Annotated in this window: 62 protein-coding genes and 1 pseudogene; 37 read left to right on the top strand and 26 right to left on the bottom strand. The window is 73.1% G+C overall.

What is annotated here, in order from left to right:
- The first annotated feature begins 171 nt into the window (after positions 1–171).
- The 6 genes from L615_RS18965 (at position 172) to L615_RS18940 (ending at position 4,882) form a co-directional block, all read left to right on the top strand.
- Entirely contained in the window at positions 172–2,172 is a 2,001-nt protein-coding gene (locus tag L615_RS18965) for an FHA domain-containing protein (protein WP_028656469.1), read from the top strand.
- Positions 2,173–2,353: 181 nt separating this feature from the next.
- On the top strand, positions 2,354–2,641 hold the full coding sequence (gene rpsF / locus L615_RS18960) for a 30S ribosomal protein S6 (protein ID WP_028656468.1): 288 nt from the start codon (positions 2,354–2,356) through the stop codon (positions 2,639–2,641).
- A 119-nt stretch (positions 2,642–2,760) separates the two neighbouring features.
- Positions 2,761–3,354: a single-stranded DNA-binding protein gene (locus L615_RS18955; RefSeq protein ID WP_028656467.1), complete on the top strand. Its 594-nt coding sequence runs from the start codon at positions 2,761–2,763 to the stop codon at positions 3,352–3,354.
- Positions 3,355–3,421: 67 nt separating this feature from the next.
- Positions 3,422–3,658: a 30S ribosomal protein S18 gene (rpsR, locus tag L615_RS18950; protein WP_028656466.1), complete on the top strand. Its 237-nt coding sequence runs from the start codon at positions 3,422–3,424 to the stop codon at positions 3,656–3,658.
- A 29-nt stretch (positions 3,659–3,687) separates the two neighbouring features.
- Positions 3,688–4,134, top strand: a complete 447-nt coding sequence (rplI, locus tag L615_RS18945; RefSeq protein WP_028656465.1) for a 50S ribosomal protein L9 — start codon at positions 3,688–3,690, stop codon at positions 4,132–4,134.
- A gap of 97 nt (positions 4,135–4,231) precedes the next feature.
- Entirely contained in the window at positions 4,232–4,882 is a 651-nt protein-coding gene (locus L615_RS18940) for a hypothetical protein (RefSeq protein ID WP_145726124.1), read from the top strand.
- Positions 4,883–4,905: 23 nt separating this feature from the next.
- Here the strand turns inward: L615_RS18940 and L615_RS18935 are convergent, their stop codons facing one another.
- The 3 genes from L615_RS18935 to L615_RS18930 are packed head-to-tail and all read right to left on the bottom strand — an operon-like array spanning position 4,906 to position 6,825.
- Positions 4,906–5,469, bottom strand: coding sequence for a hypothetical protein (locus L615_RS18935; protein WP_028656463.1), 564 nt, complete (start codon positions 5,467–5,469; stop codon positions 4,906–4,908).
- Entirely contained in the window at positions 5,466–5,702 is a 237-nt protein-coding gene (locus L615_RS24615) for a hypothetical protein (RefSeq protein ID WP_315897796.1), read from the bottom strand. The genes L615_RS18935 and L615_RS24615 overlap by 4 nt, the downstream gene beginning before the upstream one ends.
- Entirely contained in the window at positions 5,662–6,825 is a 1,164-nt protein-coding gene (locus L615_RS18930) for an MATE family efflux transporter (protein ID WP_315897795.1), read from the bottom strand. Before L615_RS18930 ends, L615_RS24615 begins: the two co-directional genes overlap by 41 nt.
- A gap of 463 nt (positions 6,826–7,288) precedes the next feature.
- Between L615_RS18930 and dnaB the strand changes: the two genes are divergently transcribed.
- The 4 genes from dnaB (at position 7,289) to L615_RS18905 (ending at position 12,300) form a co-directional block, all read left to right on the top strand.
- Positions 7,289–8,698 carry a replicative DNA helicase gene (gene dnaB, locus L615_RS18925; RefSeq protein WP_028656461.1) on the top strand — a complete coding sequence of 470 codons (1,410 nt, stop codon included), beginning with the start codon at positions 7,289–7,291 and terminating at the stop codon, positions 8,696–8,698.
- A gap of 165 nt (positions 8,699–8,863) precedes the next feature.
- Complete coding sequence (locus L615_RS18920) at positions 8,864–9,598, top strand: hypothetical protein (RefSeq protein ID WP_145726123.1); 735 nt, start codon at positions 8,864–8,866, stop codon at positions 9,596–9,598.
- A gap of 201 nt (positions 9,599–9,799) precedes the next feature.
- Positions 9,800–10,690 carry an ABC transporter ATP-binding protein gene (locus L615_RS18910; protein ID WP_028656459.1) on the top strand — a complete coding sequence of 297 codons (891 nt, stop codon included), beginning with the start codon at positions 9,800–9,802 and terminating at the stop codon, positions 10,688–10,690.
- On the top strand, positions 10,687–12,300 hold the full coding sequence (locus L615_RS18905; RefSeq protein ID WP_145726122.1) for an ABC transporter permease: 1,614 nt from the start codon (positions 10,687–10,689) through the stop codon (positions 12,298–12,300). Before L615_RS18910 ends, L615_RS18905 begins: the two co-directional genes overlap by 4 nt.
- 4 nt (positions 12,301–12,304) lie before the next feature.
- On the opposite strand, the gene L615_RS18900 is transcribed toward L615_RS18905, so the two are convergent.
- The 4 genes from L615_RS18900 to L615_RS23520 form a co-directional block, all read right to left on the bottom strand.
- Positions 12,305–13,417 (bottom strand): glycosyltransferase, encoded by a 1,113-nt coding sequence (locus L615_RS18900; RefSeq protein WP_186449935.1) that lies wholly within the window; start codon positions 13,415–13,417, stop codon positions 12,305–12,307.
- 271 nt (positions 13,418–13,688) lie between these two features.
- A complete protein-coding gene (locus L615_RS23525) occupies positions 13,689–13,832 on the bottom strand; it encodes a hypothetical protein (RefSeq protein ID WP_186449934.1) in 144 nt (47 codons plus the stop codon).
- A gap of 56 nt (positions 13,833–13,888) precedes the next feature.
- Entirely contained in the window at positions 13,889–14,422 is a 534-nt protein-coding gene (locus L615_RS18895) for a 2'-5' RNA ligase family protein (protein ID WP_028656457.1), read from the bottom strand.
- A gap of 9 nt (positions 14,423–14,431) precedes the next feature.
- The gene (locus L615_RS23520; protein WP_186449933.1) at positions 14,432–14,572 is read right to left on the bottom strand and encodes a hypothetical protein; all 141 of its coding nucleotides are present in this window, start codon (positions 14,570–14,572) and stop codon (positions 14,432–14,434) included.
- A gap of 231 nt (positions 14,573–14,803) precedes the next feature.
- On the opposite strand from L615_RS23520, the gene L615_RS18890 reads away from it, so the two are divergent.
- Positions 14,804–15,193 (top strand): glyoxalase/bleomycin resistance/extradiol dioxygenase family protein, encoded by a 390-nt coding sequence (locus L615_RS18890; protein ID WP_145726120.1) that lies wholly within the window; start codon positions 14,804–14,806, stop codon positions 15,191–15,193.
- Positions 15,194–15,220: 27 nt separating this feature from the next.
- On the opposite strand, the gene L615_RS18885 is transcribed toward L615_RS18890, so the two are convergent.
- Positions 15,221–15,556: a hypothetical protein gene (locus L615_RS18885; protein WP_145726119.1), complete on the bottom strand. Its 336-nt coding sequence runs from the start codon at positions 15,554–15,556 to the stop codon at positions 15,221–15,223.
- A gap of 188 nt (positions 15,557–15,744) precedes the next feature.
- On the opposite strand from L615_RS18885, the gene L615_RS18880 reads away from it, so the two are divergent.
- The 6 genes from L615_RS18880 (at position 15,745) to L615_RS18855 (ending at position 20,819) form a co-directional block, all read left to right on the top strand.
- Entirely contained in the window at positions 15,745–17,058 is a 1,314-nt protein-coding gene (locus L615_RS18880; protein ID WP_145726118.1) for an HNH endonuclease signature motif containing protein, read from the top strand.
- A 110-nt stretch (positions 17,059–17,168) separates the two neighbouring features.
- Positions 17,169–17,396: a hypothetical protein gene (locus L615_RS18875; RefSeq protein ID WP_145726117.1), complete on the top strand. Its 228-nt coding sequence runs from the start codon at positions 17,169–17,171 to the stop codon at positions 17,394–17,396.
- Positions 17,397–17,499: 103 nt separating this feature from the next.
- On the top strand, positions 17,500–17,841 hold the full coding sequence (locus L615_RS18870) for a hypothetical protein (RefSeq protein WP_145726116.1): 342 nt from the start codon (positions 17,500–17,502) through the stop codon (positions 17,839–17,841).
- 199 nt (positions 17,842–18,040) lie between these two features.
- Positions 18,041–18,484, top strand: coding sequence for an Rrf2 family transcriptional regulator (locus L615_RS18865; RefSeq protein WP_028656453.1), 444 nt, complete (start codon positions 18,041–18,043; stop codon positions 18,482–18,484).
- 64 nt (positions 18,485–18,548) lie between these two features.
- A complete protein-coding gene (locus tag L615_RS18860; protein WP_145726115.1) occupies positions 18,549–19,763 on the top strand; it encodes a globin domain-containing protein in 1,215 nt (404 codons plus the stop codon).
- 201 nt (positions 19,764–19,964) lie between these two features.
- A complete protein-coding gene (locus L615_RS18855; RefSeq protein WP_028656451.1) occupies positions 19,965–20,819 on the top strand; it encodes a hypothetical protein in 855 nt (284 codons plus the stop codon).
- Here L615_RS18855 and L615_RS18850 read toward each other — a convergent pair.
- Complete coding sequence (locus L615_RS18850; RefSeq protein ID WP_145726114.1) at positions 20,795–21,580, bottom strand: TetR/AcrR family transcriptional regulator; 786 nt, start codon at positions 21,578–21,580, stop codon at positions 20,795–20,797. The two genes, L615_RS18855 and L615_RS18850, sit on opposite strands and share 25 nt — an antisense overlap.
- 208 nt (positions 21,581–21,788) lie before the next feature.
- Here L615_RS18850 and L615_RS18845 point away from each other — a divergent pair, with 208 nt between their 5' ends.
- Positions 21,789–22,379, top strand: a complete 591-nt coding sequence (locus L615_RS18845) for a hypothetical protein (RefSeq protein WP_145726113.1) — start codon at positions 21,789–21,791, stop codon at positions 22,377–22,379.
- A 38-nt stretch (positions 22,380–22,417) separates the two neighbouring features.
- Here L615_RS18845 and L615_RS18840 read toward each other — a convergent pair whose 3' ends face one another.
- On the bottom strand, positions 22,418–22,861 hold the full coding sequence (locus L615_RS18840; protein ID WP_222430617.1) for a MarR family winged helix-turn-helix transcriptional regulator: 444 nt from the start codon (positions 22,859–22,861) through the stop codon (positions 22,418–22,420).
- 132 nt (positions 22,862–22,993) lie between these two features.
- Between L615_RS18840 and L615_RS18835 the strand changes: the two genes are divergently transcribed.
- Entirely contained in the window at positions 22,994–25,030 is a 2,037-nt protein-coding gene (locus tag L615_RS18835; RefSeq protein ID WP_145726111.1) for an MMPL family transporter, read from the top strand.
- 12 nt (positions 25,031–25,042) lie between these two features.
- Here the strand turns inward: L615_RS18835 and L615_RS18830 are convergent, their stop codons facing one another.
- Complete coding sequence (locus tag L615_RS18830; protein WP_145726110.1) at positions 25,043–26,527, bottom strand: NAD(P)/FAD-dependent oxidoreductase; 1,485 nt, start codon at positions 26,525–26,527, stop codon at positions 25,043–25,045.
- A 187-nt stretch (positions 26,528–26,714) separates the two neighbouring features.
- Here L615_RS18830 and L615_RS18825 point away from each other — a divergent pair, with 187 nt between their 5' ends.
- Both L615_RS18825 and L615_RS18820 read left to right on the top strand, forming a co-directional pair.
- Complete coding sequence (locus L615_RS18825; protein WP_186449932.1) at positions 26,715–27,200, top strand: CAP domain-containing protein; 486 nt, start codon at positions 26,715–26,717, stop codon at positions 27,198–27,200.
- A gap of 29 nt (positions 27,201–27,229) precedes the next feature.
- On the top strand, positions 27,230–28,453 hold the full coding sequence (locus tag L615_RS18820) for a CdaR family transcriptional regulator (RefSeq protein ID WP_145726108.1): 1,224 nt from the start codon (positions 27,230–27,232) through the stop codon (positions 28,451–28,453).
- Between the two features lie 19 nt (positions 28,454–28,472).
- Here the strand turns inward: L615_RS18820 and L615_RS18815 are convergent, their stop codons facing one another.
- Positions 28,473–29,159 carry a hypothetical protein gene (locus L615_RS18815; RefSeq protein WP_028656444.1) on the bottom strand — a complete coding sequence of 229 codons (687 nt, stop codon included), beginning with the start codon at positions 29,157–29,159 and terminating at the stop codon, positions 28,473–28,475.
- Between the two features lie 51 nt (positions 29,160–29,210).
- Here L615_RS18815 and L615_RS18810 point away from each other — a divergent pair, with 51 nt between their 5' ends.
- Together L615_RS18810 and L615_RS18805 are read left to right on the top strand one after the other, a co-directional pair.
- Entirely contained in the window at positions 29,211–29,447 is a 237-nt protein-coding gene (locus L615_RS18810) for a hypothetical protein (RefSeq protein WP_145726107.1), read from the top strand.
- A gap of 241 nt (positions 29,448–29,688) precedes the next feature.
- Complete coding sequence (locus tag L615_RS18805) at positions 29,689–30,267, top strand: TMEM165/GDT1 family protein (RefSeq protein ID WP_145726106.1); 579 nt, start codon at positions 29,689–29,691, stop codon at positions 30,265–30,267.
- Between the two features lie 126 nt (positions 30,268–30,393).
- Here the strand turns inward: L615_RS18805 and L615_RS18800 are convergent, their stop codons facing one another.
- Complete coding sequence (locus tag L615_RS18800) at positions 30,394–31,686, bottom strand: LVIVD repeat-containing protein (RefSeq protein ID WP_145726105.1); 1,293 nt, start codon at positions 31,684–31,686, stop codon at positions 30,394–30,396.
- A gap of 36 nt (positions 31,687–31,722) precedes the next feature.
- Between L615_RS18800 and L615_RS18795 the strand changes: the two genes are divergently transcribed.
- Positions 31,723–32,280 carry a DUF305 domain-containing protein gene (locus tag L615_RS18795; protein ID WP_222430616.1) on the top strand — a complete coding sequence of 186 codons (558 nt, stop codon included), beginning with the start codon at positions 31,723–31,725 and terminating at the stop codon, positions 32,278–32,280.
- Positions 32,281–32,368: 88 nt separating this feature from the next.
- Here the strand turns inward: L615_RS18795 and L615_RS18790 are convergent, their stop codons facing one another.
- The 3 genes from L615_RS18790 to L615_RS18780 are packed head-to-tail and all read right to left on the bottom strand — an operon-like array spanning position 32,369 to position 34,864.
- Positions 32,369–33,346 carry a zinc-binding dehydrogenase gene (locus tag L615_RS18790; protein ID WP_145726104.1) on the bottom strand — a complete coding sequence of 326 codons (978 nt, stop codon included), beginning with the start codon at positions 33,344–33,346 and terminating at the stop codon, positions 32,369–32,371.
- A 40-nt stretch (positions 33,347–33,386) separates the two neighbouring features.
- Positions 33,387–34,268 carry an RNA polymerase sigma-70 factor gene (locus L615_RS18785; RefSeq protein WP_145726103.1) on the bottom strand — a complete coding sequence of 294 codons (882 nt, stop codon included), beginning with the start codon at positions 34,266–34,268 and terminating at the stop codon, positions 33,387–33,389.
- Positions 34,265–34,864, bottom strand: coding sequence for a carboxymuconolactone decarboxylase family protein (locus L615_RS18780; RefSeq protein ID WP_028656437.1), 600 nt, complete (start codon positions 34,862–34,864; stop codon positions 34,265–34,267). Before L615_RS18780 ends, L615_RS18785 begins: the two co-directional genes overlap by 4 nt.
- Before the next feature lie 355 nt (positions 34,865–35,219).
- Here L615_RS18780 and L615_RS18775 point away from each other — a divergent pair, with 355 nt between their 5' ends.
- Positions 35,220–35,831, top strand: a complete 612-nt coding sequence (locus L615_RS18775) for a TetR/AcrR family transcriptional regulator (protein WP_028656436.1) — start codon at positions 35,220–35,222, stop codon at positions 35,829–35,831.
- 33 nt (positions 35,832–35,864) lie between these two features.
- Here L615_RS18775 and L615_RS23515 read toward each other — a convergent pair whose 3' ends face one another.
- Positions 35,865–36,722, bottom strand: coding sequence for a hypothetical protein (locus L615_RS23515; RefSeq protein WP_186449931.1), 858 nt, complete (start codon positions 36,720–36,722; stop codon positions 35,865–35,867).
- Between the two features lie 55 nt (positions 36,723–36,777).
- On the opposite strand from L615_RS23515, the gene L615_RS18765 reads away from it, so the two are divergent.
- Positions 36,778–37,149, top strand: a complete 372-nt coding sequence (locus tag L615_RS18765) for a metalloregulator ArsR/SmtB family transcription factor (protein ID WP_145726102.1) — start codon at positions 36,778–36,780, stop codon at positions 37,147–37,149.
- Positions 37,149–38,075 carry a cation diffusion facilitator family transporter gene (locus tag L615_RS18760; protein ID WP_145726101.1) on the top strand — a complete coding sequence of 309 codons (927 nt, stop codon included), beginning with the start codon at positions 37,149–37,151 and terminating at the stop codon, positions 38,073–38,075. Before L615_RS18765 ends, L615_RS18760 begins: the two co-directional genes overlap by 1 nt.
- Positions 38,076–38,107: 32 nt before the next feature.
- Here the strand turns inward: L615_RS18760 and leuE are convergent, their stop codons facing one another.
- Complete coding sequence (gene leuE, locus L615_RS18755) at positions 38,108–38,764, bottom strand: leucine efflux protein LeuE (RefSeq protein ID WP_145726100.1); 657 nt, start codon at positions 38,762–38,764, stop codon at positions 38,108–38,110.
- 68 nt (positions 38,765–38,832) lie between these two features.
- Between leuE and L615_RS18750 the strand changes: the two genes are divergently transcribed.
- Positions 38,833–39,450, top strand: a complete 618-nt coding sequence (locus tag L615_RS18750; RefSeq protein WP_028656431.1) for a dihydrofolate reductase family protein — start codon at positions 38,833–38,835, stop codon at positions 39,448–39,450.
- Positions 39,451–39,453: 3 nt separating this feature from the next.
- Here the strand turns inward: L615_RS18750 and L615_RS18745 are convergent, their stop codons facing one another.
- Genes L615_RS18745 through L615_RS18735 form a run of 3 tightly spaced genes read right to left on the bottom strand, consistent with a single transcriptional unit; the run spans position 39,454 to position 40,968 of the window.
- Positions 39,454–39,849, bottom strand: a complete 396-nt coding sequence (locus L615_RS18745; RefSeq protein WP_145726099.1) for a VOC family protein — start codon at positions 39,847–39,849, stop codon at positions 39,454–39,456.
- Between the two features lie 46 nt (positions 39,850–39,895).
- Entirely contained in the window at positions 39,896–40,372 is a 477-nt protein-coding gene (locus tag L615_RS18740) for a GNAT family N-acetyltransferase (RefSeq protein ID WP_145726098.1), read from the bottom strand.
- Positions 40,360–40,968, bottom strand: a complete 609-nt coding sequence (locus L615_RS18735) for a TetR/AcrR family transcriptional regulator (protein ID WP_145726097.1) — start codon at positions 40,966–40,968, stop codon at positions 40,360–40,362. Before L615_RS18735 ends, L615_RS18740 begins: the two co-directional genes overlap by 13 nt.
- Positions 40,969–41,020: 52 nt before the next feature.
- On the opposite strand from L615_RS18735, the gene L615_RS18730 reads away from it, so the two are divergent.
- On the top strand, positions 41,021–42,079 hold the full coding sequence (locus L615_RS18730; protein WP_145726096.1) for an oxygenase MpaB family protein: 1,059 nt from the start codon (positions 41,021–41,023) through the stop codon (positions 42,077–42,079).
- 6 nt (positions 42,080–42,085) lie between these two features.
- Here L615_RS18730 and L615_RS18725 read toward each other — a convergent pair whose 3' ends face one another.
- The 3 genes and pseudogenes from L615_RS18725 to L615_RS18715 all read right to left on the bottom strand — a co-directional run bounded on the left by L615_RS18725 (position 42,086) and on the right by L615_RS18715 (position 43,822).
- The gene (locus L615_RS18725) at positions 42,086–42,346 is read right to left on the bottom strand and encodes a hypothetical protein (protein WP_222430625.1); all 261 of its coding nucleotides are present in this window, start codon (positions 42,344–42,346) and stop codon (positions 42,086–42,088) included.
- A 1-nt stretch (position 42,347) separates the two neighbouring features.
- Positions 42,348–42,926: pseudogene (locus L615_RS24430) on the bottom strand (response regulator); the annotation flags it as partial.
- Positions 42,923–43,822, bottom strand: coding sequence for a sensor histidine kinase (locus L615_RS18715; RefSeq protein WP_261376762.1), 900 nt, complete (start codon positions 43,820–43,822; stop codon positions 42,923–42,925). The pseudogene L615_RS24430 and the gene L615_RS18715, both read right to left, overlap by 4 nt.
- An 80-nt stretch (positions 43,823–43,902) precedes the next feature.
- Between L615_RS18715 and L615_RS18710 the strand changes: the two genes are divergently transcribed.
- From L615_RS18710 to L615_RS18700, 3 genes are all read left to right on the top strand, one after another.
- On the top strand, positions 43,903–44,880 hold the full coding sequence (locus L615_RS18710; protein WP_145726094.1) for an SMP-30/gluconolactonase/LRE family protein: 978 nt from the start codon (positions 43,903–43,905) through the stop codon (positions 44,878–44,880).
- A 77-nt stretch (positions 44,881–44,957) separates the two neighbouring features.
- The gene (locus tag L615_RS18705) at positions 44,958–45,254 is read left to right on the top strand and encodes a DUF1905 domain-containing protein (protein ID WP_028656426.1); all 297 of its coding nucleotides are present in this window, start codon (positions 44,958–44,960) and stop codon (positions 45,252–45,254) included.
- Positions 45,255–45,284: 30 nt separating this feature from the next.
- Positions 45,285–45,605: a 4a-hydroxytetrahydrobiopterin dehydratase gene (locus L615_RS18700; RefSeq protein ID WP_145726093.1), complete on the top strand. Its 321-nt coding sequence runs from the start codon at positions 45,285–45,287 to the stop codon at positions 45,603–45,605.
- A 24-nt stretch (positions 45,606–45,629) separates the two neighbouring features.
- On the opposite strand, the gene L615_RS18695 is transcribed toward L615_RS18700, so the two are convergent.
- On the bottom strand, positions 45,630–46,268 hold the full coding sequence (locus tag L615_RS18695; protein ID WP_145726092.1) for a hypothetical protein: 639 nt from the start codon (positions 46,266–46,268) through the stop codon (positions 45,630–45,632).
- Positions 46,269–46,460: 192 nt separating this feature from the next.
- Here L615_RS18695 and L615_RS18690 point away from each other — a divergent pair, with 192 nt between their 5' ends.
- Both L615_RS18690 and L615_RS23510 read left to right on the top strand, forming a co-directional pair.
- Positions 46,461–47,087 (top strand): hypothetical protein, encoded by a 627-nt coding sequence (locus tag L615_RS18690; RefSeq protein WP_028656424.1) that lies wholly within the window; start codon positions 46,461–46,463, stop codon positions 47,085–47,087.
- 371 nt (positions 47,088–47,458) lie between these two features.
- Positions 47,459–49,084: a hypothetical protein gene (locus tag L615_RS23510; RefSeq protein WP_186449930.1), complete on the top strand. Its 1,626-nt coding sequence runs from the start codon at positions 47,459–47,461 to the stop codon at positions 49,082–49,084.
- A 110-nt stretch (positions 49,085–49,194) separates the two neighbouring features.
- Here L615_RS23510 and L615_RS18680 read toward each other — a convergent pair whose 3' ends face one another.
- Positions 49,195–50,010: a sigma-70 family RNA polymerase sigma factor gene (locus tag L615_RS18680; RefSeq protein WP_186449929.1), complete on the bottom strand. Its 816-nt coding sequence runs from the start codon at positions 50,008–50,010 to the stop codon at positions 49,195–49,197.
- Positions 50,011–50,389: 379 nt separating this feature from the next.
- Between L615_RS18680 and L615_RS18675 the strand changes: the two genes are divergently transcribed.
- The 3 genes from L615_RS18675 (at position 50,390) to L615_RS18665 (ending at position 54,027) form a co-directional block, all read left to right on the top strand.
- On the top strand, positions 50,390–52,321 hold the full coding sequence (locus tag L615_RS18675; protein ID WP_145726089.1) for a choice-of-anchor E domain-containing protein: 1,932 nt from the start codon (positions 50,390–50,392) through the stop codon (positions 52,319–52,321).
- Positions 52,322–52,350: 29 nt separating this feature from the next.
- On the top strand, positions 52,351–53,181 hold the full coding sequence (locus L615_RS18670) for a choice-of-anchor E domain-containing protein (protein ID WP_186449928.1): 831 nt from the start codon (positions 52,351–52,353) through the stop codon (positions 53,179–53,181).
- Between the two features lie 192 nt (positions 53,182–53,373).
- Positions 53,374–54,027, top strand: coding sequence for a TetR/AcrR family transcriptional regulator (locus L615_RS18665; protein ID WP_145726087.1), 654 nt, complete (start codon positions 53,374–53,376; stop codon positions 54,025–54,027).
- Positions 54,028–54,081: the final 54 nt, after the last annotated feature.

Here is a 54,081-nt window from a genome sequence, read left to right as displayed (position 1 = left end):
CCGCCGCAAGCGGCCGCCGCTGCGTCGTTCGGGCAGGAACTGCAGACGACACGCCGGCCGGAGGTGCAGCTCGTGCCCGATCGAGGTGTCCCGCCCGGGTCCGATCCCCAGAACACGGGTATTTCGGTAAACCAGTGCCAGAAGATCGGCGCGCGCACTAGCGTCCCGCGGGTGCAGAACCTGACCGCCCGCATCGGTGACCGGACCTGGACCCTGACCCCCGCCCAGGGCGCGACCGTCGGCCGCGACCCCGGCAGCACGGTCCAGGTCGACGAGCCGCGGGTCTCCCGCAACCACGCCCAGCTGCGCCACGACGGCACCGGGTGGGTCCTGGTCGACACCGGCTCGAGCGGCGGCACGTGGCTCAACGGCGTCCGGGTCACCGAGGTGCGCGTCGCGGCGCACACCGAGGTCCGGCTCGGCGCGATCGACGGTCCGGCGCTGGTGCTCGTGCCCGAGGGGGCCGCGCAGCGGCCGGCCGCCCCGGTGCTGCCGACCGGCGTGGCGCCCGGTCTCGCGCAGACGGTGTTGCCGGGCACCGGGCCGACGGGGCCGGGCTACGTGGGTGGCCCCGGCGTCGTGGTGCGGGTCGGCGGCACGACGCACCGCTTCCCGCCGGGCAGCGCCGTGCGGATCGGGCGCGACCCGGCCGGTGAGGTCGTCGTCGACGACCCGTCGGTCTCCCGCCTGCACGGCGTGGTCGAGGGCCGCCCCGACGGCTGGTGGTACGTCGACCGCTCCTCCGCCGGCACCTGGCGCGACGCGGACCGGGTCACCCAGCTCCGGCTGGACGAGCCGACCACGCTGGTGCTCGGCCACCCCACTGCCGGGGTCGAGGTCGAGGTGGTGCCGGTCGTGGACGCCAGCCAGGCGCAGCGCTCGATCGCGCGGAAGAAGCGCAAGGGCCGCGGCACCCTCGTCGCCGGGATCGCCGCCGTCGCGGTCATCGCCGCGGCCGGCGTGGGCACCGCGGTGGTGCTCACCGGCGACGACGGCAAGGACGGACCCGGCAGGTCCGACGACCCCGGCCTCAGCACCGCCGAGCTCGACCGGGCCAAGCTCGCCAGCGTGCTGATCCTCGCGGTCGGCCCCGACGGCCAGGTGCTCGGCAACGGCTCGGGCTCGGTCATCAGCGAGGACGGGCTGATCCTCACCAACGCGCACGTGGCCGACCCGGACGCGCCCGGGCAGAACCCGCCCGGCGAGGAGCCGGCCGGCTACAAGATCGCGCTGGTCTCCCCCAGCGACGACGAGCCGGCCGCTCCGTCCTTCACCGCCGAGACCATCGTGTCCGACGGCGTGCTGGACCTCGCGGTCATGAAGATCACCGGCGACGCCGAGGGCAACGCCATCGACGAGGACGACCTCGACCTGCCCGAGCCCCTCGAGCTCGCCGACAGCGACGACGTCCGCACCGGCGACCAGATCACGGCCCTCGGCTACCCCGCCATCGCGCACGTCGCGACCGGCGAGGAGTTCGAGCGACGGGCGCTGACCGTCACCCGTGGCGTGGTGTCCACCTTCCTGCAGGAGCGGCCCATCCACGACAGCCGCGCCTGGATCGACTCCGACATCCGGATCGGGTCCGGCAACTCCGGCGGCGCCTCGATCAACGAGGACGGCGAGATCATCGGCATCAACACCGCCGTCGTCACCGAGGCCACCGTCGGCGGCAGCGGCGAGGGCGGGGCGTTCACCGGCGGCTCCGCGCGGATCCGGCCGGTCAACTTCGCCCGCGACATCATCGAGATCGCCCAGGAGGGCGGCGACCCGTCGTACGTCTCGCCCTTCCTGGAGGAGCTGCCGGACCAGCCGGCCGACCCGATGGGCGGCGAGGCGTCGGCCAGCGGCGCCGGGTGGTCGCTCGACGGAGGCAACGACTGTTCGGTCCCGAGCACCATCGACTCCCCGCAGACCCTGTCCGGGGTGAGCCTGCCCGGGACGCTCTACGCCCACTTCGCGGTGAACGGGCTGCCCGACGGGACGCCGTTCCGCATCGACGTCTACGACCCGCAGGCGACCAAGCTCGGCTCGCTCGACGGCGTGTGGTCGCTCGGCGCCGGCGAGGTGTGCGCCCAGGTCCAGCTCGAGCTCCCGGCCGGGCTCGACGGGGCGAACGCCGTGCTGGTGGTCGGGGAGACCTCCATCGAGAACCCGGTCTGGTTCCAGTGAGCGGGGAGCGCCCGGACCGGGATTGGGTCCAGCACCCCGCGCGCTGTTAACCTCTCCTGTCCGGTGCCGACAGGCGCCGTACTGCAGCACCCCGTCTGCCCGGCCGAACCGGTGCAGGCATGCAGAGCCCTCCTGCCACGGAGAGTCCGTGGCCGTCAGTCCAGAGGAGGTGGAGACCGCTTTGCGCAACTACGAAGTCGTGGTCATCCTCGACCCGAGCCTCGACGAGCGGACGGTTCAGCCGTCGCTCGACAAGTACCTGAACGTCGTCCGCAACGACGGCGGCACCGTCGACAACGTCGACGTGTGGGGCAAGCGCCGCCTGGCGTACGAGATCAAGAAGCACGCCGAGGGCATCTACGCGATCATCAAGCTGACCGCGGCGCCGGCGACGATCGACGAGCTCGACCGTCAGCTGACCCTCAACGAGTCCGTGCTCCGCACCAAGGTCCTGCGCCCCACCGTCTGAGGCACTCGACCCGTCCTGTGGATGCCGCCTGTTCAATGTCGGCCCCACCGGACACGATGGGGGCCGTTGCCCGGGGCTGACCCGGGCGGGCCACTGAACCCACTCACCAGGAGACCACCATGGCTGGCGACACCGTCATCACCGTTATCGGCAACCTGACCGACGACCCGGAGCTTCGCTTCACCCCGTCGGGCGCTGCGGTTGCCAACTTCACGGTGGCGTCGACCCCGCGCTCGTTCGACCGTCAGACGAACGAGTGGAAGGACGGGGAGACCCTGTTCCTGCGCTGCTCGGTCTGGCGCCAGGCCGCGGAGAACGTCGCCGAGTCCCTGCAGAAGGGCATGCGCGTCATCGTCCAGGGCCGGCTCGTGTCGCGTTCCTACGAGGACCGCGAGGGCCAGAAGCGCACCGTCAACGAGCTGCAGGTCGACGAGGTCGGCCCCTCGCTGACGTGGGCGACCGCCAAGGTCACCCGCGCCAACCGCTCCGGCGGTGGCGGGGGCTACGGCGGCGGCGGCCAGCAGGGCGGCGGCCAGGGCGGTTTCGGTGGCAACCAGGGTGGCTACGGCAACCAGGGTGGGGGACGTCCCGCGGGTGGCGACCCGTGGGGCAGCCAGCCGGCCTCCGGCGGATCCAACACGGGTGGCGGCGCGCCGGCCGGTGACCCCTGGGCTGCCCCGGGTGTCTCCGGTGGCGACGAGCCCCCGTTCTGAGCTACATCAACCAACCATTCCGGCCGTCGTTGACTGACGCGGCCGGGCTCTGAGGAGGAGCACCACAATGGCGAAGGCAGTCGTTCGCAAGCCGAAGAAGAAGGTTTGCCAGTTCTGCAAGGAGAAGGCCACCGGTGTCGACTACAAGGACACCGCCCTTCTGAAGAAGTTCATCTCCGACCGCGGCAAGATCCGCGCCCGTCGGGTGACCGGCAACTGCGTCCAGCACCAGCGTGACGTCGCGATCGCGGTGAAGAACGCCCGTGAGGTCGCGCTGCTGCCCTACACCTCCAGCGGCCGCTGAGCTCGGGTTAGAGAAGGAGAGCTGAACTCATGAAGATCATCCTGACCCAGGAGGTCGAGAACCTCGGCGCTGCTGGCGACGTGGTCGAGGTCAAGGACGGCTACGGCCGCAACTACCTCATCCCGCGTGGCTTCGCGATCCGCTGGACCCGCGGTGCGCAGGCCCAGGCCGACTCGATCAAGGCGGCCCGCGCTGCGCGTGCCGTCCGCGACGAGGCGCACGCCGCCGAGATCAAGGCCAAGCTCGAGGGCGCCCCGGTCGACGTCAAGGTGAAGGCCGGCCAGGGCGGCCGCCTGTTCGGTGCGGTCACCCCCGCCGACATCGCCGCCGCGCTCGGCGAGGCCGCCGGCGAGTCGATCGACAAGCGCACGATCGTCCTCGGCAACCCGATCAAGTCGCTGGGCAACCACGCGGTCTCCGTCAAGCTGCACGACGACGTCTCCGTCGCCGTGACGCTGAACGTGATCCCTGCCTGACGCAGCGCACGATCATCGGCGTGGCCGGTCCCTCGCGGGGCCGGCCACGTGGCATTTTTGGGCACGTACCTCTCCCCCCTTCCCCAGGAGACCCCCGATGCGCCTGCGCCGACTCTGGCCTGCTGCCCTGATCGCCCTCACCCCCGTCCTCGCCGCCTGCGGCGACGACGACAACGAGCCCGACGACGACGCCACCGAGCCGTCCTCGCAGGCCCCGTCGCCGACGGAGGCCGCCTCGGCGACCGAGGAGCCGACCCAGGCCACCAGCGAGCCGACCAGCGAGCCGCCGGCGGCCGACCTGCTGCCGGCCGCGTGCGACCTCATCACCGGCGACGACCTGGCGAAGGCGATGGGCATCACCTTCGGCCCGGCCGAGCCCGGGGGCGGCACGACCAGCGAGCAGGACCTCGAGTGGCGCAGCGACAACTGCTCCTTCGAGGCCGAGGACCTGGTCGAGGTGACCATCAAGGTCACCGGCCCCTCCGACTTCGTCAAGGGCACCTTCGGCTGCTCGCAGCCCAGCGAGATCGCCTCCATCGTCGAGCCGGCCGATGACATCCCCGGCGCCACCGACGGCTGGTGGAAGGTCAGCGACGCGCCGCCGCTCGAGGCCGAGCTGCGCGCCTGCTCCGCGACGGCGAACGTCGAGGTGGAGATGGAGTACGAGGACGGCGTCGACTACGAGGGCGACCCGCGCCAGCAGGCCGCCCAGATCGCGACCCACGTGCTCAACAACCTGCAGGGCTGAGCAGGCCCGCCGGCCGGCCGGTCTCAGGCGGCGGGGGCCTCGGGGGCGTCGACCTCCGGGGCCCCCGCCCACCTGCGCCCGGCGAAGACGAAGCACAGCACCACGAGGGCGATCTGGACCGCCTGCGCGGCCACCTCGCCCGCCGTACCCACGCCGTCCCAGCCGGCGCCGAAGGCGAGCGGCGGGGCGGCGAGCACGAACAACAGGGTCAGCGCGGCGATGCTGAAGCTGCTCGCCCCGCCGGTCGCGCGGGCGCGCAGGGCCGCCTGGCTGAGCTCGTGGCACACCAGGGCGAAGAACGCGAAGCGCGGCACGTCGGCCGCCCAGCCCAGCGACGGGTCGGTCTCCAGCCAGCGCGCGACCGTCGGCACGACCAGCGCGACCGAGACGACGAAGGCGAGCCCGCCGAGCAGGCGCAGCAACGGCAGCCGGCGCTCGTCGAGCGAGGGGCCGACCCCGTGCAGGCCGACCAGGACCAGGAACCAGCCGAGCGGGTCGGGCAGCGGGTCGAAGGTGCCGGGCTCCGCCTCGACCGGGCCGAGCGCGATCAGGACCAGGCCGAGCCCGACCGCCTGCAGCGGCTTCACGCGGCCGCCCCGGTGACCAGCCACTCCTCGCCGCGCGACCGGCGGAGCAGGGTCGCGAGCCGGCCGCCCATGAACGCCAGGCCGAACACGACCCACACCACGGTCAGGCCGGCACCCAGCGCACTCGTCAGCAGCACGAGCGGAGCGTAGCCGCCCAGGACGACCAGCCCTGCCACGGCCAGGTAGCGGCCGTCACCGGCGCCGATGAGCACGCCGTCGAGCACGAAAACCACCCCGGCCACCGGCTGGAAGGCGGAGGACCGGGACCAGTGCGTCCCGGACCGCGGCGTCGGGGGTGAACAGCGCGCCGAGCCACGGGCTGGCCACGGCGAGCAGCACGCCGGTGGCGACCCCGCTGCGCACGCCCCACTGCACCATCCGGTCGGTGACCTCGCGCGCCGCCTTCCGGTCACCGGCACCGAGGTGGCGCCCGGTGATCGCCTGCGCCGCGATCGCGATCGCGTCGAGGACGAAGGCCAGGAAGTTCCAGATCGTCAGCGCCAGCTGGTGCGTCGCGATCGGCACCGCGTCGCCCGAGCCGGCCGCCACCGCGCCCGCGTCGGCGGCCTCGCCCGCCGCCMGCACCACCGCGGCCGTCGTGACCAGCAAGGACGCGCGCAGCGTGAGCGTGCGCACGAGGAGGGGCACGCCGGCGCGMCCGGCCGCCCGGATCCCCGCCGCGTGCGGGCGCAGGCTGGCGCCCTCTCGGCGTGCGGCACGGACCACGACCGCCACCAGCGCCACCGCCATCGCGACCTGGGCCAGCACGGACCCGACCGCGGACCCGGCCAGCTCGAGCCGCGGCGCCGGCCCGACGCCGTACACGAGGAGGATGTTGAGGGCGAGGTTGGCGGCGTTGCCGGCGACCGCCACCACCAGTGGCGTGCGGGTGTCCTGCAGGCCGCGGAGCACACCGGTCGTCGCGAGCACGAGGAGCAGGGGGGTGGTGCCGAGCGCGGCGATGCGCAGGTAGGTCGTCGCGGCGTCCTCGACCCCGCCCGACGCCCCGAACACGGAGACCAGCGGACGGGCGAGCAGGCTGGTCGCCACGGTGACCGGCACGCCGATCGCGACGGCGAGCCAGAGCCCGTCGACGCCCTGGGCGAGCGCCTCGCGGCGCCGGCCGGCACCGAGCTGGCGGGCGACCCCGGCCGTCGTGCCGTAGGCGAGGAAGACGCACAGCCCGACCACCGTCGACAGCACCGTGCCAGCGAGGCCGAGGCCGGCGAGCTCGCGGGTGCCGAGGTGGCCGACGACGGCCGCGTCACCGAGCAGGAACAGCGGCTCGGCCACCAGCGCGAGGAACGCCGGGACCGCGAGCCGGGCGATCTCCCGGTCGAGGGCGCGGCGGTTCATGCCGTATCCGGCCGGGCCATGTCAAGCGCCGGTGGAAAACTTGACCCCAGCTGTGGAAACCCGGGTTCGGGACCGGCGGAAGATCGGTCGCCGGGGTGGCCCCACCAGGAACGGCGGAGGACCGCCGGGTGAACGGCGACACCGCCGAAGTATTTCCACTCCACAGCTGTGCACCAGCGTTTGCGCAGGTCAGCGGACACTTCGTCGATTCTCCACATCGTTCTTCCACAACCTCCTCCCCAGCCCTTGCACACCATGTCCGCGTGTCGTCCACGACCTCGCCCCAGTTATCCCCAAGGCTTGTGGACAACTCGGTCGCGCCGGCTATCGGGGCGGCCGTGCCAGCCCCTAGGTTCGACGGGCAGGGATGGGTCGGACCCCCTCGGCATGCTCGTCACCGTACGACGTCCCCGCGGCGCCGCGACGGCGCCCACCGCGATCGAGTCAGGAGGAGCCGGAGACCGTGAGCCTCACCGACGACCCGCCGTCCTGGACCGCTCAGCCGCCGGACGACTGGGGCGACGGCCCGGCGCCGTACGCACCGGGCGAGGCGCCCACCGGGGGACGGGTCCCACCGCAGGACCTCGCCGCCGAGCAGTCCGTGCTCGGCGCGATGCTCATCTCCAAGGACGCGATCGCCGACGTCGTCGAGGTGATCCGCGGGGTCGACTACTACCGGCCGGCCCACGAGATGATCCACGAGGCGATCCTCGACCTCTTCGGCCGCGGCGAGCCCGCGGACATGGTGACCGTCGCCGGCGAGCTCCAGCGCCGCGGCGAGCTGCAGAAGGTCGGCGGTGCGGCGTACCTCCACACCCTCGCCGCGAACGTCCCGATCGCCGCCAACGCCGGCTTCTACGCCGAGATCGTCTACGAGAAGGCGATCCTGCGCCGCCTGGTCGACGCCGGCACCAAGATCGTGCAGATCAGCTACGCCGGCGAGGGCGAGATCGACGGCATCGTCAACGAGGCGCAGTCGGAGATCTACAAGGTCACCGACCGCAACAAGTCCGAGGACTACGCCCCGCTCAGCGACATCATGGACTCGGTCCTCGACGAGATCGAGGCGATCGAGAACCGTGAGGCCGGCATCTACGGCGTGCCGACCGGCTTCGCCGACTTCGACGAGCTCACCAACGGCTTCCACTCCGGCCAGATGATCGTCGTCGCCGCCCGTCCCGCGATGGGCAAGTCGACGCTCGCGCTCGACTTCTGCCGGGCCGCCGCGATCCACAACAACCTCACCGCCGCCTTCTTCAGCCTGGAGATGACGCGCGCCGAGATCGTCATGCGCCTGCTCTCGGCCGAGGCGCGGATCCCGCTCAACCACATCCGCAACGGCAAGATGGGCACCGAGGAGTGGGACCGCCTGGCCCGCCACGTCGCCAAGGTCTCGGCCGCGCCGATGTTCATCGACGACTCCCCGAACATGACGATGACCGAGATCCGGGCCAAGGCCCGCCGGCTCAAGCAGAAGCACGACCTGCGGCTGATGGTCATCGACTACCTCCAGCTGATGAGCTCGGGCAAGAAGGTCGAGTCCCGCCAGCTCGAGGTCTCCGAGTTCTCCCGCCAGATCAAGCTGCTCGCCAAGGAGCTCGAGATCCCGGTCATCGCCCTCTCGCAGCTCAACCGTGGTCCCGAGCAGCGCGCCGACAAGCGCCCCGCCGTCAGCGACCTGCGTGAGTCCGGCTCGATCGAGCAGGACGCCGACATGGTCGTCCTGCTCCACCGCGACGACGTCTACGAGAAGGAGTCGACCCGCCCCGGCGAGGCCGACCTGATCGTCGCCAAGCACCGGAACGGCGCGACCAGGGACATCGTGGTCGCCTTCCAGGGCCACTACAGCCGCTTCGTCGACATGGCGCACTGAGGCTGGCCGGAGCTGGTCCGGGGGAGCAGGGAGGCGATATCCCCCGGGTACCCCGTGCGAAAGACCGGGGGTCGTCGCGTGAAGTCCGGTGGTGCGGCCTCTTCCCGTCGGGTCGGTGAGGTGGGACTGTCCGAGGGCTCCCTTCGCTCCCCAGGAGGTCCTCCCGTGCGGTTCTCGCGTTCCTTCTCCGTCATCTCCGGTGCGCTCGTCCTGGTCGGCGCGACCACGATCGCCTACGCCGCGGCACCGGACGACGACCCGGTCATCCACGCCTGCTACGCCAGGGCCGACGCCCCGAGGCAGAACCTCGTCCAGGTCCTGCTCGGCAACGGCGGGCACACCTACACCAAGGGCGACCTGCGGTTCGTCGCCGAGGGCGAGTCGTGCAAGGCCCACGAGACGCCGCTCCAGTGGGACGCCGGCAACGACCGGGTGGCCGAGGAACTGGCCGCGCTCGCGGACCGGGTCGCCGAGCTGGAGGAGCAGGTCGCGGACAACGAGACGGAGGCGGCCGAGCGGATCGCTGCACTGGAGGCGCGGGTCACCGCGCTGGAGCCGGTGGCTCCGCCCGAGGAGCCACCGGGCGACGCACCGGCGCTCTACTTCGTCAGCGAGCCGCGGCCCAACGACGTGACGAGCTGGTGGGCGCCGCGCATGAGCGCCCGGTCGCTGGAGCCCGGCACGATCGTCTACCTCCACGCGGAGTACGACGGCGTGCCGGGCGAGCCGGAGCGCGCGGGGATGATGGAGGAGAGCGGGACCGGAGGCGTCCGCCTCGAGGGCGGGCCGCTCGGCTTCCCCATCTCCTGCTCGGCGCGCAACGCCTACTTCGAGGCGAGCGTCAGCGACGGGACCACCGTGCGGACCGGGGTCATCCCGAAGGGGCCGGGCTGCCCGTGAGCGTCCTGCTCGACCGCGACGACGTCCACGAGAAGGAGTCGACCCGCCCCGGCGAGGCCGACCTGATCGTCGCCCAGCACCGCGACGGCGCGACCCGGGACATCGTGGTCGCCCTCCAGGCCATGACAGCCGCTTCGTCGACATGGCGCACTGGACACGAGGCTGCGGCTGTCGGCTCGTCGGCCGTGCCACACTCGTGGCGTGGCAGTCATCGAGCTGCAGGACGTCGTCAAGACCTTCGGGGCCACCCGGGCGCTGGACCACCTCGACATGTCCGTGGTCGAGGGGGAGGTGCACGGCTTCCTCGGGCCGAACGGTGCCGGGAAGTCGACCGCGATCCGGGTGTTGCTGGGCCTCCTGCGCACGGACTCGGGCACCGTGCGGCTGCTCGGCGGCGACCCGTGGCGAGATGCTGCGCCGCTGCACCGCCGGCTCGCCTACGTTCCCGGTGACGTCTCGCTGTGGCCGAACCTGACGGGCGGAGAGGTCATCGACGTGCTCGCCCGGATGCGGGGCGGGCTCGACGAGGCACGGCGCAGCAGCCTGCTCGAACGGTTCGAGCTGGACCCGACCAAGAAGGCGCGCTCGTACTCCAAGGGCAACCGGCAGAAGGTCGCGCTGGTGGCAGCCCTCGCGAGCCGGGTGGACCTCTACCTGTTCGACGAGCCGACCTCCGGGCTCGACCCGCTGATGGAGGCGGAGTTCCAGGCAGCGGTGCGCGAGCTCAGGGAGGAGGGGGCGACCGTGCTGCTCAGCTCCCACATCCTCGCGGAGGTCGAGGCGCTCGCCGATCGCGTCAGCATCATCCGGGCGGGCCGCGTCGTGCAGTCCGGGACGCTCGCCGACCTGCGCCACGTCACCCGCACCACCGTCGTCGCGCAGACCGCCCGGCCCGCCGCCGGCATCGCCGACCTCCCCGGGGTCCACGACCTCGAGGTCGTCGACGACCGGATCAGCATGGCCGTCGACTCCGACCAGCTCGAGCACGTGGTCGCGGTGCTGTCGGGTCTCGGCGTCCGCTCGCTGGTGGCTCACCCGCCGACCCTGGAGGAGCTGTTCCTGCGCCAGTACGGCGAGGACGTGCAGGTGTGACCGTGTCGCGGTCGCGCTCGAGCTCGGTCACCGGCGTCTCCCACCAGCTGCGGCTGGTCGCGCGCCTGGACCGCGTGCGCCTGCCGTTGTGGGTGCTGGGGCTCGGCGGCACGATCGCGGTGAGCGCCCTGGCGGTGCCGCCGCTGTACGACACCCCCGAGAAGGTCGCCGGGTACGCACGGGTCGTCGGGACGAGCCCCGTGAGCCACCTGATGTCCGGCCGACAGGCCGGCATCGACTCGCTCGGCGGCATCGTCGCCAACGAGATCTCGCAGTTCGCCCAGCTCGGCGTGTGCCTGATGGTGGCCTTCCTGGTCGTGCGGCACACCCGCGCCGAGGAGGAGTCGGGTCGCGCCGAGCTGCTCCGGTCCACCGTGCTCGGGCGCCACGCCGCCACCGTGGCCGGACTGGCCTACGGCGTCCTCGCCGCCGTCCTCATCGCCGCGGTCACGACCGTCTCCATGCTGTCGGTGGGCCTCCCGGTCGCCGGCAGCCTCACGTACGGCGCCGGGCTCGCGCTGCTGGGGGTGGTGCACACCGCGGTCACCCTCGTCGCCGTCCAGCTGTCCAGCACGGCACGCGGCGCCCTGGGCCTGGCGGGCGCCGTCATCGCGCTCGGGTACGTGGTCCGTGGCGTCGGCGCGGTGCAGGACAACGCGCTGGTGTGGGCCTCGCCGTTCGGGTGGGCGCAGCGGATGGACGCGTTCGGGGGCGAGCAGTGGTGGCCGGCCCTGCTCCTCCTCGCGGCGACCGCGCTCCTGCTCGCAGCGTCCGGGTGGCTGATGACCCGCCGCGACTTCGGTGGAGGAGTGCTGGCGGCCCGTCCGGGGCGCGCGACCGCACGCCGTGGCCTGGCGACGCCGTTCGGGCTGTCCGCGCGGCTGCGGCGCGGCACGGCACTCGGGTGGGCGGTCGGATTGACCCTGCTGGGTGCGCTGTACGGCGCCGTCGTCCCGTCGATCCCCGAGCTGGTCGAGTCCAACCCCGAGATGGCTGACGTGGTCGGCGCCGCGGCGGGCGGGGAGGCCCTGGTCGACGCCTTCCTCGCCTACATCTTCCTCTTCATGGCCGTGGTGTCCTGCGGCTTCGCCGTGTCGGCGGTGCTCCGGCTCCGGACCGAGGAGGAGGCCGGGCGCGCGGAGCTGGTGCTCGGCACGCCCGTGCACAGGTCCGCCTGGCTCGGCGCCACGGCGGCCTTCACGTTCCTGGTCACGGCGGTGCTGACCGTGCTCATGGGCGCGGGCCTGGCGGTGGGGTACGCCCTCGGCTCCGGCGACTGGGACCACCTGACCGGGCACGTCGGCGGCCAGGTGGCCTACCTGCCCGGCACGCTCGTGGTCGGCGCGGTCGCGGTCGCCCTCCACGGTGCGGTGCCCCGTGCGGGGGCGCTGGCCTGGGCCCTGCTCGCGTACGTCGCCGTGCAGGTCATGCTCGGCGAGCTGCTCGGCCTCCCGGACTGGGTGGAGGCGGTTTCGCCGTACTCGCACCTCGCGGAGGTTCCCCGGGAGAGCTGGGAGGCGTGGCCGAGCCTGGCCCTGGTCGTCGTCGCGGCCGCGCTGACCGCGGCCGGGATCGCCGGCTTCCGTCGACGCGACATCGCCTCCGGCTAGGGGCTCAGCGCCAGTCCCGGACCAGCGCCTCGAGGCGGTCGGCCGCGCCCGCGGCGCCCGCCTCCTCGGCCATCGCCCGGGCGAGGCGCTGCGCCGCGGGTTGCAGCGTCCGCGCCTCCCGGACGGCCGCGCGCAACCGGGGTGCGGTCAGCCGACGGCGGGGGAGGAGGACGCCGGCCCCGGCGCGCTCGGCCCGGCGCCCGACCTCGGCCTGGTCGCGGCCGAACGGGACGACGACCACCGGCACGCCGGCGGCGAGCGCCCGCTGGGTCGCGCCCATCCCGCCGTGGGTGACGGCCACGGCGGCGTGGGGGAGGACCTGCGAGTGCGGGACGAACTCCTCGACCCGTGCGTTGCGCGGCACGTCCGTGACGCTCGCGCCGGCCGGCATGGTGGCGAGCACCGTGAGGTCGGTGCCGTCCAGCGCGTACCGCGCGGTCCGGACCAGCACGCCGTCGGCCTGGAACTCCGAGCTCGTGGTCACCAGCGCGACCGGCCCGGGCGGAACGTCGAACGGCGCGGCCCGCGGGTCCCAGGCGAGCGGGCCGGTGAAGCAGAACGAGTCCGGCCACTCCTCGCGCGGGTGCTCGAAGGCGCGGGAGGTGAGGTAGAGGGTGAGCGGCGGGCGGAGGTACTGCTCGACGATCCCCTCGAGCGGCGGCGCACCGGCCCCGCGGCGTACCTCGTTGAGCGGGCCGAGCACCGCCCGTTGCACCGCCCCGATGACCAGCGGGCGCAGGACGCCGTCGCGGGCGCGGCCCACGGCGTCGCGCCGCGGCCGCAACCCCGGCCCGAACGGGGGTACGCCGGGGGCGGGCAGGGGCGTCGGGAAGGGCTGGATGCTCGCCCAGGGGAGTCCGGAGGCGTCGGCAACCGCCGCTGCTCCCCAGGCGTTGGTGTCGATGACGAGGACGTCGGGCGCCTCGGCGGTGATCGCGGAGCGCAGGTCGTCGAGCTCGAACCGGCCGCGCTCGACGAACACCCGGGTCGAGCGGCGCAGCGACGCGACCGAGGTGCGGCCCAGGTAGTCGTCGTGCCGGACCTCCTCGATCGCCGGGTCGTGACGAGCTGGGCCAGCAGGCGGCGCCGGTCCCGCCCCGACCGCTCGGCCAGCCACGGCGCGAAGACCCGCCGGCACCACGCCAGGTGGAAGGCGCGCCCCGCGTCGCACGCCGCGGCGAAGGCCGGCACGCGGTCCTCCTGGCGGAGCAGGTGCACGACCGTGTCGCCGTGCTCCTCGTAGTGCGCGACGAGGTTCGCGACCGCGGCGGGGAGGTCGCCGACCGGCGCCGCGCCGCGCTCGCCGGCGACCTGCTCGCGCGTCTCCTCGACCAGCACCTCGACCAGGCCGTCCTTGGAGCCGAAGCGACGCACGACGGTCTGCACCGTCACCCGGCGTCGTCGGCGATCTGCGCGAGCGTGACGTCGTCGTACGACGACCGGGTGAACCGGTCAAGAGCAGCGGCGAGGATGCGGCGCCGGGTCTCCTCGGCGGCCTCGGCCCGGGCGGTCTGGACGTACGCCCTTTTCATGTTCACAAGACGAACACCAAATGTGGTGGTCGTCAATGGCCCGTCTGGGGCGGGTTTCAGCCTGTGTGCGCTTCGCCGGTCTGACCGGAGATTGTCTCGACCACGCGCAGGTCCGGGTCCCACCAGCGCAGCCGGTCCGCGACCAGCTCGCGCACCGGTGACGCGTCGTGCAGCACCTCGATCGCGTCGGCCAGCCGGCGCCGGGGCACCCGGCGGGCGAGGGTGACGTGTGGCGTCCACACCGGGTGCCGCACGCCGGGCACCAGGGCACGCAGGGATGCCACCGCGTCGGCCACGGCCGCGTCGGGCTCGACGAGGTGGGCGAGCGTGACCCGCGGACCGTCCCCGAGCACCAGCAGGCCGCGCACGCTGAGCACGGTGGGCAGCAACGGTCCGAGGAGGTCGACGGCCGGACCGACGACGCCCGGGTCGATCGGCATCGCGGCGACGAGGGTCAGGTGCGGGGCGTTGGTCATCGACCGGTGGTCGGCCTGGGACGGCAGCCCTGCGTGCCGCAGGGCCTCCCACTGCGCCTCGACCGCGTGCGCGGAGGCCTCGTCGAAGCTCAGCTCCAGGGCGTGGTCAGGCACCGGTCCAGCCTAGGCAGTCGCGAGCCGTCGGTGTGGCGGGTTGTCGAGGCCGTCGACGTGGACCCCGACCTTCGGCCCGTCCCAGACGAGCATGGCCAGACCGGCGGCCTTGCCGCACGCGGTCCGCGACTTCAGCTTCGCCAGGTTCACCACCCGGACCTGGAAGGGCCGCCCGCGCCGCGCGGAGTCGTGGACCCAGACCTTCTTGCCGAAGCTCCGCAGCGCCCGCGGCGACAGGATGCAGTGCGAGCGACCACCCGTCGCGTAGAACGCCGCCCCGGACCGGAGCCAGTGCAGGCCGTCGCGCGGCCGGCTCGGCAGGCAGCCCGGTGCGCGGAGTGGCGCCGCGGCCGTGGAGAGCCGGTTTGTGATGGTGGTCGGGTGAGCCTCTTCCGCACCCCGCAGGTCGTCCTGTTCACCCCGGACCCCGAGCGGGCAGCCGCGTTCTACCGCGGCCTCGGGTTCGAGGAGGTGTTCCGCACACCTGCGGAGGGACCGCCGATCCACGTCGACCTCGTCCTCGACGGCTACCGCCTCGGCCTCGCCAGCGAGGCCTCGACCCGCGACGACCACGGCCTTGCCCCCGTCGCCTCCGGCCAACGGGCAGCCGTCGTGCTCTGGACGGATGACACCCGCGCGGCGTACGCACGCCTGCAGGAGCTCGGCGCCCGTCCGGTCAAGGAGCCGAGCGAGTGGCTGGGCCGCCTGCTCATCGCGTGGGTCGAGGACCCGGACGGGCACCTGGTGCAGGTCGCCCAGGCTGTCGAGTGAACCTCGGTCCGCGCGCCTCGGGGCGGGTCACGACCGGCGCTGGAGGGTCCGTCCGAGGTTTGCCACAGCGGCGAGGACCAGCATGGCTGCGAGACCGCGGTAGAGGTGAGCCCAGCGCTCTGCACTCGCCTCGTCGAGCTCGGTGAGGAGCTCGAGGGTCGCGTTGCCGCCGGCGACGACGGCGTTGCCGGTGTCCGCCGCAGCGTTCTGGATGCCGGTGTAGGCGTCGCCGCCGTAGAAGCCGTAGTCGATCTCCTGGCTGAGGAGGTCGGCGTCCGGGGAGCCCGACGGCGAGGGTGCGGCCGCGATCAGCACCACGGCACTCACCAGCGACGCCACGAGCACGAGGACGGCGACGGCCACTGCTGACGTGTGGGAGGGGGAAGCCGTGCCGCGAACCGGGGTGCCGGCGGCGGACGGACTGGACGAGTCGAGATGCATGGCGGTCCTTCGATGGTGGGACTGGCCCGAGGGTCCGCACGGTCTCTCAGGGATCCGACAGAACGTGTTTTGGGCATTGATCATCGAACACATGTTCGATAGGATGGAGCATGGCACTCGGGCCCACCGTCTCCGCAGCACAGGTCGCCGACCTGCGGTCGGCGCTGGCTGCCGGCGAGCTGCCCGATGAGCCGGGCGAGCTGATCGGCCTCGTGGCCGAGCTCGAGGCGCTGAAGTCGACCATCTGCGCGCGCCAGGCAGACGCGGCCGTGGCGTACGACGCGGCCCGGCGCGAGGACGAGGAGCTCGGGGGCGTTCCGGCTGCCCACCGCGGACGCGGGGTCGCCGCCGAGCTCGCCCTCGCCCGCCGCGAGTCGGTGCATCGTGGCCAGGCGCTGCTCGCGTTCGCGAAGGTGGGCCGCACCGAGATGCCGCACCTGCTGGAGCGGCTCGCCGACGGCACGCTCAGCGAGTTCCGCGCGATGCTCGCCCTGCGCGAGACCGCCTGCCTGTCGGCCGACCACCGGGCACTGGTCGACGAAGAACTGTTCGCCGACCCGGACGCCCTCGACGGCATCGGCACCCGCGCCCTGGTCGCGCGGGTGCGGACCATCGCCTACGAGCTCGACCCGGCCTCGATCGCCGAGCGCGCTAGCAACGCGGTGAGGGACCGCCACGTGTCCATCCGCCCCGCGCCCGACACGATGGTCCGCCTCACCGCGCTCCTGCCGGTCGCCCAGGGCGTGGCACTGCACGCCCAGCTCACCCGGGACGCCGCGACGATGACCGCCACCGGAGACGAGCGCCGCAAGGGCCAGCTAATGGCCGACCTGCTCGTCGCCCGCACCACCGGGGTGCCGGTCGGCGACGGACCGCAGCCGCCCGCGGTCCCGGTCGGCGTGACCCTCACGCTCCCTGCCACGACCCTCGCGGGCGGGCACGCGCCCGGCCTCGTCGACGCCGAGCCGGTGCCGGCCGAGATGGCGCGGTTGCTCGTCGCGGCCTCTCTCGACGCGGGCCTCGACACGTGGTTCCGCCAGCTCTACCCCGACCACACCGGGCGCCTCGTCGCGATGGCCAGCAAGCAACGCATCTTCCCCGCCGGCCTGGCCGACTTCCTCTCGGTCCGCGACCAGGGAATCTGCCGTACCCCGTGGTGCGGCGCCCCGATCCGGCACCTCGACCACGTCGAGCCGTACGCCGACGGCGGACCCACCACCGCCGACAACGGCCAGGGCACCTGCGCGGCCTGCAACCACGCCAAGCAGGCCCCCGGCTGGCGCCAGCACGTGGAGCCCGACGGGACCGTCGAGACCGTCACCCCGTCCGGCCACCGCTACCGATCCCGCGCGCCCGCGCCACCCGGCTGGCGCACCCCGCTCTTCGTGAAGACCGGCCACGGTCGCTACACCCTCGTCGCCTGACAGCCCCCTTTGGTGGGTGGTTCTCGCAAACGCTCACGCACGCCCGCGAAAGGTGACATCGTCCCCGGACTCCCAGCCGTTGGGTGACACTCGTGGACAGGACCCGACGCATGTCTGATCTGGCTTACACCGCCACCTACGTCCGCCTGGGGCGCAGCCCCTTCGGTGCGAAGCACAAGGAGGCCCGGGCCTTCGCCCAGTGCCTCGCCGGCGGATCCTGCCTGCTGGTCGTCACCCCGCTGCTGGACGACCGTCCGCCGATCAGGATCCTCGACACCGGGCTGCCCACCTCGACACTGCTGACGCCGACGCCCTCGCCGACGCCGTGCGCGACCTGAGCATCGAGCTGCGCTGCACCGTGTTCCACGGCGAGCCGGAACCGGCAGCGGAGGGGGAGTGGGGCGGCTGGGGTGTCGTCGGCCTGCCGACGGTGGACCTCCGATGAGCGCCGACGACGCGCAGGGCGTGCGCGCCCTCCTGATCGAGCCCGACGGGCCGAGCCGGGTGGTTCGGGTGCGCGACGCCGACGACGTCCGCCGGGTGATGCGGGCGGCCAGCACCGACGCCCACGTCGTGCTCGACGGTACGACGATCGTGTGGGTCGGCTACGGGTCGGAGGAGTGGAACACCACCGCCAGCAGCTTCCTCACCTTCCTCGGATCGGGCCTGCGTGGCGCGGTCAACGGGCCCCTGCTGATCACCGGCGCCGGCGACGACGGCCTCGACGACCTCGGCCCGGAGGTCGAGGCGGCGGCACGCGCATACGGGCTCATCACCGCCTGAGACGCGGCCGGTCCGAGCGACGGCGCAGCCGCTCGAGCGTCCGAAGCACGTCCCGTCCCCGGCCCTGTCGGACCACGACGCCTACGTCGTCGAGGTGGACGTCGCGCGCGCCTGACTCCCGGGGAGCGGCAGTGGATGTGGCGAGGAGCACGCCGCGTTTATTTGGTATCCAAGATGCATATTTCACTACGGTGAGCACGTGGAGCTGACCAAGTTCACCGACCTGGGCCTCCGGGTGATGATGCGTCTGGCCGTCCTCGAGGAGGACGCGCCGATGACCACGCAGGTGGTGGCGCAGCAGCTGAACGTGTCGTACGCCCACGCGGCGAAGGTCGTGGCCCGGTTGCAGTCCCTGGGCGTGGTCGAGACCCGTCGGGGCCGGGCTGGAGGGCTGCGGATCACCGCGGCCGGACGGACGATGTCGGTCGGGCGGCTCATCCGCGAGCTGGAGGGCGTGGACGAGGTCATCGAGTGCGAGGGCGACCATCCGTGCCCCCTCCGGCAGGCGTGCCGGTTGCGCGGGCTCCTGCGCCAGGCCCAGGAGGCCTTCTTCGCCACCCTCGACCCCTGGACGCTCGAGGACCTCACCGCCTCGCCGACCGGACCGGTGCTGCTCTCGCTCAGCGCGCGGCCCGGGAGGTGACGGCCCCCGGACTTCCGTCGTGACCGCGACGGGGAAACCCACTCAGCACACCTTGGAGGGAATTGTGCTCAGCCCCACCTCGACCGAGGTCATCCGCGCGACGCTGCCTGTCGTCGGCGCTGCCATCGGTGAGATCACCCCGCTCTTCTACTCGAAGATGTTCGCCGCGCACCCCGAGCTGCTGCGCGACACCTTCAACCGCGGCAACCAGAAGGCCGGCGACCAGCCGCGTGCCCTCGCGGCCTCGATCGCCCGCTACGCCACGATGCTCGTCGACCCGGCAACGCCGGAGCCGGCAGAGATGCTCTCGCGGATCGCACACAAGCACGCCTCGCTCGGCGTCCGGGAGGACCAGTACGAGGTCGTCCACACCCACCTGTTCGCGGCGATCGTCGAGGTGCTCGGCGACGCGGTCACCGCAGAGGTCGCCGCCGCGTGGGACGAGGTCTACTGGCACATGGCGCGTGACCTCATCGCCATCGAGCGTGGCCTGTACGCCGCCGCAGGCACCGACCCCGAGCACGTCTTCCGTGACCTGGTCGTCGCTGCGCGCACGCAGGAGTCGCCCGACACCGTGTCGTTCCGGCTCGCCGCCCCGGACGGCACGCCGCTGCCGGCAGCGCAGCCCGGGCAGTACGTCTCCGTCGGCGTCCGGCTGCCCGACGGGGCGCGGCAGGTCCGGCAGTACAGCCTGGTCCGGTTCGGCGAGGACGAGTGGACGATCACGGTGAAGGCCGTCGCTGCCCGCACCTCCGAGGACGGCACGGAGATCCCCGAGGGCGAGGTGTCGAGCTTCCTGCACCGCAACGTCTTCGAGGGCGACACCCTGCAGGTCTCGCCGCCCTTCGGCGACCTGATCCTCGACGACTCCGAGGCCCCGCTGGTCCTGGTCTCCGCCGGCATCGGGACCACGCCGATCGTCGGCATGCTGCACCACCTCAAGCACTCCGGCAGCACCCGGGCGGTCACCGTGCTCCACGCCGACCGGTCGCCCTCGCACCACGCCCTGCGCCGGGACCTGAAGGAGCTGGTCGGCACGATCGACGGCGCCACGCTGGTCCGGTGGTACGAGGACCTCGGCACCCGCCACCCGCGCGCCGACCTGGCCGCCGGGCTGATCGACCTCGCCGCGGTCGACGTCCCCGTGGGCGCCCGGGCCTACCTGTGCGGGCCGCTGCCGTTCATGGAGTCCGTGCACGCCGGGCTGGTGGCGAAGGGCGTCGCGAGCGACGCCATCCACTACGAGGTGTTCGGCCCCGACAAGTGGCTGGCCGGCTGACCTGAGGTGCAGGCGGCGGCCGGCTCCCCCGAGCCGGCCCCGCTCGCCTCGCGCCCGGGCAGCACCAGGGCGCCGAGCGCGGCAGCGCCGGGCATACGGCGGGGCGCCGGGACGACCGGGAGTTCTGTCGGACCCCGTCCCTACGGTTCCCCCTGCACGTCGCACCACGGACGAGCAGCAGGCACAGCACAAGGGGCGCCCATGACCATCGACCTCGGCCGGATCGGCCTCTTCCTCACCGTCCTCTCCGAGGAGGGGCAGCTCGAGCACGCCTGGCAGTTCGCCGCGGACGGCACGGGCTTCCACGCCGACCTCGGCATCGGGTCGTTCCACGTCTCCTACGTCCCGGACGACCAGACCGACCAGGTCGGCGTCGCGTGGACCCAGCTCGTCGCCGGCGAGCACCAGCTCGGTGCGGCCGCGTCGGTCGTCGCGGTCGAGGAGCGCGACGACACGCTGCTCGGCCGGCTCAGCCTGGTCGACCCGACCGCCGTCCTCGACCCGGAGGACTGCGCGGGCGTCGCGCCGGAGGACCGGATGTTGCAGTACGTCGCCGTCGTCAGCCTCGTCGGGGCCGGGTTCGACGTCGCCGACCGCGTGCGGCCGGTCGCCGAGACGCTCGCCGCCCTGCCGGAGGAGGCCGACCTGGGCGACGACGAGCGCGCGCTCATGACGATCCTGGTCCGCGACGCCGAGCGGCTCGAGCAGGTCGTCGAGCGCTTCTGGCAGTTCGTCCGGCTGCGTGAGGACGGCGAGGAGTCCCTTGCCGCGCACGAGCTGGACTGGCCGGCGGCGGTCGAGGCGCTCGTGGACGACACCACGTCGACCGCGATGCTCGGCGTCCTGTTCGGCAGGTTCGAGGAGAGCTCGATCCACGAGCACGTCTTCTTCCACCCCGCCGCCGACCGCACCCTGCGCGAGCGCGTCGTCGCGTCGTGGGACCGCATCGCGTCGCCCGACCGCCCGCAGCCGTACGGCGACCCGGCGGCTCCGTCGAGCGCGTTCACCGCCGACCGGGCCGCGTCCGTGGCCTACCTGCTCTCCGGCGCCGCCTGAGCGTCGATGAGCGCGGCCAGGCCGTCGAGGGTGCGGGCGAGGCCGAACTCCCAGGCGTGGCCGGCGCTCCACGCCGCCCCTTGCGCCTCGCCGGCCGCCGCGCCGATGCGCACCGCGCGCGGGTAGGCCTCGGGGTCGAAGGCGCGCTCCAGCACCGGCTGGTTGGCGGCCCACCACTCGGCGTCGCTCATCGCGCTGTCCGTCGTCGCCCGCGCGGCGTCGTGGGCGGCGCGGCAGTGCGACTGCACGAAGCCGAGCAGGAAGGTGAGTGCTGCGTCGGTGTCCACGTCGTCGAGACCGGTGCCGTCGAAGGCGGCCAGCTCGTGCTCGTACTTCGCCATCAGGCCGGGGCCGAGGGGCGGCCGGCTGAGCGCGGCCACCTCGGTGAGCCACGGGTGCGCGAGCAGGAGGTCGCGGTTGGCCTCCGCGACCCCGGTGAGGCGGCTGCGCCACGAGCGGCTGCGCCAGGCGGGCCGCGGCATCGCGAAGTAGAGCGCGTCGACCATGAGGTCCAGCAGCTCGGCCTTGCCGGGGACGTAGGTGTAGACCGACATCGCCGAGACGCCGACCCGCTCGGCGAGCGCCCGCATCGTCACTGCGGCGAGGCCCTGCTCGTCGGCAAGGGCGAGCGCGCTGGTGACCAGCTGCTCGACGCTGACCGACCGGCCCGGTCCCTTGCGCCGCGGCCCCGCCGAGGGATCGCCCCACAGCAGTGCGAGCGTGCGGCTCGGCTCGCCGCGCCCCGTCTCCCGCTCCGTCATGCCCCCATCCTCGCACTCGTGCCGTACGACGTACGGAGAAGGGACGCGTCGGGAGTGCCCGTCAGGAGTGCCGGTCGAGAGTGCCAGTGGCTCAATGTGACGATGGCGCCCGCCTCCCGATCGTCCTAGGTTGCCAAGTGGGCCCGGCCGGGGCCCACTCGGCGGCCTCGACCGGTCTCGCGCACACCATCGACCGAGGAGGCAACCGATGTTCATCCAGGTGATCTGCGCGCCCTGCACCCGGCAGGACGACGCGCACGCACTCATCGACGAGTGGCGCCGCGACCTCGCCCCGGGGGCGACCGGCTGGCTGGGCGGCACCTACGGCTTCACCGACGACGACCAGCTGATGGCCGTGGTCCGCTTCGCGTCCCGCGAGGACGCGCGGGCGAGCTCCGACCGTCCGGAGCAGGGCGCGTGGGCCGCGCGCTTCACGGCGCTCATGGACGGATCGCTGGAGTACCACGACTGTGACGACGTCACGATGATGCTGGACGGCGGCTCCGACGACGCCGGCTTCGTCCAGGTCATCCGCGGGCGCGTCGACGACCCGTCCCGGCTCAAGGCGATGATGACCGACACCGAGACGATGCACGAGATGCGGCCGGAGATCATCGGCGCGACCCTCGCGCTCGAGGCGGACGGCAGCTTCATCGAGACCGTCGCGTTCGCCAGCGAGGAGGCGGCCCGTGCCGGCGAGAAGGTCGAGCCGCCGGCCGAGGTGCAGCAGGAGCTCGCCTACGCCCTGAAGGACGCGACCTTCCACGACCTGCACCACCCCTGGTTCCACAGCGCCTGACGGCGCCGATCCCCGCAGCCGACGGCCCTGCCGTCGCGTCAGCCGTCGTCGGCTCCGCCCCGGTCCCCCTTGTCCGGGGCGGGGTCGGCGACCACGACCTCGATGCACTCCAGCGCGCCGCGCAGGTAGCGCTCGACGACCGCGCGCTCGTCGGGGGAGAGCCCGGCGTCGAGGCGGGCGAGGCCGGCGAACATCGGCGCGAGGTGCCGCTGCACCTCCGCGGTGGCGCTGTCGGTGATGTGCAGCTGCGTACGACGCCGGTCGGTCTCGTCCGGCACCCGGTCGAGGTGCCCGCGGCGGCTGAGCCGGTCGACGATGCCGGTCGCCGCGGCGCTGGTGACGTCGAGGTGGCGGGCCAGGGCCCCCGGTCCCACCGGTCCGTGGCTGAGCCGCTCGAGCGCGGCGAGCTCGACCTCGCTCAGTCCCGCACGCCGGGCGACGACGTGCCGCAGCCGGGCTGCGGCCTCGAGCAGCGTGCGCAACGTCTCCAGTGACTCGGTCGCATGCCACGGCCGGCTCGCGGGTACCTCCGGGCTCTCGTCCACCACAGGTGTCTCACTTTCTTGACTATCAAGTATCTTAACAACAGACACCGACCCCGAGGAGCTCCCCGCATGACCGACGTCGACCGCAGCCCTGCTGTCCTCCCGCAGCTCCGGCGGCGTACCGCGTGGTTCGTCGCCCTGGTCCCGCTGGTGCTGGCGATCCTCGCGATCGGCATGGTCGGGGAGGGCGAGCGCGAGCAGCAGCCCACCGACTCCCTGCCGCGCGGCTTCGACAGCGCGCTGGCCGCGGACCTCGACGACGAGCTCGGCGAGGAGGAGCAGAGCGTCGCGGTCGTGCTGTTCACGGCGGAGGACGGCGGCAAGGTCGACCCCGGCAGCCTGCAGGAGGTCGTGAAGGCCATCGGCGGCGTCCCGCCGAGCCTCACCGTCGCCGACGACGCCAGCGCGGCGTTCGTGATCGTGCCGGTCGAGGCGTCCTCGGCCAGCGCGACCGCCGACCTCGTTGAGGAGATGCGGGGCGAGCTCGAGGACGGCGTGCCCGACGGCGTCACCGCGGCCGTCACCGGCCCCGCGGGGATCCAGGCCGACCTCGCGAACGTCTTCGACGGCGCCAACACCCGGCTGCTGCTGGCCMCCGCCACGGTCGTCGCGTTCCTGCTCGTGATCACCTACCGCAGCCCCGTGCTGTGGCTGGTCCCGCTCACCGTCGTCGGCATCGCGGACCGGCTCGCCGCGATCCTCGCCACCAGGGTGATGGCGGCCCTCGACGTCGCGTGGAACGAGTCGACGGTCGGCATCCTGTCGGTGCTCGTCTTCGGCGCCGGCACCAACTACGCCCTGCTCCTCATCTCCCGCTACCGCGACGAGCTCGGTCGCCACGAGTCGCGCCACGAGGCGATGTCCCTCGCGCTGCGTCGTACGGCGGAGCCGGTGCTCGCGAGCGCGACCACGGTCATCGTCGGCCTGCTCACGCTGCTGCTCTCGCTCACGCCGAGCACCCGCGGCCTGGGCCTGGCCTGCGCGATCGGCATCGTGGTCGCGGCGAGCTTCGTGCTCGTGGTGCTGCCGGCGGCGCTGGTCCTCTTCGGCCGGTGGATCTTCTGGCCGCGGACGCCCAAGGTCGGCACCACCCCGCTCGCCGAGCAGACCTCGCTGTGGCACCGCGTCGGCGGCCTGGTCCGCCGCCGCCCGGCGCTGCTCGCCGGCCTGACCGTCGCGCTGCTCGCCGTGCTGTCCGTCGGCCTGCTGAACGTCTCGACCGGGCTCGACCGCGACGACCAGTTCCTCGACACCCCGGAGGCCATCACCGCCGGCGAGCGGCTCGCGGAGTCCTTCCCGGCCGGAACCTCCAGCCCGACCGAGGTGCTCACCCGGGAACGGCCGGACGCCGTGCTCGGCGCGATCGAGGACGCCCCGGGTGTCTCGTCTGCCCAGGTCGCCGGCGAGGGGAACGGCATCACCCGGATCGACGTCGTGCTCGACGCCCGTCCCGGAACGGCCGACGCCCGCGCGGCGATCGGCGACCTGCGCGAGGCGCTCTCCGACTTCGACGACACCCACGTCGCGGGGGAGGAGGCGACCGCGGTCGACGAGCGCGACGGCGCCTCCCGCGACCGCAAGGTCGTGCTGCCGCTGATCCTCGGCGTGGTGCTGGTCGCGCTCGTGCTGCTGCTGCGCTCGATCCTCGCGCCGGTGCTGCTGGTGGCGACGGTGCTCGCGACCTACGCGGCGAGCATGGGCGCGTCGTGGTGGCTGTTCACCGGACCGCTCGGGTTCGACGCGCTCGACGTGTCGGTGCCGCTGTTCGCCTTCCTCTTCCTCGTGGCGCTGGGCGTCGACTACAACATCTTCCTCGTCACCCGGGCGCGCGAGGAAGCCAGGACCCACGGCACCCGCGACGGGATGCTGCGCGCCCTGGCGGCGACCGGCGGCGTGATCACCAGTGCCGGCGTGCTGCTCGGTGCGGTGTTCGCGGTGCTCGGCGTGCTGCCGCTGGTGGTCCTGGCCCAGCTCGGCGTCGTGGTCTGCCTCGGTGTGCTGCTGGACACGCTGCTGGTGCGCACGGTGCTCGTGCCCGCGCTCGGGGTGCTGCTCGGCGACCGGTTCTGGTGGCCGGCCCGGGTCTCGGCGAAGCAGGCCGCCTGACCGGCCCCCGGCTCAGCCGGCTGTGACCGCCTCGCGCTCGCGCGTGGCGAAGCGCAGGTGCTCGTCCACCACGGGCCCGCCGCGCACGAGGCGCACGTCCTCGGCGTACGACATCGACATCAGCCACGGGTAGCGGTCGCCCTGGCGCGGCAGGTCGTCGATGGAGCGTTGCACGTAGCCGGCCGCGAAGTCGAGCAGGGGCCGCGTCTCCATCTCCGGCGCCTCGGGCACGCACACGTCGTGGCCGTGCTCCTCCATGTGCGCCAGCAGGCGGCAGAAGTGCTCGCACAGCAGGCCGACCTTGAGCGTCCACGACGAGTTCGTGTAGCCGATCGCGAAGGCCAGGTTGGGGACGCCGCTGAGCATCATCCCCTTGTAGGCGACGTGGTCGGGCGCGTGCAGCGGCGTGCCGTCCACGGTGATGGCGATGCCGCCGAAGAGGCGCAGGTTGAGCCCGGTCGCGGTGACGACGACGTCGGCCGCGAGGTGCTCGCCGGACTCCAGCTCGATGCCGTCCTCGGTGAAGGTGCGGATCCGGTCGGTGACCACGTCGGCGTGGCCGTCGCGGATGGTGCGGAACAGGTCGCCGTCCGGGACGGCGCACAGCCGCTGGTCCCACGGGTCGTACGGCGGGTTGAAGTGCGTGTCGACGTCGAACCCGTCGGGCAGCGCGCGTTCGTTGACCGTGCGGATCAGTGTCCGCGCGGTGCGCGGGAAGGTCTGGCAGAACTGCCAGACCAGCCGTTGCTTGAGGATGTTCTTGCGCCGCGCCAGCGCGTAGCCGCGCTCTTCGCCGAGCACGGAGCGCAGCCGGTTGGCCAGCTTGTCCTCCGACGGCACCGGCATGACGTACGTCGGCGTGCGCTGCAGCATCGTCACGTGGTCCGCGCCCTCCGCGACCAGCGCCGGGACGAGGGTGACCGCGGTGGCGCCGGAGCCGATGACGACGACCCGCTTGCCCGCATGGTCGAGGTCCTCGGGCCAGTGCTGCGGGTGCACGACCTCGCCGCGGAACCGGTCGCGTCCGGGGAAGTCCGGCGCGTAGCCGGCGTCGTAGTCGTAGTAGCCGGTCGCGCCGAAGATCCAGCCCGCGGTCAGGGTGAGCTGATCGCCGGTGTCGGTGCGCTCGACCCGCACCGTCCAGCGGGCGTCCGCGGTCGACCACGCGGCGTCGACGACCCGGTGGTGGTAGCGCACGTGCGGCTCGACGCCGTACTCCTCGGACGTCTCGCGCAGGTAGGCGAGGATCCGGTCCGCACTCGCGATCGACTTCGGGTCGGTCCACGGCTTGAACTCGTAGCCGAAGGTGTGGAGGTCGGAGTCGGAACGGATGCCGGGGTAGCGGAACAGGTCCCAGGTGCCGCCGGACGCCCCACGCGCCTCGAGCACCGCGAAGGTGGTCCCGGGCCGCTCGGTGAGCAGGTAGCGCGCCGCGCCGATGCCGGAGATGCCGGCGCCGACGACGAGGACGTCGAGGTGTTCGGGGCTGCTGGTCATCTCTCCATGGTGCGTCCCGCTGCGTGGACGACGGCAGGTCATCTGGCCCCGTGTGCGCCCTGCAGGTGGTGCGGAGTGCACCCGATCGGGTGCGCCCCCGACTCCCGACGCGGGGGTGTCGGGTACCGCCGGAGGGACATGCCCGGGGGGGGACAGGTGGGACTTGACTCGGAAAGGAACACCTCGCATGACCAGATTTCTCCGCTCCGCTGCCGTCGGCCTGATGGCGTCCGCCGCGCTGGTCGCGGCGCCTGACGCCGCGCCTCCCGCCGCGGAGGCCCGCACCGTCGTGGCCAAGAGCAACACCTACGAGCGCAACGTGATGCGGCACATCAACAAGCGGCGTGCCAACAACGGCATGCGGGGGGTCAAGGCCTCGGCCTGCGTCGACCGGTACGCCGAGAGCCGCGCCCGCCGGATGGCGAACGAGAACCGGATGGTGCACTACCCCGGCCTGCGCCGGGTGTTCACCGGCTGCGGAGGCCGCCTCGTCGGCGAGATCATCGCCCGCGGCCGCGGCTTCAACAAGGCGGCCGTCGTGGTCCGCGCCTGGATGCACTCGCGCAGCCACCGTGACGTGATCCTGACCCGCAAGTTCCGGCAGGCCGGCGTCGGCGCCTGGCGTGACGGCAGCGGCACCGTCTTCGTCAGCGTGGTCTTCCGCGCCCCCTGACCGGGGCCGGCGGGCCCTATGCTCCCGCCATGAGCTGGCCGGACCCCTCGCCGCGCACGCGGGAGCTGATCCGGCAGGCTGCGGAGGCGGCGGTGCAGTCGCAGGAGCAGTGGGTCGAAGCCGTCCACGAGGCGACGCTGTCCGCCCCCTCGACCGCCGCGATCGCCGCCGACCCCGCGCTCGCGGAGGCCCTGCGCCGGGCGAACTTCGACAACCTCTTCGCCTGGGCGAGCGCCAACGTCCGCGCCCCGGGCGAGCCGGTGCCGGCCAACACCAGCACGGTGCAGCTCGACGTCGCGCGCGACCTGGTGCGCCGCGGGCTGGACGCGGTCGGCCTGGACGCCTACCGCACCGGGCAGAACGTGGCGTGGGAGTCGTGGATGCGGATCTGCTTCGGCCTGACCCGCGACTCCGACGAGCTGGAGGAGCTGCTGCAGGTCTCCGCCGCGTCGATCTCGGCGTTCGTCGACGAGACGATCGAGGCGGTCACCGAGCGGATGGCGGCGGAGCGCGACGAGCTGACCCGGGGGTCGCAGGCAGAGCGGCGCGACATGGTGGCGCTGGTGCTCGAGGGCGCGCCGGTCTCGATGACCCGGGCCGAGTCGGTGCTCGCGCACCCGCTCGACGGTGACCAGACGGCGGCGGTGGTCTGGACGACCGACCCCGAGAGCGACCTCGGCCGGCTCGAGCGGGCGGCCGAGGCGGTGATGCGCGCGTGCGGCGCCCGGCGACGACTGACCGTGCTCGCCGCGGCCGGCACGCTGTGGGTGTGGGTGCCGGTCCCGACCGAGCCCGACCGCGGCCAGCTGGTGGCCGCCCTGCGGCGCACCCCGGAGGTGCGGGTCGCGCTCGGGGGTCCGGCCCCCGGGGTGGAGGGCTTCCGGCGCAGCCACCACGACGCCGTCGAGGTCCGCCGCCTCGTGGCGCGGCTGGGCACCGCCGACCAGCTCGTCGCCTTCGCCGACGTGCAGCTGGCGACGCTGGTGACGCGCGACGAGGCCCGCGCGGCGGAGTACGTCGCGCAGGTGCTCGGCGAGCTGGCCGACGCCCCGGACGAGCTGCACGAGACGGTGCGGGTCTACCTCGCCGAGCTCGGCAACGCCTCGGCCGCCGCGGCCCGGCTGTTCACGCACCGCAACACGGTGCTGCGCCGGCTCGCGCGCGTCGACGAGCTGCTGCCCCGCCCGCTCGCGGAGGACCCGCTGCGGGTCTGGGTCGCGCTCGAGGTGCTGCGCTGGCAGGTCCGCGGCTGAGCAGGCGGCGGTCTGCGGGTCAGCCGGCGGCGCCTCCGCGCTGGGGTGCGGCCGAGACCTCCGCCAGCCGGACGGCGGCGTGGCGCACGATCGCTGCCTCCTCCTCGTCACGCACCGCCTCGTGCGGCACCGCGCCGCCGAGCAGCGCAGCCGGCTGGGTCAGCCACGCCCACACCTGCCACGGGTCCATCCGGGCCGCCAGCAGCGGCTCGAGCACCGGCGCGAGCTCGTCGCGCAGCTCGCCGGCGTCGGTGAGCTGGAAGGCCGGCACCAGCGTGCCGCCCTCGTGCGGCACCACCAGCAGCGCGTTGCGCCCGGCCGCCTTGTGCACCGCGAACCGGGCAGCGTTCTCCGAGGTGCCGCGCACCTCGGCCAGGCTCGCGTAGGTGTGGCAGGGGCTGGCCAGCAGCGCGGCGCGGACCTGCGCCTTGCGGCGCAGCTGCACCAGCGTGACCGGCACGGCGTGCGCCGGGTCGTCCCCGTCCTGGCGCAGCACGCGGTCGAGGTCGGCGAGCTGCTCGGGCGTCAGCGGAGCGCCGGTGCCGGGGTCGCGCCAGTGCACCGCACCACCGAGGTCGCGCTCGAAGGTCGGCAGGCCGGCCTCCGCCAGCTGGCCGGCCAGGCCGAGCTCCTCGAGCCAGGCCGCCAGCCGGGGGCCGGTGCCGGCGGCGTCGTACGCGTGCTGCTCGTCCTGCATGGTGACCAAGCCTCCCATCCCCGCTGGGAAGAGCGCACGCGGTCGGTTAGCGTGCTGCCCATGACTCGGGATCATCGACGGATGGAGGCGGGACGGGCGTGGTCCGTCCGCCAGCTGGTCGCCTACCGGAGGCTCATCGTCAACGGTGAGCGGATCGACCCGGAGCGGGCGGTCGCCGACTACCTGCGCGCCAACCCGCGCGCCGACCTCGACGCCAGGGCCACCTTCCCGGAGTGGGAGCGCGGCCGCGTCTCCGGCGACACCGCGCAGCGGATCCAGGGCCTGCCCATCCGCTGACCCGTCCGGGGCTGCCGTGGTGATTCCGGTGCGACGGCAGGCACCGGCTAGGGTGGACGGCGAAAGGGAGTAGTCCCCAACAGCCGCGTCGACACACTGACCTCCGGGTCCGGTGCGGCAGGCCACCGGTGAGTCAGGTGGCGGACGAGACTTTCGACCAGATCGCCGACCCTGACGGGCGCCTGGTCGAGAGCGTCCGGAGCGGACTCCCCTCGGCCGGCGCCGAGAGGAAATCCACCCCATGTACGCCTTCCTGCTGTCCACCGCGGTCATCTTCGTCGCCGAGCTCGGCGACAAGAGCCAGCTGATGGCGATGACCTTCGCGGCGCGCTACCGCGCCCGTGACGTGCTCATCGGCATCACCGCCGCCACCGCGCTCGTCCACCTCGCCTCGGTCGGCATCGGTGCGCTGATCGGCGACGCGTTCGCCGACTACCAGGGCACGATCTCGGTCGTCGCCGGCCTGGCCTTCATCGGCTTCGCGCTGTGGACGCTGCGCGGCGACGAGCTCACCGACGAGGAGGCCGACAAGGCCCGCAACGCCACCGGTGCCGCGATCCTCGCCGTGGGCGTCGCGTTCTTCCTCGCCGAGCTCGGTGACAAGACCATGCTCGCCACGATCACCCTCGCCACCCAGGAGGGCTGGTTCGGCACCTGGCTGGGCTCCACGCTGGGGATGGTCGCCGCCGACGCGCTGGCGATCCTGGTCGGGGCGATGCTCGGCAAGCGGCTGCCCGAGAAGGTCATCGCCTATGGCGCCGCGACACTCTTCGCGCTCTTCGGCCTCCTGCTCGTGGCGGACGGCGCGGGCTGGCTCTGACGCCGGCCGCTCGCCGGACGCCCCCCGGACGCAACGGAGCCCCCGTCGGGTCGACGGGGGCTCCGCTCCTGGAGGGGCCAGGAGGTCCGGTCTCGTGCTGCCGGTGTCGTGCTGCCGGGCTGCCGGTCAGTACGACGTCTGGGACTGCACGTTGAGCTCGTCGCTCGTCACGCCGTTGGCCCGGGCCACGCGCGGGTCGTTGACCTTGAAGACGTCGAAGCCCATCTGGATGTCGCTGGAGTAGATGTGGCCGTTGTACCAGTACGCCGACCACGAGCCGCCGAGGATCAGCCGCTCCTCCGACAGCGGGCCGCGGTCGAACCACGCGATCTCCTCCGGGTTCGCCGAGTCGGTGAAGTCCCACACGGAGATGCCGCCCTGGTACCACGCCTGCACCATGATGTCGCGGCCCTTGACCGGGATCAGCGAGCCGTTGTGGGCGACGCAGTTCTCGGTGTTGGCCTGGGTGCGCGGGATCTTGAAGTACGACCTGAACTCCAGCTTGCCGCCGACGATGTCGTAGATGCCGTCGGCGCCCTTGACGTCACCGACCGTCGGGTTGCAGGTCGGGCCGCCGCCACCGCCGAGCTCGTCGGTGAAGACCACCTTGGTTCCGGCGTTGTTGAAGGTCGCCGAGTGCCAGAACGCGAAGTTCTCGGTGTCGCGCACCTGCTCGGTCACGACGGGGTTCTCCCGGTCGGAGATGTCGATCAGCACGCCGTCACCCATGCAGGCACCCGCGGCGATGTCCTTGGCCGGGTAGGCCGTCAGGTCGTGGCAGCCCGAGGTCGTGCTGGAGTAGCCGCCGGACGGGTTGCCGCCGTCGGGGAAGAGCACCGGCTCGCTGACGACCGCCGCCGTCTCCGGCGCGTCCACCGGGACCTTCACCACGCTGATCAGGTCGTGCGGCGGCTGGCAGTCGGGGAAGTTCGCGTTCGGGGAGTACGACGACACGTAGACGTAGACGTCCTTGCCGTCCTTCGACGGGGCGAGCGTGTGGGTGTGCGAGCCGCACCTGGTCTCGACCGACGCGACGTACTGCGGTGCGGTGGGCTCGCTGATGTCGAAGACGCGGATGCCCTCCCACGACTCCTTGATCGTCGCGGACTGGCCGACGTTGTCGCAGGTGTCGTTGCTGCGGCTCGAGTCGACGCTGAGCACCAGCAGGTCGCCGTACACGGAGATGTCGTTCTGCGAGCCGGGGCAGACCACCTGGGTCACCAGCTGCGGCTTGTGCGGCTTGCGGATGTCGTAGACCGACAGGCCGTCGTAGTTGCCCTGGAAGGCGTAGTCGCCCTGGAAGGCGAGGTCGGTCTGGAACGCGCCCTCGGCGGCGAACGCCCCGGACTTCGGGATGTTCGCGAGCAGCGTGATGTTCTTGCTCTTGTCGACCTCGCCCTCGGGGGCTGCCTCGACCACGAGGACGACGGGCGGGCGCAGTCCGACCCGGCGCCGGTGGTGCTCCAGCCGGGCGGCCCCGGCGAGGAGGCGCAGACCGTCGGACCGGACGCCGGTGCTGCGGAGGGCGACTTCTCGCACGACGACGTCGCCTTCGTGCAGATGATGATCCCGCACCACGCGCAGGCGCTGGTCATGTCGGACCTCGCGCCCGGACGGGCCGAGTCGCGCCAGGTGAAGGCGCTCGCGCGCCGGATCTCCGCCGCCCAGCGCCCGGAGATCCTGACCATGGCCGCGTGGCTGCAGGAGAAGGGCTTCTCGGTGCCCACCGCTGCCGACGACCCCAGCGCCTACGACCACGGCGAGCACGGGCACGCCACGATGCACGGGATGCTCAGCGACGAGCAGATGCGCGCCCTCGAGGCTGCCAGCGGGGCGGAGTTCGACCGCCTCTTCCTCGAGGGGATGATCCAGCACCACCAGGGCGCCATCGAGATGGCCGACGCCGTCGCCCGGCGCGGCAGCGACGTGCGGGTCACCGAGATGGCCGAGGAGATGGTCATCGGCCAGGGCGCCGAGGTGGACCGGATGCGGGCCGTGCTCGAGCGGCTCTAGCGCTCGGCACGCTCGCCCGCGCCGGCGGGCTCCCACGCGAACCCGTCGGGGTCGGTGCTCGGGTGCTTCTCGATTCCTGACGGGTTCGTCAGGGCCGCAGCAGCACCTTGCCCGACCGGCCGGGCTCCGCGTTGGCGGCGGCCGCGTCGCGCACGTCCTCCAGCGCCACGATCCGGTCGACCGGCAGCGTCAGCGAACCGTCGCCGATGCGCTGCGCGAGCTCGGCGTAGAGCGCGTTGCGCTGCTCGGCCGGCATCGTCCGGGCGACGGTGCTCGCCCAGAACCCCCGCACGCTGGCCTGCTTGAAGATCAGGTCGCCCGACGACAGCTCCATCGTCGGCGACTGCATCGCACCGAAGACGACCAGCAGCCCGTTCTCCGCGAGCAGCGACAGCACCTCGCCGCTCGCGCGGCCGCCGACGGAGTCGACGCCGACCGCGACCGGCGCGCCGCCGGCGATCTCCTGCACCCGGTCGCGCCAGTCGTCGCCGTCCGTGGCGACGACCTGCCCGATGCCGAGGGCGGCCAGCTCGTCGACCGCGTCCGCCCGGCGCACCAGGCCGAGCACGTTGACGCCGCGGGCAGCGCCGAGCTGGGCGACCATCCGCCCGACCGCGCCGTTCGCGGCGTTCTGCACCAGCCAGTCGCCGGGCTGGAGGTCGAGCGACTCCAGCAGCGCGATCGCGCTGAACGGCATCGACACCAGCTGGGCGGCGACCTCGTCGGGGATCGCGTCGGGCACCGGCAGCAGCCCGCCCGCGCGGGCGACGAAGTGCTCCGCCCACGCCCCGAAGCTGCCACCTGACGCGACCCGCTGCCCGACCTCGAGCCCCGCGACGCCCTCGCCGAGCGCCTCCACGACCCCGACCGCCTCGGTCCCCGCCCGCGCCGGCAAATCCGGCTTGAAGCCGTAGGACCCGCGGATCGTCCACAGGTCGTGGTTGTGCACCGCCGCGAGCAGCGTGCGCACCCGCACCTCGCCGGGCCCGGGCTCCGGGACCGCCACGTCCTCGACGGTGAGGACCCGGGTCGGGTCTCCGAACTCGTGGTGCATCACGGCGCGCATGGGGACCAGCATGGTGGGCGGGTCAAGGCGCGGGGCCGGCTCACCCCTCCCGGCTCAGCACCGCCTCGCTGTCCAGGGCGGTCAGCTTGTGCGGGTTGCGGACGACGTAGATGTGGGTGACCTGGCCGTCCTCGATGGCGAAGCTGACGGCGGTGAGCTCGCCGCGGGCGCGGATCAGCGCGGCGGGGGCACCGTTGAGCCAGACCAGGTCGAGGGTGGCGTCGGGGGCGAGGACGGTGAAGCTGGCCAGCAGGCGGGCGACCGGCTCGGCGCCGGAGAGCGGCTTGCGGATCGCGTTGGCGATGCCGCCGCCGTCGGCGCGGAGCAGCACGTCGGGGGCCATCGCGTCGAGCAGGGACTGCACGTCGCCGGTCTGCACCGCCGCCATGAACCGCTCCACGACGGCCTGCTGCTCGCGGCGGTCGACCTCGTTGCGGGGCCGGCGGGAGGCGACGTGGTTGCGGGCCCGCAGCGCGACCTGGCGCACGGCGGCGGACGTCTTGCCCACGGCAGCGGCGATCTCGTCGTACGGCATGTCGAAGACCTCGCGCAGCACGAACACCGCGCGCTCGGTCGGGCCGAGCGTCTCCAGCACCGTCAGCATCGCCATCGAGACGCTCTCGGCGAGCTCCACGTCCTCGGCGACGTCGGGGGCGGTGAGCAGGGGCTCGGGGAGCCACTCGCCGACGTAGTCCTCGCGCCGGCGGGCGAGGGTGCGCAGGCGGTTGAGGGACTGGCGGGTGACGATGCGGACGAGGTAGGCCCGGGGGTCCACGACCTCGGCGTGGTCCACCGCGGCCCACCGCAGCCAGGTCTCCTGCACGACGTCCTCGGCGTCGGCTGCGGAGCCGAGCATCTCGTAGGCGACCGTGAAGAGCAGGTTGCGGTGGGCGACGAAGGGGTCGGTGTCCCGAGACGTCATGCCTGCGAGCCTACGACCGCCGACGGGCCCGGCTGGGCGAGCGGCTTCATGCCGCAGGCGGCGGCGAAGCCCTCCGACTCGATGCCCAGCGAGGTGTTCGAGCGGGTCGTCATGTTGGCGAACCCGATGACGGTGGTCAGCTCGAGCAGGCCGGCCGGGCCGAGTGCGGCGAGCAGCGGCTCGACCATCTCGTCGGTGACCGTCGGCGGCGTCATGCTGGCCGCCTCGGCGTACTCCATCACCTGGCGCTCCAGCGGGCTGAACACCTCGGAGTCGCGCCAGCGCGGGACCTCGCGGGCCTTGTCCTCGTCGAGGCCCTTGTCGCGGGACATGAAGTAGTTGAAGTCGAGGCACCACGAGCAGCCGACGAGCGAGGCGACGGCCATGTGCGCGTAGGTCTTCAGCGTCTCGTCGCACTCGTCCCACTTCTGCAGCTTCTGGCCGTAGCTCATGCTCGCCTTCAGCGCGGGCAGGTGGTGCCACATCACGCCGAGGGACTCCGGCACGTGGCCGAACATCTTGGCGGAGAACTTCTTCACGAGCGCGCCGTAGACGCCAGTGATGGGCTTGGCGGGGATGCGGGGGGTGGTGGCCATGGTGTCTCCTCCTCGGTCGGCCAGGTCGCTCCTGGCGGGTTCTGGCATGGAGACACCGGCCACCGCCCGCGTGTGACACGGGACGGCGCTGCGTCGCGAAGAGGGACCAGGGGCCGGACGGCGACCATCATCAGCGGGGTGGGACTCCCGCTGATGACGGCCGTCCGTGCCGCGGGCGGCCGGATGGCCCGGCGGTCGGTAGGGCTCGACGCGCCGTGCCCGGGGTTCGCCACGAAGTGGCACCTCTAGGTAAACCCGGATGCTTGACACTCGTCAAGACCTGCCTTGACGGATGCCCAGTTGTTGCCCATCGCCCGGGGGTCAGGGAGCGGGGTCCGGGGGTAGCCTCGAAGGGATGACGACCGCCCAGGCTCGTCGTACCCCCGCCGACAGGCACGACGAGCGTCGACAAGCACTGGCCGACTCCGCGCTGCGGACCCTCGGCGAGCTGGGCTACGCCCGCGCGAGCCTGCGCGAGATCGCGAACAACTCGGAGTTCTCCCACGGCGTCGTCCACTACTACTTCCGCGACAAGCTCGAGCTGATCGTCTACTGCGTGCGGGAGTACAAGGCGCGCTGCGTCCACCGGTACGACGAGGTGGTGGAGACCTCGCGCACCCCCGAGGAGCTCGTGGCCGGCTTCGCCGACAAGCTGGTCGAGACGATCGTCGAGGAAGCGCCGATGCACCGGCTCTGGTACGACCTGCGCTCCCAGAGCATGTTCGAGGAGTCGCTGCGCGAGGCGGTGCTGCAGATCGACCAGACCCTCGAGGACATGGTCTGGCGCGTGGTCACGACGTACGCCGACCTGTCGGGGCGCGCTCCCGCGATGGCCTCGGCGGTCACCTACGGCATCCTCGACGGCCTCTTCCAGCAGGCCCTGCTCGGGCACCTCTGCGACAAGGAGGGCGTGCTCGACGAGCTGCGCCACCGGGTGCACGACCTGATGCCGGTGCTCCTCACCTGAACCCTGGCACAGGTCCGGCGGCCGGCCCGCGGGTCAGCCGGGGCGGCGGTCGGCGAACGACAGCCCGAGCTGGGCCAGCGCGGCCTCCAGCCGGTCGAGCGCGATCGGGCCGACCCCGTGCAGGGCGGCCAGGTCGTGCCGGGTCCACGTGCTGACCGCCTGGAGCGTGTGCAGGTCGACCGCGCGCAGCGCCCGGGTGGCCGGGGCGCCGATGGTGCGCGGCAGGGGCGTGCCCTCCCGGCGCGGGGCGCGCTCGCGGGGACCGTCCTCGTGGTCGAGGACCACCTCGCCGCGCGGGGAGAGGCGCTGGCCGCTGAGCCGGACCTCGCCGTCGGGCAGGCCGGGGACGGCGCAGATGTGGTAGCCGATGGCGAGCGACTCGGTCAGTCCGCGCTCCTTGAGCTTGCGCACGTCGCGCTTGAACTCCGCGGTGGGGCGGCCGAGCCGCGCGGCGAGCTCGGGCGCGCGGACCTCCGGGTTGCGGTCGATGAGGCGCAGGGTGTCACGGGTCCACGGGCCGACCGGCGAGGCGGCGTCGAGGCGGTCCAGGCCCGCGAGGATGGCCACCACCTCCGCTGGGCCGGGCAACTGCCCGCGCAGCGTCTCGCGCGGGTCGACGCCGGCGTAGCGCAGCCCGACCCGGAAGACCGGCCGCTCGGCGCGGGCGGCGAGCACGTCCTTGAGGGCGGCGAGGGAGTGCGCCCCGGCCCGCCGTGCGTCCTCGGCGCGCAGCGAGGACAACGGGACCTGCTCGACGCTGACCACCTCGACGAGGCCGACGGCCGTGCGCAGGCGGGTGCCGACCTTCACCCGCGGGCGGTCCCACCGCCGGAAGGCGAGGTCGACCCGTCCCTCCCGGATGGCCTCGAGCTCCGCCGGTCGCATCAGCACGCAGGGGAGCATAGACCGGTTGACCAACGACGCCGAAGGGTGCTTACATCGCCATATGGCGATGAATCAGGTGGAGCGCGAGGKGGAGCCGCTCGTCGCGGCGGCGTGCCTGCTGCACGCGCTGAGCGACCCGAACCGGCTGGCGATCCTGCAGCACCTGGCCCTCGGTGAGCACCGGGTCGTCGACCTGACCGACCACCTCGGCCTCGCCCAGTCGACCGTGTCGAAGCACCTGGCCTGCCTGCGCGACTGCGGGCTGGTGGTGTCGCGACCGAGCGGCCGCGCGTCGATGTTCTCCCTCGCGCACCCGGCCGCGACCGCGGAGGTTCTGCGCGCGACCGAGCGCCTGCTGGAGGCGACGGGGGAGGCCGTCGTCCTCTGTGAGAACTTCGGGCCCGCCGCGCTGCACGGCGACGAGGCGTCCTGATGGGCGTCGGGCACGGGCACGGCCACCCGCCAGCGGGCGGCCCCGCCGGCCATGCGGGCGGGCGGCACCGGTGGCGGCTCGCGGTCTCGTTCGCGCTGGTCGCGGCCTTCTTCGTCGTCGAGCTGGTCGCCGGCCTGCTCAGCGGCTCGCTGGCCCTGGTGTCCGACGCGGGGCACATGGCCGCCGACGTCGTGGCCCTCGGGGCGGCACTCGTCGCGACGCGGATCGCCACCCGCGCGGACAGCACCGGACGTCGTACCTACGGCTCCTACCGGGCCGAGGTCTTCGCCTCCGGGCTGGCCGTGCTGATCATGCTCGGCGTCGCGGTCTACGTCGTGGTCGCCGCGGTGGGGCGGGTCGGCGAGGAGGTCGAGGTCGAGACCGGCGCGATGCTCGTGGTCGGTGCCCTCGGCCTGGCGGTCAACCTCGTCGCGCTGCTGCTCCTGCGCGCCGGTGCGAAGGAGTCCCTCAACGTCAAGGGCGCCTACCTCGAGGTCGTCGCCGACACGGCCGGCAGCGTCGGCGTGATTGCCGCGGGCGTCCTCGTCGCGGCCACCGGGAGCGGCGTGTGGGACACCGCCGTCGCCTTCCTCATCGGCGCCTTCGTCGCCGTGCGGGCCGTCCTCCTCGGCCGCGAGGTGCTCGCGGTGCTCGGCCAGCACGTGCCCGCCGGGATGGAGATCGACGCGGTCACCGCCTCGCTCGCCGCGGTCCCGGGGGTGTGCGACGTGCACGACCTCCATGTCTGGACCCTGACGTCGGGGATGAACGTCGCCACCGCCCACCTCGTCCTCACCGAGGGCGCCGACGCCGCCGCCACGCTGCGGGCCGGGCAGGCCGCGCTGCGCGAGGACCACGCCATCGAGCACGCCACCCTCCAGGTCGAGGGCCACCGCTGGGACGCGTGCGACGACGTCAGCTGGTGACCCTGCCGGGTCAGGTCCGGGTCAGGTCCGGGTCAGGCGCTGGCGAGGGAGAGCTTGACCGCGAAGCCGAGGAAGACCGCGCCGATCGCGGAGGTGCCGAGGGCCGAGAGCGAACGACGCCGGCGGAAGGTCTCGGCGAGGCGGGCGCCGCCGAAGATCAGGGCGGAGAGGTAGAGCACGCTGGCGAGCTGGGCGAGGGTGCCCAGGGCGAGGAAGGACACCGCCGGCTTGCCGTACGCCGGGTCGACGAACTGCACGAAGAAGGCGACGAAGAACAAGATCGCCTTCGGGTTGAGCAGGCTGATGACGAGCGCCCGCCGGTAGGGGCGCTCGCCGGGGACCGGCGGCGGTGCCCCGTCCTCGACCACCTGCACCGCCCGACGCCGCTCGCGCCACAGGGCGAACGCGCCGCGCAGCATGGTGAAGGCGAGGTAGCCGAGGTAGCCGGCGCCGACGTACTTCACGACCGCGAAGGCGACCTCGTTGGTCTTCAGCAGCGACGCCGCGCCAGCTGCGGAGAGGAACATCAGGACCGCGTCGCCGGTCCACACCCCGGCGGCGGCGCGGTAGCCGYCGGCCACGCCGCGGCGGGCGGCCACGGAGAGGACGTAGAGCGAGTTCGGACCGGGCAGCAGGATGATGAGGACCAGGCCGACGAGGTACGTCGAGAGGTCGGTGATGCCCAGCACGGAGAGATGCTGCCACGGCGCAGGCCGCGGGCGCGCTGAATTTCCGCGGGCGGGACGGTCTGCACGACATGGGCATCGTCACAGCCGACATCTCCACCACCCTCGACGGGTTCGCCTCGGGGCCGCGGCAGCGGCTGGAGCGACCGTTCGGCGACCTCGACGAGCAGCCGCTGCACGCGTGGATGTTCGACCACGGCGACGAGAGCCGGGCCGAGGTCGACGCGATCGTCGACGCGGGCGCGTTCGTCATGGGCCGCAACATGTTCAGCCCCCACCGGGGCGGGTGGGACCTCTCGTGGCGCGGGTGGTGGGGCGAGGACCCGCCGTACCACGCCCCTGTCTTCGTGCTGACCCACCACCCGCGCGACCCGCTCGAGATGCAGGGCGGCACGACCTTCCACTTCGTGACCGACGGCCTCGAGGCCGCGCTGGACCGCGCCCGGGACGCGGCAGGCGGGCGCGACGTCGCCGTCGCCGGCGGCGCGACCACCGTCAACGCCTGCCTGGCCGCCGGCCTGCTCGATGAGCTGCGCTGGCACGTGACGCCGCACGTGTCGGGCTTCTCCGTGGCCGACGGGCACGCCGGCTCCCGCCTCTTCGACGGGGTGCCGGCCGGTGCGATGGAGGCGGTGTCGGTGCGGCACACGCCGCACGTCACCCACCTGGTGCTCCGCCGCACCGGCTGAGCGTCACCCCTGCGGCGGGCAGAGGCAGAACGGGTGGCCGTCGGGGTCGAGCATGACCCGCCAGGTCATCCAGTCGGGCTGGTCGTCCTGCCCGGGGGCCACGGTCGCGCCCAGCGCCGTGGCGTGTTCGATGGCGGCGTCGAGGTCGGGCACCCGGAAGTCGAGGTGCGACTGCTGCGGCTGGTCCTGGCCCGGCCACTCCGGGCGCCGGTAGCCCTCGACGGTCTGGAAGTTCAGCGTGGTGCCGAGGACCTCGGCGCTGGCGTAGCCGTACTCCGGGTAGACGCCGGTGACCTTGCCGCCGCACAGGTCGGCGTAGAACTGCGCGAGCCGCGCGGCGTCGGGGGTGTCGAGGCAGACGGCGAGGAGCTCGGTGATGGGGGAGGTGCTGGTGCTCATGGACCCAGCGTGCACCGGCCCACCGACAGTCGGTGCCCGGCCGGCTTCAGAGCTCCCGGATGTAGCAGAGCATCCGGTAGTCCTCGCCCGGCTGGATGTTGGTGAAGCCGTGCCGCTCGTAGAACCGCCGGGTGTCGGTGTCGACCTCGTCGACGTTGATGTGCACCTCGATCGCGCCGCGGGCCAGCACCTCGTCGACCGCGCGGGTGAGCAGCGCCGTGCCGAGGCCGCCGTCGCGCAGCGCGGGTACGACGTAGAGCTCCTCGAGCTGGGCGAGCGGGCCGTCGCCGTACGGGGTCGGGCGCAGGGTCAGGTAGCCGAAGCCGGTCGGTCGCCGGTCCTCCTCCGCGAGCACCACGAGCACGTCGTCGCGGGCCAGCAGGCGTGCGAAGCGCGGCGTCAAGTCCTCGACGGTCGGCGTGGGCGACTCGAACTCGGTGTTGAAGTCGAAGAGCAGCCGGGCCACGACCCCGGCGTCGGTCGGGGTGGCGAGGCGGACGGTGCGACCGGTCACCTGACCCATGATGCCGCGAGGGAGCGGGCGGTGGCAGTGAGGCGGGCGGCGTCGTAGCGCTGCGGGTCCTCGAGCACGAGCCGGCCGAAGTGCTCGAGCAGCGCGATGATCCCGTGCGCCACCACCTCGGCGTCGACCTCCTCGCCGAGCACGGCGGTGACCACGCCCTCGACGAAGTCACGCACCCGCTGGCGGTCGCCCTCGATCCGGCTGCGCACCGCGTCGGGCACGTTGGCGGGGGACCGGAGGATCGCGCGCCAGGTCACCGGGTCGTCGAGCAGCATCCGGTGCAGCGCCGGGCAGGCCTGCTCCACCACCTCGACCGGGTCGGTGCTCTCGCCCGACGGCAGCGCGGCGAACAGCTGGCCGACCGCCCGGGCCTGCTGGCGGTCGAGCAGGGTCAGCAGCAGCGCGCCGAGGCCGTCGAAGGCGCCGTAGACCACCGGCCGTGTGACCCCGGCCTCCTTCGCGATCGCGTCGATGGAGACGCCGTCGTACCCGTCGCGGTCGATGACCCGCAGCGCCGCGTCGAGCAGCTGGGTGCGCCGCTCCTCCATGGGCATCCGCGCGGCGTAGGGACGTCGCTTGCGGGGCTGCGGTGACACGCCGCCACCCTAGGGCCTTCCAATTACTACACATGTGTAGCAATATGTCGGCATGCTGAAGCGCACGCGTTCCGAGGTCGAGCCCGCCGCCGACCACGGGTTCTTCGGACCCGACTCCGTGGCCTGGCGGGTCTGGGGCTACCCGACGTCGCTGACGGTCGGGTTCAGCCGGGCGGTGGTGGTCGAGGAGCTCGACCCGAACCTGGTCGCTTCGGTGGACCGCACCCAGGACATCTACCGGCGGCCGCGGACCCGGTACGACCGGACCATCCGCTACTTCGCCCTCGTCGCCTTCGGCGACAGCCGCACCACGCTGCAGGCCGCCGACGTGCTGGTGAAGGTGCACAGCAAGGCGATCGGCGTCGAGCCCTACGGCGGCGGGCGGTACGACGCCAACGACCCCGACTCGCAGCTGTGGATCCTCGTCACCGGCTGGCACTCGGTGCTCAAGGCGTACGAGATGTACGGCCCCGGCAAGCTGTCCGAGGCCGAGGAGGCGCAGTACTGGGCCGAGTGCGCGGTCGCGGCCGAGATGCAGACCTGCGACCCGGCCGACGTGCCGCGCTCGCGCGCTGAGCTGCACGCCTACTACGAACGGATGCGCCCGGTGATGTCCGGCTCACCGATCGCACGGCGCGCGATGCGCCACCTGATGGACGTCGACCAGCTCGTCGACGCGCCCCTCGTGCTGCGCCCCGCGCAGTGGGTGGTCGGCAGGTTCTTCCGCGCCGGCGTCATCGCGACCCTGCCGCACTGGATGCGCGAGATGGGCGACGTCCGGCAGCCCCGGGTGATGGACCTGGCCGCACGGCCCGTCCTGCGCGCCACCTTCGCTGCCGTGTCGACCAGCAAGCGCCTGCAGCTGCGCGTGCTCGGGATGCTCTCGCCGAGCACGGTGCCGGTGGTGGCCCCGGTCCTCCTGGGCGTGCCCCCGGTCTCCCCGGAGGTGCTCACGCCCGCCGAGGCGCGGGAGCGCCACGGCTTCGAGCGCCCGGCGGAGGCGCACCTCGCGTGGCGCCGCCAGCAGCACGAACGGGTCTTCGGCCGGGGGCAGGCGCCGAGCGACGCCGGGCTCGTCGAGTCGGAGGAGATCCTCGGCCGGCTGGGCTGAGCCGGCTCAGCCGGGCTGGCCCCGGTGGTAGCGCACGTGCAGCGCGCGCACCTGCTCGGCGAGCTCGTCGACCGGGCCGTCGACGGGGATCCCGGGGGCGACCTCGGTGACCTGCAGCGGCGTGACCGGGCCGGGCGGCACGCCCAGCTCGTCGAGCCAGCCGAGCAGCTGGGGCGTGGAGGTGGCGTACACGATCCGGCCGAGGCCGGCCCAGGCGTGCGCCGCCGAGCACATCGCGCAGTGCTCGCCCGAGGTGTAGACCGTCATCGCGGGTGTCGACCCCGAGCTTGGTGTAGACGTGCGACAGGTGGGACTTCACCGTCGCCTCGGAGACGAAGAGCTCGCGGGCCATCTCCTTGTTGCCCAGGCCGCGGGCGAGCAGCTCGAGCACCTCGACCTCGCGCTCGGTGATCGTGGTGGCCCCGGGGGTGGTGCGGCGCACCAGGGTCGCGGCGACCGACGGCGCGAGCACCGTCTCGCCGCGTGCGGTGGCGCGGATGCCCGCGAAGAGCTCATCGGGCGGGGCGTCCTTGAGCAGGTAGCCGCGGGCCCCGGCCTCCAGTGCGCGCAGGATGTCGGACTCGGTGTCGTAGGTCGTGAGGACCAGCACCTCCGGAGGCCGGTCCAGCGCCCGCAGCGCCGCGGTCACCGCCGCACCGCCCGGCTGGCCGTCACCCAGGCTGAGGTCCATCAGCGCGACGTCCGGCTGCTCCGCGGCGACCACGGAGACCGCCGCGTCCAGCCCGTCGGCCTCACCGACCACGACCAGGTCGGCCTGCCCGTCGACGAGCGCCCGCAGCCCTGCGCGCACGACCGGGTGGTCGTCGACCAGCACGATCCGGATCATCGGTCCCCTCCGCTCCCGCCAGCCACGGGGAAGGCGACGGAGACCGTCGTCCCCTCCCCGGGCGCGCTCTCGACCTCGGTCCGTCCGCCCAGCGCACCGGCCCGCTCGCGGATGCCGGCCAGCCCGCGCCCGCGGGTCGCCGACGGGCGCACCGCCGCGGGGTCGAAGCCGCGGCCGTCGTCGCGTACGTCGAGGACCACCTCGTCGTGCTGGTAGGTCAGCGTCACCGCCACCCGACCGGCCCGGGCGTGCTCGCGGACGTTCGCCAGGGCGCCGCGCGCCGTGCGCACCAGTGCCGCGGCGACCTCCGCCGGCACCGGCACCGGCTCGCCGTGCACGCGCACCGCGACGTCGAGACCGCACGTCGAGCCCAGGGCGGACTCCTCGGCCGCCCGGTGCAGGGCGTCGGCCAGCGCTGCGCCGCCGGCGTCGTCGGCCAGCTCCGCCGGGGCGAGGTCGCGCACCACGCGGCGCACCTCCTCGAGCCCGCCGCGGGCGGTCGCTGCCGCGGTCCGGACGTGCTCCCGCGCGGTCGCGGGCTGCTCCTCCCACGCCTGCTCGGCGGCCTGCAGCAGCAGGTTGATGCTGGAGAGGCCCTGCCCGACCGAGTCGTGGATCTCCCGCGACAGGCGGGTCCGCTCGGCCAGCGCGCCGGTGCGGTGCTGCTCCTCGGCGAGCTGCCCGGCCACGGCCTGACGGGCGCGGGACTCGAGGTCGAGCGCGCGGTAGGCCAGCACGGTCACCAGGCCGACGCCGACCGGACCGGCGACCTGCACCGGGTCGACGCCGTCGGTGATCCGCTGCCAGGCCGCTGTCAGGAGGGCGGTCATCGCGACGACGCAGCCCACCGCCCACGCGAACGGCAGCACCTGCAGCACGGCGAAGGCGACCGGCACCGCGCACCACGCGAAGGACGGCGCGACCGCGGTCAGCGCACCCCACGTCCGGGCGGCCCGCCGCGCCGCAGGCTGGAGCCATGAAGCGAACCCACGTCCTCCCGACCCTCCTGCTCACCCTCGCGACCGCCGCCACCGGCACCCTCGCCGGTACGACGACCGCCGCTGCCGACGCCGGCGGCCGCCCGGCGTCGTACCTGCTCCAGGGCGACGCCGACAGCCCGGTCGGCTCGAAGTTCGAGGGCATCGGCGCCGACGAGCGGCGCGGTGTCTTCTACGTCAGCGAGGTGACCGGCGGGGAGATCCACCGCGGCACCGCGCAGTCGGCCACGACCGAGGAGTGGCTGGCCGGTGACGGCACCGACGGCCGGTTCACCGCCCGCGGCATCACCGTCGACGACGCCGGCAACGTCTACGTCGCGGGCGGCCCCAACGGCATCGGCACCGGTCGGCCCGACCTCTGGGTCTACGACCGCCACGGCGAGCTGCTCGCCGCGCTGTGCGTTCCCGGCACCACCGACGCCTTCCTCAACGACGTGACGATCGGCCCCGACGGCGCGGCGTACTTCACCAACTCCAACGACCCCCAGCTCTTCCGCGTCGCGCGCGGGGCGCACGGCTGGGAGGTGACGCTGTGGGCCGACGCGAGCGGCACCATCACCCGCGAGGAGGGCTTCAACCTCGGCGGCATCGTGCTCACCGCCGACCGCTCGGCCTTCGTGGTCGCGCAGGGCAGCGCCGGCCGGATGTGGCGCTTCGACGTCCGCACCGCCGCGGTCCGCGAGCTCGCGACCGGCACCGACCTCGTCAACGCCGACGGGCTCGTGCGGCAGGGCAACCGGCTCACCGTCGTGCGCAACTTCAGCAAGGCGGTCGCCACCCTGCGGGTCTCCGCCGACGGCCGCAGCCTGGTCGCCCTCGACCAGCAGGCCACCGCCGCCGACCGCGTGCTGACGACCGCGGCCACGCTGCGCGGACGCGTGCTGTACGTCGACAGCAAGTTCGACGAGGCCGTCGCGTCCGGCCCCTACGAGGTCGTCACGGACCCGACGCGATGAAGCCCCTGGGCCTCCCCACGCTCGCCCTGCTCCTCGAACCCGTTGCCGCGCGGCCCGCGACGGGCTAGGACTGCAGGGTGGACATCTCCTTCACCGGCACCGTCGTGGAGTGGCGCGGCCCGGCGCCGTACTGGTTCCTCTCCGTGCCCGAGGACGAGAGCGAGGACATCAAGGACGCCGCCCGCGGCATCGAGTACTGGGGCCAGGTCCCCGTCGTCGTGACCATCGCCGGCCACGAGTTCACCACGGCGCTCTTCCCGAAGGACGGTCGCTACCTGGTGCCGCTGAAGGTGACCGCCCGCCGCGACGCCGGCCTCGACCCGCTCGAGGAGGGCCGGCAGGTCGACGCCTCGCTGCGGGTCGGCCGCCGGTGACGGCGGAGATCCAGGGGTACGGTCGGGAGCATGGCACGCAGCTACCAGACCGTGACCGCTGAGGAGTTCACCGCCGCAGAGGGTCTCGCGGAGTGGCGCGTCGAGGGAGCCCAGGCGACCGTGCGCTTCCGGACCGGGAGCTTCGCGACCGGGCTGGCGCTGGTCAACGAGATCGGGCGGCTGGCCGAGGAGGCCAACCACCACCCCGACGTGACCCTGCGCTACCCCGAGGTCGAGGTGTGGCTCGGGACCCACGACACCGGGACGGTCACCGACGCGGACGTCGCCCTGGCGCAGCGGATCGCTGCCGCCGCGCGGGCGATGGACGTGCCCGTCGCCGTCGAGGGGTGAGGGACCGCCGGCGGGACCCGGGGGTCAGACGAGGCTGCGGTCGTCCAGCTGGGGCGCGGCCTCGCGCAGCTGGCCGCGCCGCCACAGGTGATGGATGACCAGCGCGGCGGTGAGCGACCCGAGGACGCCGAGGCTGAGGTCGCTGAGCGTGTCCTCGTAGGCGAAGGCACGCTCGGCGTGGCCGCTGATGAACGCGTAGTACTCCGCGACCTCCCAGGCGATGGCAGCCGTCGCACCGACGGCGAGCGCCCGCTCGATGACGCGGTAGCGCGGCGCGCTGCGGTGCAGGGTGAGCAGCACGACGGCCGCCGCGATCAGCCCGGTGTTCGCGAAGTGCATGAGGTCGTCGAACCACACGATCGAGTCGTAGAGGTCCATCCGGTTGCCGAGGACGTCGGTGAAGCAGGTCAGCGTGACGAGCAGGTCGGCCAGCCACGGGAAGGACGCCCGGTCCTTCCACGCCAGCAGCCAGATCAGCGGGATCGTGAACGACAGCAGCGGGTACCCGATCGCCCGCGCCTCGGCGGCCTTGTTGCGCAGGTTGCTGCCCTCGGGGTCGACCACCGCGGCCAGCAGCAGCACCACCAGCAGACCCTTCGCCATGCAGTCCGCAGTCCTGACCAGGGTCGGCGTCGGGTAGCGCACGGCCACGGCCTCGGTCATCCGGGGGCTCCTGTCGTCGGCGAGCGGCCCATCCTGCCACGAGGGCACCGCCCGGACAGAGCCGGGGAAGGCCGGTACGACGGGCGCGGCGCCTGCCACCCCGGCGCCTTCCTGTCAGGCAGGATGTACGAGAATCGCCAGTCCTGGCGCGGCTTTGCTGCCCGCAGGACCGACAACGAGCAAGGGGGAGCCGTGGTCGACACCCGGGTGGAGGTGGCAGCCGGCCCCGCGTCGTACCAGCGCTTCGGGGTGCAGTGGGTGCGGCGCGTGCTGCACAAGGAGCGCATCCTGCGCACCGTGGACGCCGTCCTCGGCGACCAGATCTCGCTCGGGCCGATCGGTGCCGGCCCCGGCCGGGCGTTCGCGAGCGTCAGCTTCACCGGCACCTTCGGGCCGACCACCGGCGAGGAGGTCCCCGCCGAGCTGCTCACCTACGCGCTGAACCTGCCGATCAGCGTCGTCTTCCAGCTCGACCTGCCGCTCGACCAGCTCCACTTCGCCGCCGACGTGCAGGTGCCGCTGGTGCTCGTCGTGCACACCGAGGACCCGCTGCGGCTGCGCCTGGAGCTGCGGACCCCGACCGAGGACCAGATCGGCCTCGAGCTGCGCACCGACACCCGGCGCGGCGCGATCCTGCGCCGGATGACCGGGCTCGACTCCGAGCTGCGCCGGTTCGTGCTCAAGGTCATCGACACCGAGCTGGCCAAGCCCTACGTGCAGCGCGCCACCCACCTCGACATGGAGGAGCTCATCGACCACGCCTGGCCGGTGCTCACCGAGCAGTTCCTGCCGCGCGGCCCCGAGGACCGGCTGGCCTGAGCGAGACGCAGACCGGCGGCCGCGCGGGTGTGTGATGCATCCGACAACCATCGGATGTGAGGACGTCGTGCTCGGTAAAGATCGCCGAATTCGGCCTTGACGGCCGGGTAAAGGCCCCTAGTCTCCGACGCGGGGCCGGCTGCGCGTGGGGCGTGGTCGGTGGGAGGGAGTGCTGGACTGGGTCGCGCCCGATCGGCGAGGCCCTGGTTCGACGCTCCCTCTGTCGGTTTTCGGCCGAACCCGTCACCGGAAGCTCCCGAGGCCGTGCTGCAGCACGGCCGACACCACGACATGGGGACAACAACATGATGAAGTCACCGCGGCCTGTCGGCCGCACCCTCCGCCGCGCGCCCGCGCGGCGCGGCCTGGGGATGCGTGTCGCACTCACGCTCCCGGCCGCCCTCCTGGCCGTCACGGCCCTGACCGCGCCCGGCCACGCCGACGACGCCGACACCAGCGGTGACTCCGCGTCGGCGGAGGTGGACACCCCGGCGCCCGAGCCCGAGGCCGCGCCGGAGCCGAAGGCCGCCCCCGAGCCGGAGCCGGCCCCGGAGCCCGACCCGGCTCCCGAGCCGGACCCGGCCCCTGCACCGCAGCCCGACCCGGCTCCGGCCGCGCAGGATGCCGAGCCCGACCCCGCCCCCGAGGCCGACGCCCCGCCGGCCGGCGAGGTTGCCGAGCAGGGCGCGCGGCAGGTCGCGGCCGCCGCGGTCCAGGACGACGTCAACGAGAAGAAGGTCGTCGTCTGCAAGTACGTCTCGACGCCGGGCGGTGTGCTCGACCACATCGTGATCGTCAGCATCAACACGCTGACGGGCTGGGACGGCGTGACGCTTCCCTGGCAGTTCCCGGACGCCCACGACTCCCTGGCCCTCCGCTTCGCCAACGTGGGGGAGCAGGCGCGCGACGTGCCGGTCAGCGAGTGCCCGACCGACGCCGAGGGCGAGCCCGACCCGGAGCCCGACCCGGACCCGGAGCCGGAGCCCGACCCGGACCCGGAGCCGGAGCCCGAGGTGAACGAGAAGAAGGTCGTCGTCTGCAAGTACGTCTCGACGCCGGGCGGTGTGCTCGACCACATCGTGATCGTCAGCATCAACACGCTCAAGGACTGGGACGGCGTCACCTTCCCGTACCAGTTCCCGGACGCCCAGGACTCCGTCGCGATCCGCTTCGCCCTCGACGGCGAGCAGGCGAAGGACGTGCCCGTGTCCGAGTGCCCGTCGGAGACGGAGCCTGACCCCGACCCGGTGGAGATCCCGCTGCCGGAGCCCACGGTCGAGGACCCGTGCGGTCCCGAGAACGCGGCGTACCTTCCGCTGGAAGCTCCCGAGCACGTGAGCGTCACCCCGGGTGACGACGGCAGCATCACCGTGACGACCGACGCGGGCTACGTCTTCCCGGGCGGGGAGACGTCCTTCACCTTCGACGCACCGGAGGACTCGAACGAGCCGTGCGCGCCGGAGGAGGTCGGCGCCCTGGTGGCCTGCGTCTACCCGACCGGCCAGCCTGCTGACCAGCCGATCGAACCGGTCGACGAGCCGACTGACGGGCCGATCGACGGGCCGAGCATCGACCTCATGCGCGCTGCTGCCGCGCCGGCCGGCGTGATCACCATCATCGACGAGACGGTCGCTGCCCTCTACGGCTTCGTCGGCAACCTGCCGTTCAGCTACGTCTCCGAGGACGGCGAGACGGTCCTGCTGGCCGTGCTCGAGGAGGGCCAGTCCACCGCGGACTTCAGCCCGCTGGAGATGTGCGGCGAGGTGGCCGGCTACTGCGTGGACCGGGACGACCCCGACGCGGTCGACGCCGAGGGCAAGCCTTGCGTCGAGGTTGACGAGGAGACCGACGACGACGGTGGCGAGACCGGCGGGGTCGTCGACGCGGCCGGCCTGCCGAACACCGGCGGTCCCGCCGGCGTCCTGCTCCCGCTCGGGGTCCTCATGGTCCTCGTGGGTGCCGGGCTGGTCGTGGTGAGGCGTCCCCACTCCGCCTGACCATGGTCGGGCGTCCCTCGGCCGTGCAGACGGGAGCACCGAGGGACGCCTGACGCCCCGGACCAGGCCGTGAGGCCGACGCCGGGTGCTCGCCCCGCCGCAGCAAAGCGCTACTGCGACGGGGCGAGCGTCGTCCGGGCCCCGCGCTTGGGACTGAACCGGATGAACTGGAAGCGGGCGTTCACCCGCTCGAGCTCCCCCAGCAGCGGCATGCAGGTCGAGCAGCCGGCGAGGTGGTCGTCGGCCCGGCGGCGCAGCGCCGCGGGGAGCGACCCGCGCACGTACCGGCTCAGGTGGGGACGCAGCCAGGCGCACTCACCGGTGGCGGAGCGGACCGGCCGGGCCAGCTGGTCGAGGTACGACCGGCGCAACCCCTCCCGCGCCCGGTAGGCCAGCGACGACGCGGCCGCCGGCGAGATCCCGAGCTCGACCGCCACCTCCGGCAGGCTCTTGCCCTCGATGTCGAGCAGCGCCAGGACCTGCTGCCACGCCTCGGGCAACCGGGCCAGCGCGGCCATCGCCCGGTCGTCGGGCGGGTCCCCGCGGGCGGGGTCCCCGTCGTCCGTGCGCCCCCCGGCACCCTCCTGGCCCTGCTCGGCGACGACGTCGAGAAGCCACGGCAGGTCGGACACCGGGCTCTCCCGCCCGGCGCGGCGCTGCAGGTCCCGGTGGCGGTTGCGGATCGCGGTGAACAGGTAGCCGTGGAAGTTCGTCTCCGGGCCACCGCCCTCGTGGAAGCGGGCCACCACCCGCGCGAACGCGTCGGAGAGCAGGTCCTCCGCCAGCTCGGGGCCGGCCAGGAGCTGCGCCATCCGCAGCGCGGCGGGCCGGTGCGCCTCGTAGAGCGTGCCGATGGCGGCGCGGTCGCCAGCCCGCGCGCGGGCGAGGAGCTCGACCTCGTCCGGGTGTGGAGCTGTTGGTGTCATCTCGAGACCACCTCGACCTTCGCTTGGTCGGCAACGTAGGTCGGCGCTGCGCCGCGGCACAGGGGAAACCGACGAAGATGCCCAACTCAGGGTAAATCTCTCGATCGACACGCTGGTTCGAACCATCGGAAGCGATGGGCGCGTCATAACGGCGGCAGCCGAACGTCTTGATCTCGAAGGGCCTTCGGGCCCGGTCGCCCTTCGATGCTCCCGTCAGGGCGGCGAGACCTGAATAACAGGAGTGCCTCCAGTGGGAAAACGAGGTACGGCGCGTAGGCGAATTGGGGTCGCCTTCGCTGTCGGGGCCGCCACGATCGCCTTGCCGATCGTGGCCGCGGCCCCGGCGCATGCCGCAGAAACCATCAAGAGTCAGGGTTCGGTGACCGTCGAGTCGTTCCCGAGCCTCAAGCAGATCGAGCTGGACCAGTTCGACGACAACGGCGGTCTGTACGAGCTCACCGAGGTCACCGTCACCGGGACCGTCGAGGGCGAGCTCACCGGATCCGTCCTCAACCTGAGCGAGGGCCAGAACAAGACGCTCAACGGCGAGATCGCCGCGAGCATCGTGGTCAACGGCCTCGGGGTCACCGACCTGTCCGCCGTCGGGACGAACTCGACGACGTGGAACCTGGCGCCCGGGGAGTCCCAGCCGCTCGGCCTCGCGGGCAGCGACTCCAGCCAGGAGACCATCACCGACCCGGCCGTGCTCCCGCAGTTCATCGGGAACGGCAAGCTCACCTACGAGGTGTTCAGCGAGGTCGACGTCCAGATCGACGGCCCGGCGCCGTACGAGACCACCGGCGTGGCCGGCGGCGAGGCGACCGTCGAGATCGAGTACACCTACACGGACGTCTGTGCCGAGGACCCGGAGGACCCGGTCTGCGTCGAGGAGCCTCCGTGCGAGACCGCGCAGCTCGACATCGCGCCGGTCGCCGACGGTGACTACGCGATGCCCGGGGGCGGACAGTTCACCATCCTCAACCTCGCCGAGGGTCCGGACGGCTGGACCTTCGACTGGGCGGTCGTCCAGGGCTCGGTCGAGTCCATCACCGTACAGGCGGGCGACCCGGTCGGGTCGATCATCACCAGCGTGATGGCCGGCGTGACGTCCGGCAGCGGCCTGCACGCCCCCGCCGACGACGAGACCGGTCTGTGGCTCGAGCCCGCCACGGTCATCGTCTGCGGCGCGAGCGACGAGGTCCCGCCCGACGAGTGCGAGTCCATCACGGACAAGATCGACCCGGTCACCGAGGGCGACCACGCCCTCGAGGGCGGCGGCACCTTCACGATCACGAAGATCTACGACGACGGCGACGGTGAGCTCTTCGACTGGGAGTCGAACGTCCCGATCTTCTGGATCAGCGTCAAGGGTGGACCCCAGGCGCTCACGCCGGAGCTCTACGACTACCGGCCCATGGGGTCGATCGGCCCGGACACCGGCCTGCACGCGCCGTACAACGCCAACAGCGACAAGTGGTACGGGCTGAGCCACCTCAGCCTCTGCGCCGGCGAGTACGACGAGTGCGAGGAGGACCCGTACGGCGCGGGTTGCGACGACCCGTGCGACGAGTACCCGCACGGATCGGGCTGTGGTGAGCCGGACCCCTGCGAGGAGGACCCGTACGGCTGCGAGCCGACCTGCGAGACGGACCCGTCGCTGTGCGAGCCGACCTGCGAGACCGACCCGTCGCTGTGCGAGCCGGAGCCCGAGGAGTGCGTGACCACCTTCAAGATCGACAAGAACGGTGAGCAGCTGCTCGCCGGGAGCCCGTGGCAGCTGCCCGGGGGCGGCGAGTTCTCGGTGACCAAGCTCTACGACAACGGTGGCCAGGTGTTCGACTGGGAGTCGACCGTGCCGGTCGCCTGGATCGCGGTGAAGGGCGGGCCTGACAAGGACGGGCACAAGAACGTCTACGACCCGCCGGCCACCGAGGGCACCGGGGCGCACGCGCCGGACAACGGCGGCAAGTGGTACGGCGTCAGCCACATCACGCTCTGCTACTTCCCCGACGGCTCCGAGCCGGACGAGTCCGACAAGTCGGACAAGAAGAAGAAGGAGAAGGCTGAGGAGGGCACGGGCGACAAGGAGAAGGGCGACCAGGGCAAGGACGCCGAGGAGCCCGCCTCCAGCGAGGCGAAGGAGACCCCGCCGGTCAAGGTCGACGAGTCCCCCGCGCCGAAGCAGGAGGAGGAGCCCGAGCCGGAGCCCGAGCCGGAGCCCGAGCCGGAACAGCCGAAGGCGGACGAGCCGCCTCCGGCCGCCGATCCCCCGGCACCGACCGAGTCCGCGTCCACGCCGGCGAGCGAGTGAGGGTGGTGACCACGATGCGAGGAGCAACGATGAGGAACCGCGCGATCCGCCTGGCGGCAGCGGGCACGATGTCGGTGGCTGCGGTGGTGTGGGCCGGGGTGCCGGCCCACGCCGCGGAGACCGAGACCCAGACGATCACCTTCGACCTCGGTGACCTCGACGAGTCGGGGAGCGGCGCGATCGAGCAGTTCGATCCCGCGCTCGGCACCCTGACCTCGGTCGAGCTCGAGGCCAACGTGACGATGGACTTCTCGGTCTGCATCACCAACCTCAGCCAGGAGGCCGCGTCGGTGAACACCGGCGAGGTCTCGGGGACGGCGGACCTGACCTTCGCCGGTGACCTCGTGGCCAGCACGGCGGGGGCGATGACCGTCCCCGGCGAGGACATGCCGGCCAACACCGGCATCGACGGCTGCGCGGACTGGCTCGACGCTGGTGCGGACCCGGGGAGCGCCCCGGCCGGCGACAACAGCACGCTGACGGTGGGCTCGGACACCGACACATGGTCGGCGTCGATCACGGAGGCGGCCGACCTGGCGCCGTACGTCGGGACGGGGACGGTGTCCTTCGACTACACCGCCGCCTCGGCGTCGGACCTGGCGCAGCCGTCCGAGTGGACGCTCGTCTTCCTGGCGTCCGGCGAGGGTGAGGTCACGGTGACCTACACCTACGAGCCGGGCGAGGTCGGCGGCATCTGCGAGGAGAACTCCAACGACCCGGAGTGTGACGAAGGGGGCGGCGGCGAGACCGCCGGCCTCCCGGACACCGGTGGACCGCTCGGCTGGCTGATGCCGCTCGGTGCGGGTCTCGTCCTGGCCGGCGCGGTCCTGGTCATGGTGAGGCGTCCCCACTCCGCCTGACCATGGTCGGGTGCCCCTCGCCTTGTGTGTTCGACGGGAGCACGAGGGGCACCTGACAACCCCGTCGGAGGGCCCGTGAGGCCGGACGTCGGGGGTCCGCCCCGCCGCAGGCAAGCGCTACTGCGGCGGGGCGGACGCATGCCCGGGGCGTCCTCGCCGCCCATCTGTCAACGGCTGTGCCACGATGGCGGCATGAGTGACCGCGCCCGACGGTACGGCGGCCAGGCTGCCGCCGAGCGGGTCGCCGAGCGCCGCGCCCGGCTGCTCGAGGCAGGGCTCGCGGTGATGGGGGAGCGCGGCCTCGCCGGCACCACCGTCCGCGGCGTCGCCGAGGCGTCCGGCCTCGCGGCGCGGTACTTCTACGAGAGCTTCGAGGGCGTCGAGGCGCTCCAGCTCGCGGTCTTCGACCAGGTCGCCACCGAGGCCGCCGACCGGGCACTGGACGCGCTCGCCGGTGCACAGGACGACTCCGAGGCCCGGGTGCGTGCCGTCCTCGGGGAGATGGTCGACCTCTTCCTCGACGACCCGCGCAAGGGCCGGGTCGCGCTCATCGACTCCGTCGCCTCTCCCGTGCTCGGCCCCCGGGTCCTGCACGAGAGCAGCCGCTTCGCCGCCATGCTCGCCGCCACCGCGTCCGGCGGGGACCCCGCTGCCGCGGCCGACGACCTGCCGGTCCGCCTGCGCCTGGTCGCGCAGTTCCTCATCGGCGGCGTGGCCCACGCCGTCGGCGCGGTGCTGCGCGGCGACATCACCGCCGACCGCGACGAGGTCGTCGAGGTGCTGGTCGCTCAGTTCCTCGCCTCGACGGCGGCGCTGGCGGCAGATGGCGCAACGCCTGGTGGTTGAGGTGCGGGGAGTCAGCGACGCGCCGTTCCCGCCCGGTGGTTGAGGCGCGAGGAG

Origin of the sequence: Nocardioides sp. J9, from assembly GCF_007829375.1 — a bacterium.
Lineage (GTDB): Bacteria > Actinomycetota > Actinomycetes > Propionibacteriales > Nocardioidaceae > Nocardioides.
This window is presented reverse-complemented; position numbering and strand designations above follow the sequence as displayed.

Excerpts from the sequence above, each read along its gene's own strand:
- L615_RS18955 (WP_028656467.1), top strand. The coding sequence starts at position 2,761 with ATGGCTGGCGACACCGTCATCACCGTTATCGGCAACCTGACCGACGAC.
- rpsR (WP_028656466.1), top strand. The coding sequence starts at position 3,422 with ATGGCGAAGGCAGTCGTTCGCAAGCCGAAGAAGAAGGTTTGCCAGTTC.
- rplI (WP_028656465.1), top strand. The coding sequence starts at position 3,688 with ATGAAGATCATCCTGACCCAGGAGGTCGAGAACCTCGGCGCTGCTGGC.
- L615_RS18940 (WP_145726124.1), top strand. The coding sequence starts at position 4,232 with ATGCGCCTGCGCCGACTCTGGCCTGCTGCCCTGATCGCCCTCACCCCC.
- L615_RS23525 (WP_186449934.1), bottom strand. The coding sequence starts at position 13,832 with ATGAAAAGGGCGTACGTCCAGACCGCCCGGGCCGAGGCCGCCGAGGAG.
- L615_RS18880 (WP_145726118.1), top strand. The coding sequence starts at position 15,745 with ATGGCACTCGGGCCCACCGTCTCCGCAGCACAGGTCGCCGACCTGCGG.
- L615_RS18875 (WP_145726117.1), top strand. The coding sequence starts at position 17,169 with ATGTCTGATCTGGCTTACACCGCCACCTACGTCCGCCTGGGGCGCAGC.
- L615_RS18870 (WP_145726116.1), top strand. The coding sequence starts at position 17,500 with ATGAGCGCCGACGACGCGCAGGGCGTGCGCGCCCTCCTGATCGAGCCC.
- L615_RS18855 (WP_028656451.1), top strand. The coding sequence starts at position 19,965 with ATGACCATCGACCTCGGCCGGATCGGCCTCTTCCTCACCGTCCTCTCC.
- L615_RS18850 (WP_145726114.1), bottom strand. The coding sequence starts at position 21,580 with ATGACGGAGCGGGAGACGGGGCGCGGCGAGCCGAGCCGCACGCTCGCA.
- L615_RS18845 (WP_145726113.1), top strand. The coding sequence starts at position 21,789 with ATGTTCATCCAGGTGATCTGCGCGCCCTGCACCCGGCAGGACGACGCG.
- L615_RS18830 (WP_145726110.1), bottom strand. The coding sequence starts at position 26,527 with ATGACCAGCAGCCCCGAACACCTCGACGTCCTCGTCGTCGGCGCCGGC.
- L615_RS18825 (WP_186449932.1), top strand. The coding sequence starts at position 26,715 with ATGACCAGATTTCTCCGCTCCGCTGCCGTCGGCCTGATGGCGTCCGCC.
- L615_RS18820 (WP_145726108.1), top strand. The coding sequence starts at position 27,230 with ATGAGCTGGCCGGACCCCTCGCCGCGCACGCGGGAGCTGATCCGGCAG.
- L615_RS18810 (WP_145726107.1), top strand. The coding sequence starts at position 29,211 with ATGACTCGGGATCATCGACGGATGGAGGCGGGACGGGCGTGGTCCGTC.
- L615_RS18805 (WP_145726106.1), top strand. The coding sequence starts at position 29,689 with ATGTACGCCTTCCTGCTGTCCACCGCGGTCATCTTCGTCGCCGAGCTC.
- L615_RS18790 (WP_145726104.1), bottom strand. The coding sequence starts at position 33,346 with ATGCGCGCCGTGATGCACCACGAGTTCGGAGACCCGACCCGGGTCCTC.
- L615_RS18785 (WP_145726103.1), bottom strand. The coding sequence starts at position 34,268 with ATGACGTCTCGGGACACCGACCCCTTCGTCGCCCACCGCAACCTGCTC.
- L615_RS18780 (WP_028656437.1), bottom strand. The coding sequence starts at position 34,864 with ATGGCCACCACCCCCCGCATCCCCGCCAAGCCCATCACTGGCGTCTAC.
- L615_RS18775 (WP_028656436.1), top strand. The coding sequence starts at position 35,220 with ATGACGACCGCCCAGGCTCGTCGTACCCCCGCCGACAGGCACGACGAG.
- L615_RS18760 (WP_145726101.1), top strand. The coding sequence starts at position 37,149 with ATGGGCGTCGGGCACGGGCACGGCCACCCGCCAGCGGGCGGCCCCGCC.
- L615_RS18750 (WP_028656431.1), top strand. The coding sequence starts at position 38,833 with ATGGGCATCGTCACAGCCGACATCTCCACCACCCTCGACGGGTTCGCC.
- L615_RS18745 (WP_145726099.1), bottom strand. The coding sequence starts at position 39,849 with ATGAGCACCAGCACCTCCCCCATCACCGAGCTCCTCGCCGTCTGCCTC.
- L615_RS18740 (WP_145726098.1), bottom strand. The coding sequence starts at position 40,372 with ATGGGTCAGGTGACCGGTCGCACCGTCCGCCTCGCCACCCCGACCGAC.
- L615_RS18730 (WP_145726096.1), top strand. The coding sequence starts at position 41,021 with ATGCTGAAGCGCACGCGTTCCGAGGTCGAGCCCGCCGCCGACCACGGG.
- L615_RS18725 (WP_222430625.1), bottom strand. The coding sequence starts at position 42,346 with ATGACGGTCTACACCTCGGGCGAGCACTGCGCGATGTGCTCGGCGGCG.
- L615_RS18710 (WP_145726094.1), top strand. The coding sequence starts at position 43,903 with ATGAAGCGAACCCACGTCCTCCCGACCCTCCTGCTCACCCTCGCGACC.
- L615_RS18700 (WP_145726093.1), top strand. The coding sequence starts at position 45,285 with ATGGCACGCAGCTACCAGACCGTGACCGCTGAGGAGTTCACCGCCGCA.
- L615_RS18695 (WP_145726092.1), bottom strand. The coding sequence starts at position 46,268 with ATGACCGAGGCCGTGGCCGTGCGCTACCCGACGCCGACCCTGGTCAGG.
- L615_RS23510 (WP_186449930.1), top strand. The coding sequence starts at position 47,459 with ATGCGTGTCGCACTCACGCTCCCGGCCGCCCTCCTGGCCGTCACGGCC.
- L615_RS18680 (WP_186449929.1), bottom strand. The coding sequence starts at position 50,010 with ATGACACCAACAGCTCCACACCCGGACGAGGTCGAGCTCCTCGCCCGC.
- L615_RS18670 (WP_186449928.1), top strand. The coding sequence starts at position 52,351 with ATGAGGAACCGCGCGATCCGCCTGGCGGCAGCGGGCACGATGTCGGTG.
- L615_RS18665 (WP_145726087.1), top strand. The coding sequence starts at position 53,374 with ATGAGTGACCGCGCCCGACGGTACGGCGGCCAGGCTGCCGCCGAGCGG.